The organism is Amycolatopsis vancoresmycina (genome assembly GCF_000716785.1).
Lineage (GTDB): Bacteria > Actinomycetota > Actinomycetes > Mycobacteriales > Pseudonocardiaceae > Amycolatopsis > Amycolatopsis vancoresmycina.
In genome coordinates this window covers 114,810-169,311 of sequence record NZ_JNYY01000001.1, presented here as the reverse complement: position 1 = coordinate 169,311, position 54,502 = coordinate 114,810, and the positions used below count along the sequence as shown (strand labels likewise).

The 54,502-nt window shown below is 71.4% G+C and carries 63 protein-coding genes (2 of these 63 only partly in view); 15 read left to right on the top strand and 48 right to left on the bottom strand.

The genetic code is table 11. The features are described from left to right. The 4 genes from OO60_RS00750 to OO60_RS00735 all read right to left on the bottom strand — a co-directional run. A protein-coding gene (locus OO60_RS00750) for a hypothetical protein (protein WP_003055819.1) crosses the window boundary here: on the bottom strand, positions 1–248 show its 5' portion. Its footprint begins 28 nt before the window's first position; the window shows 248 of its 276 coding nt (coding positions 1–248); the start codon lies at positions 246–248; its stop codon lies off the left edge, out of view. An 83-nt stretch (positions 249–331) separates the two neighbouring features. Then, positions 332–709, bottom strand: a complete 378-nt coding sequence (locus OO60_RS00745) for a hypothetical protein (RefSeq protein WP_003055818.1) — start codon at positions 707–709, stop codon at positions 332–334. A gap of 133 nt (positions 710–842) precedes the next feature. Further along, positions 843–1,100 carry a hypothetical protein gene (locus OO60_RS00740; RefSeq protein WP_003055813.1) on the bottom strand — a complete coding sequence of 86 codons (258 nt, stop codon included), beginning with the start codon at positions 1,098–1,100 and terminating at the stop codon, positions 843–845. 23 nt (positions 1,101–1,123) lie between these two features. Continuing rightward, positions 1,124–1,453, bottom strand: coding sequence for a DUF6011 domain-containing protein (locus tag OO60_RS00735; protein ID WP_003055810.1), 330 nt, complete (start codon positions 1,451–1,453; stop codon positions 1,124–1,126). 100 nt (positions 1,454–1,553) lie between these two features. Between OO60_RS00735 and OO60_RS00730 the strand changes: the two genes are divergently transcribed. Next, positions 1,554–1,757, top strand: a complete 204-nt coding sequence (locus OO60_RS00730) for a hypothetical protein (RefSeq protein ID WP_003055809.1) — start codon at positions 1,554–1,556, stop codon at positions 1,755–1,757. 292 nt (positions 1,758–2,049) lie between these two features. Here the strand turns inward: OO60_RS00730 and OO60_RS00725 are convergent, their stop codons facing one another. The 18 genes from OO60_RS00725 to OO60_RS00655 form a co-directional block, all read right to left on the bottom strand. Beyond that, positions 2,050–3,255 carry a tyrosine-type recombinase/integrase gene (locus OO60_RS00725; RefSeq protein WP_003055807.1) on the bottom strand — a complete coding sequence of 402 codons (1,206 nt, stop codon included), beginning with the start codon at positions 3,253–3,255 and terminating at the stop codon, positions 2,050–2,052. Then, the gene (locus OO60_RS45680) at positions 3,255–3,431 is read right to left on the bottom strand and encodes a helix-turn-helix transcriptional regulator (protein WP_081655686.1); all 177 of its coding nucleotides are present in this window, start codon (positions 3,429–3,431) and stop codon (positions 3,255–3,257) included. The genes OO60_RS00725 and OO60_RS45680 overlap by 1 nt, the downstream gene beginning before the upstream one ends. Next, the gene (locus OO60_RS00720) at positions 3,424–4,773 is read right to left on the bottom strand and encodes a replication initiator (protein ID WP_003055804.1); all 1,350 of its coding nucleotides are present in this window, start codon (positions 4,771–4,773) and stop codon (positions 3,424–3,426) included. Before OO60_RS00720 ends, OO60_RS45680 begins: the two co-directional genes overlap by 8 nt. A 99-nt stretch (positions 4,774–4,872) precedes the next feature. Further along, positions 4,873–5,547, bottom strand: coding sequence for a DUF2637 domain-containing protein (locus OO60_RS00715; RefSeq protein WP_051767609.1), 675 nt, complete (start codon positions 5,545–5,547; stop codon positions 4,873–4,875). Between the two features lie 18 nt (positions 5,548–5,565). Beyond that, the gene (locus OO60_RS00710; RefSeq protein WP_003055800.1) at positions 5,566–5,787 is read right to left on the bottom strand and encodes a hypothetical protein; all 222 of its coding nucleotides are present in this window, start codon (positions 5,785–5,787) and stop codon (positions 5,566–5,568) included. Then, positions 5,784–6,209 carry a hypothetical protein gene (locus OO60_RS00705; RefSeq protein WP_003055795.1) on the bottom strand — a complete coding sequence of 142 codons (426 nt, stop codon included), beginning with the start codon at positions 6,207–6,209 and terminating at the stop codon, positions 5,784–5,786. The genes OO60_RS00710 and OO60_RS00705 overlap by 4 nt, the downstream gene beginning before the upstream one ends. Continuing rightward, positions 6,206–6,427 (bottom strand): hypothetical protein, encoded by a 222-nt coding sequence (locus OO60_RS00700; RefSeq protein WP_003055793.1) that lies wholly within the window; start codon positions 6,425–6,427, stop codon positions 6,206–6,208. Before OO60_RS00700 ends, OO60_RS00705 begins: the two co-directional genes overlap by 4 nt. 16 nt (positions 6,428–6,443) lie before the next feature. Then, positions 6,444–6,665, bottom strand: coding sequence for a hypothetical protein (locus tag OO60_RS00695; RefSeq protein WP_003055790.1), 222 nt, complete (start codon positions 6,663–6,665; stop codon positions 6,444–6,446). A 2-nt stretch (positions 6,666–6,667) separates the two neighbouring features. Further along, positions 6,668–7,024 (bottom strand): hypothetical protein, encoded by a 357-nt coding sequence (locus OO60_RS00690; protein WP_003055787.1) that lies wholly within the window; start codon positions 7,022–7,024, stop codon positions 6,668–6,670. Then, on the bottom strand, positions 7,021–7,374 hold the full coding sequence (locus OO60_RS00685) for a hypothetical protein (protein WP_003055783.1): 354 nt from the start codon (positions 7,372–7,374) through the stop codon (positions 7,021–7,023). Before OO60_RS00685 ends, OO60_RS00690 begins: the two co-directional genes overlap by 4 nt. Before the next feature lie 2 nt (positions 7,375–7,376). Beyond that, positions 7,377–7,730 (bottom strand): hypothetical protein, encoded by a 354-nt coding sequence (locus OO60_RS00680; protein WP_003055780.1) that lies wholly within the window; start codon positions 7,728–7,730, stop codon positions 7,377–7,379. Then, positions 7,730–9,058 carry an FtsK/SpoIIIE domain-containing protein gene (locus OO60_RS00675; RefSeq protein WP_003055777.1) on the bottom strand — a complete coding sequence of 443 codons (1,329 nt, stop codon included), beginning with the start codon at positions 9,056–9,058 and terminating at the stop codon, positions 7,730–7,732. Before OO60_RS00675 ends, OO60_RS00680 begins: the two co-directional genes overlap by 1 nt. Positions 9,059–9,195: 137 nt before the next feature. Beyond that, complete coding sequence (locus tag OO60_RS00670; RefSeq protein WP_003055774.1) at positions 9,196–9,378, bottom strand: hypothetical protein; 183 nt, start codon at positions 9,376–9,378, stop codon at positions 9,196–9,198. A 2-nt stretch (positions 9,379–9,380) separates the two neighbouring features. Continuing rightward, complete coding sequence (locus tag OO60_RS00665) at positions 9,381–9,644, bottom strand: hypothetical protein (protein WP_003055770.1); 264 nt, start codon at positions 9,642–9,644, stop codon at positions 9,381–9,383. A 1-nt stretch (position 9,645) separates the two neighbouring features. Further along, complete coding sequence (locus OO60_RS46255) at positions 9,646–9,798, bottom strand: hypothetical protein (RefSeq protein ID WP_156081288.1); 153 nt, start codon at positions 9,796–9,798, stop codon at positions 9,646–9,648. A gap of 26 nt (positions 9,799–9,824) precedes the next feature. Further along, on the bottom strand, positions 9,825–9,992 hold the full coding sequence (locus OO60_RS46250; protein WP_155848801.1) for a hypothetical protein: 168 nt from the start codon (positions 9,990–9,992) through the stop codon (positions 9,825–9,827). Position 9,993: 1 nt separating this feature from the next. Further along, a complete protein-coding gene (locus OO60_RS00660; RefSeq protein WP_155848800.1) occupies positions 9,994–10,146 on the bottom strand; it encodes a hypothetical protein in 153 nt (50 codons plus the stop codon). A gap of 560 nt (positions 10,147–10,706) precedes the next feature. Next, positions 10,707–11,084, bottom strand: a complete 378-nt coding sequence (locus OO60_RS00655) for a hypothetical protein (RefSeq protein ID WP_003055767.1) — start codon at positions 11,082–11,084, stop codon at positions 10,707–10,709. 203 nt (positions 11,085–11,287) lie between these two features. Between OO60_RS00655 and OO60_RS00650 the strand changes: the two genes are divergently transcribed. Continuing rightward, complete coding sequence (locus OO60_RS00650) at positions 11,288–11,602, top strand: putative quinol monooxygenase (protein WP_003055765.1); 315 nt, start codon at positions 11,288–11,290, stop codon at positions 11,600–11,602. Further along, entirely contained in the window at positions 11,595–12,797 is a 1,203-nt protein-coding gene (locus OO60_RS45675; RefSeq protein ID WP_081655685.1) for a helix-turn-helix domain-containing protein, read from the top strand. Before OO60_RS00650 ends, OO60_RS45675 begins: the two co-directional genes overlap by 8 nt. 410 nt (positions 12,798–13,207) lie before the next feature. Here OO60_RS45675 and OO60_RS46245 read toward each other — a convergent pair whose 3' ends face one another. The 6 genes from OO60_RS46245 to OO60_RS00625 form a co-directional block, all read right to left on the bottom strand. Continuing rightward, positions 13,208–14,197, bottom strand: coding sequence for a hypothetical protein (locus OO60_RS46245; RefSeq protein ID WP_155848799.1), 990 nt, complete (start codon positions 14,195–14,197; stop codon positions 13,208–13,210). An 83-nt stretch (positions 14,198–14,280) separates the two neighbouring features. After that, positions 14,281–14,487: a hypothetical protein gene (locus OO60_RS00640; protein ID WP_155848798.1), complete on the bottom strand. Its 207-nt coding sequence runs from the start codon at positions 14,485–14,487 to the stop codon at positions 14,281–14,283. A 541-nt stretch (positions 14,488–15,028) separates the two neighbouring features. Then, positions 15,029–15,220, bottom strand: a complete 192-nt coding sequence (locus tag OO60_RS48130) for a tyrosine-type recombinase/integrase (protein WP_420835526.1) — start codon at positions 15,218–15,220, stop codon at positions 15,029–15,031. Beyond that, the gene (locus tag OO60_RS48375) at positions 15,130–15,636 is read right to left on the bottom strand and encodes a tyrosine-type recombinase/integrase (RefSeq protein ID WP_420835525.1); all 507 of its coding nucleotides are present in this window, start codon (positions 15,634–15,636) and stop codon (positions 15,130–15,132) included. The genes OO60_RS48130 and OO60_RS48375 overlap by 91 nt, the downstream gene beginning before the upstream one ends. A 472-nt stretch (positions 15,637–16,108) precedes the next feature. Then, positions 16,109–16,951 (bottom strand): hypothetical protein, encoded by an 843-nt coding sequence (locus tag OO60_RS46240; RefSeq protein WP_155848797.1) that lies wholly within the window; start codon positions 16,949–16,951, stop codon positions 16,109–16,111. Between the two features lie 341 nt (positions 16,952–17,292). Further along, positions 17,293–18,936 carry a hypothetical protein gene (locus OO60_RS00625; protein WP_003055750.1) on the bottom strand — a complete coding sequence of 548 codons (1,644 nt, stop codon included), beginning with the start codon at positions 18,934–18,936 and terminating at the stop codon, positions 17,293–17,295. Between the two features lie 158 nt (positions 18,937–19,094). On the opposite strand from OO60_RS00625, the gene OO60_RS00620 reads away from it, so the two are divergent. After that, entirely contained in the window at positions 19,095–20,081 is a 987-nt protein-coding gene (locus tag OO60_RS00620) for a helix-turn-helix domain-containing protein (RefSeq protein ID WP_003055748.1), read from the top strand. Here the strand turns inward: OO60_RS00620 and OO60_RS00615 are convergent. The 6 genes from OO60_RS00615 to OO60_RS00590 form a co-directional block, all read right to left on the bottom strand. Beyond that, complete coding sequence (locus OO60_RS00615) at positions 20,071–23,973, bottom strand: S8 family peptidase (protein WP_081911097.1); 3,903 nt, start codon at positions 23,971–23,973, stop codon at positions 20,071–20,073. The genes OO60_RS00620 and OO60_RS00615 overlap by 11 nt on opposite strands. 725 nt (positions 23,974–24,698) lie before the next feature. Beyond that, on the bottom strand, positions 24,699–25,316 hold the full coding sequence (locus OO60_RS00610; protein ID WP_033260599.1) for a lamin tail domain-containing protein: 618 nt from the start codon (positions 25,314–25,316) through the stop codon (positions 24,699–24,701). Positions 25,317–25,416: 100 nt separating this feature from the next. Then, a complete protein-coding gene (locus OO60_RS00605) occupies positions 25,417–25,692 on the bottom strand; it encodes a helix-turn-helix domain-containing protein (protein ID WP_033260598.1) in 276 nt (91 codons plus the stop codon). A 65-nt stretch (positions 25,693–25,757) separates the two neighbouring features. Beyond that, positions 25,758–26,258 carry a lamin tail domain-containing protein gene (locus tag OO60_RS00600; protein ID WP_033260597.1) on the bottom strand — a complete coding sequence of 167 codons (501 nt, stop codon included), beginning with the start codon at positions 26,256–26,258 and terminating at the stop codon, positions 25,758–25,760. 60 nt (positions 26,259–26,318) lie between these two features. After that, entirely contained in the window at positions 26,319–27,032 is a 714-nt protein-coding gene (locus OO60_RS00595; RefSeq protein ID WP_081911095.1) for a response regulator transcription factor, read from the bottom strand. A gap of 170 nt (positions 27,033–27,202) precedes the next feature. Beyond that, positions 27,203–27,742 carry a DUF4142 domain-containing protein gene (locus tag OO60_RS00590; protein WP_051767608.1) on the bottom strand — a complete coding sequence of 180 codons (540 nt, stop codon included), beginning with the start codon at positions 27,740–27,742 and terminating at the stop codon, positions 27,203–27,205. A gap of 314 nt (positions 27,743–28,056) precedes the next feature. Between OO60_RS00590 and OO60_RS00585 the strand changes: the two genes are divergently transcribed. Together OO60_RS00585 and OO60_RS00580 are read left to right on the top strand one after the other, a co-directional pair. Next, positions 28,057–28,476 carry a nuclear transport factor 2 family protein gene (locus tag OO60_RS00585; RefSeq protein WP_004562689.1) on the top strand — a complete coding sequence of 140 codons (420 nt, stop codon included), beginning with the start codon at positions 28,057–28,059 and terminating at the stop codon, positions 28,474–28,476. Then, on the top strand, positions 28,473–29,102 hold the full coding sequence (locus tag OO60_RS00580) for a ScbR family autoregulator-binding transcription factor (RefSeq protein WP_004562690.1): 630 nt from the start codon (positions 28,473–28,475) through the stop codon (positions 29,100–29,102). Before OO60_RS00585 ends, OO60_RS00580 begins: the two co-directional genes overlap by 4 nt. A gap of 288 nt (positions 29,103–29,390) precedes the next feature. Here OO60_RS00580 and OO60_RS00575 read toward each other — a convergent pair whose 3' ends face one another. Both OO60_RS00575 and OO60_RS00570 read right to left on the bottom strand, forming a co-directional pair. Further along, on the bottom strand, positions 29,391–30,443 hold the full coding sequence (locus tag OO60_RS00575; RefSeq protein WP_081656112.1) for an alpha/beta hydrolase: 1,053 nt from the start codon (positions 30,441–30,443) through the stop codon (positions 29,391–29,393). A 221-nt stretch (positions 30,444–30,664) separates the two neighbouring features. Then, a complete protein-coding gene (locus OO60_RS00570; RefSeq protein ID WP_051767607.1) occupies positions 30,665–32,290 on the bottom strand; it encodes an AMP-binding protein in 1,626 nt (541 codons plus the stop codon). Positions 32,291–32,422: 132 nt separating this feature from the next. Between OO60_RS00570 and OO60_RS00565 the strand changes: the two genes are divergently transcribed. From OO60_RS00565 to OO60_RS00525, 8 genes are all read left to right on the top strand, one after another. Continuing rightward, positions 32,423–33,271, top strand: a complete 849-nt coding sequence (locus OO60_RS00565; protein WP_004562694.1) for a helix-turn-helix transcriptional regulator — start codon at positions 32,423–32,425, stop codon at positions 33,269–33,271. Positions 33,272–33,400: 129 nt separating this feature from the next. Next, positions 33,401–33,973 carry a TetR/AcrR family transcriptional regulator gene (locus OO60_RS00560; protein ID WP_004562695.1) on the top strand — a complete coding sequence of 191 codons (573 nt, stop codon included), beginning with the start codon at positions 33,401–33,403 and terminating at the stop codon, positions 33,971–33,973. Positions 33,974–34,113: 140 nt separating this feature from the next. Continuing rightward, entirely contained in the window at positions 34,114–35,970 is a 1,857-nt protein-coding gene (locus OO60_RS00555) for a CocE/NonD family hydrolase (protein ID WP_081911089.1), read from the top strand. 26 nt (positions 35,971–35,996) lie between these two features. Further along, positions 35,997–37,541: an ABC transporter substrate-binding protein gene (locus tag OO60_RS44875; protein ID WP_004561605.1), complete on the top strand. Its 1,545-nt coding sequence runs from the start codon at positions 35,997–35,999 to the stop codon at positions 37,539–37,541. Continuing rightward, positions 37,538–38,890: a GH1 family beta-glucosidase gene (locus tag OO60_RS00540; protein ID WP_004561603.1), complete on the top strand. Its 1,353-nt coding sequence runs from the start codon at positions 37,538–37,540 to the stop codon at positions 38,888–38,890. The genes OO60_RS44875 and OO60_RS00540 overlap by 4 nt, the downstream gene beginning before the upstream one ends. After that, on the top strand, positions 38,878–39,819 hold the full coding sequence (locus tag OO60_RS00535) for an ABC transporter permease (RefSeq protein ID WP_004561601.1): 942 nt from the start codon (positions 38,878–38,880) through the stop codon (positions 39,817–39,819). Before OO60_RS00540 ends, OO60_RS00535 begins: the two co-directional genes overlap by 13 nt. After that, on the top strand, positions 39,816–41,732 hold the full coding sequence (locus OO60_RS00530) for a dipeptide/oligopeptide/nickel ABC transporter permease/ATP-binding protein (RefSeq protein WP_209441365.1): 1,917 nt from the start codon (positions 39,816–39,818) through the stop codon (positions 41,730–41,732). Before OO60_RS00535 ends, OO60_RS00530 begins: the two co-directional genes overlap by 4 nt. Beyond that, positions 41,719–42,432 carry an ABC transporter ATP-binding protein gene (locus tag OO60_RS00525; RefSeq protein ID WP_004558984.1) on the top strand — a complete coding sequence of 238 codons (714 nt, stop codon included), beginning with the start codon at positions 41,719–41,721 and terminating at the stop codon, positions 42,430–42,432. Before OO60_RS00530 ends, OO60_RS00525 begins: the two co-directional genes overlap by 14 nt. An 11-nt stretch (positions 42,433–42,443) precedes the next feature. On the opposite strand, the gene OO60_RS00520 is transcribed toward OO60_RS00525, so the two are convergent. The 9 genes from OO60_RS00520 to OO60_RS44870 form a co-directional block, all read right to left on the bottom strand. Next, positions 42,444–43,754, bottom strand: a complete 1,311-nt coding sequence (locus tag OO60_RS00520; protein WP_051767605.1) for a glycosyltransferase — start codon at positions 43,752–43,754, stop codon at positions 42,444–42,446. Positions 43,755–43,764: 10 nt separating this feature from the next. After that, positions 43,765–44,961 (bottom strand): phthiocerol/phthiodiolone dimycocerosyl transferase family protein, encoded by a 1,197-nt coding sequence (locus OO60_RS00515; RefSeq protein WP_004560713.1) that lies wholly within the window; start codon positions 44,959–44,961, stop codon positions 43,765–43,767. Continuing rightward, on the bottom strand, positions 44,952–46,937 hold the full coding sequence (locus tag OO60_RS00510; RefSeq protein WP_033260594.1) for a CocE/NonD family hydrolase: 1,986 nt from the start codon (positions 46,935–46,937) through the stop codon (positions 44,952–44,954). Before OO60_RS00510 ends, OO60_RS00515 begins: the two co-directional genes overlap by 10 nt. Next, the gene (locus tag OO60_RS00505) at positions 46,934–47,944 is read right to left on the bottom strand and encodes a 3-oxoacyl-ACP synthase III family protein (RefSeq protein ID WP_003100449.1); all 1,011 of its coding nucleotides are present in this window, start codon (positions 47,942–47,944) and stop codon (positions 46,934–46,936) included. The genes OO60_RS00510 and OO60_RS00505 overlap by 4 nt, the downstream gene beginning before the upstream one ends. 10 nt (positions 47,945–47,954) lie before the next feature. Further along, positions 47,955–48,173 (bottom strand): DUF5988 family protein, encoded by a 219-nt coding sequence (locus OO60_RS46235; protein ID WP_276204609.1) that lies wholly within the window; start codon positions 48,171–48,173, stop codon positions 47,955–47,957. An 18-nt stretch (positions 48,174–48,191) separates the two neighbouring features. Further along, entirely contained in the window at positions 48,192–48,971 is a 780-nt protein-coding gene (locus OO60_RS00500; RefSeq protein WP_033260593.1) for an ABC transporter permease, read from the bottom strand. Continuing rightward, complete coding sequence (locus OO60_RS00495; RefSeq protein ID WP_033260592.1) at positions 48,968–49,933, bottom strand: daunorubicin resistance protein DrrA family ABC transporter ATP-binding protein; 966 nt, start codon at positions 49,931–49,933, stop codon at positions 48,968–48,970. The genes OO60_RS00500 and OO60_RS00495 overlap by 4 nt, the downstream gene beginning before the upstream one ends. A 273-nt stretch (positions 49,934–50,206) precedes the next feature. Then, a complete protein-coding gene (locus OO60_RS00490; RefSeq protein ID WP_162186940.1) occupies positions 50,207–51,124 on the bottom strand; it encodes an AraC family transcriptional regulator in 918 nt (305 codons plus the stop codon). 258 nt (positions 51,125–51,382) lie between these two features. Beyond that, entirely contained in the window at positions 51,383–52,018 is a 636-nt protein-coding gene (locus tag OO60_RS44870) for a response regulator transcription factor (protein WP_156081286.1), read from the bottom strand. Positions 52,019–52,327: 309 nt separating this feature from the next. Here OO60_RS44870 and OO60_RS00480 point away from each other — a divergent pair, with 309 nt between their 5' ends. Beyond that, positions 52,328–53,131 carry an SAM-dependent methyltransferase gene (locus OO60_RS00480; RefSeq protein ID WP_003105191.1) on the top strand — a complete coding sequence of 268 codons (804 nt, stop codon included), beginning with the start codon at positions 52,328–52,330 and terminating at the stop codon, positions 53,129–53,131. Here OO60_RS00480 and OO60_RS00475 read toward each other — a convergent pair. The 3 genes in view from OO60_RS00475 to OO60_RS00465 are tightly spaced (at most 56 nt apart) and all read right to left on the bottom strand, a layout consistent with a single transcriptional unit that may run on beyond the window. Next, positions 53,128–53,475 (bottom strand): ClpX C4-type zinc finger protein, encoded by a 348-nt coding sequence (locus OO60_RS00475; protein ID WP_081655972.1) that lies wholly within the window; start codon positions 53,473–53,475, stop codon positions 53,128–53,130. The genes OO60_RS00480 and OO60_RS00475 overlap by 4 nt on opposite strands. Before the next feature lie 26 nt (positions 53,476–53,501). After that, complete coding sequence (locus tag OO60_RS00470) at positions 53,502–53,888, bottom strand: hypothetical protein (protein WP_003105185.1); 387 nt, start codon at positions 53,886–53,888, stop codon at positions 53,502–53,504. A gap of 56 nt (positions 53,889–53,944) precedes the next feature. Beyond that, positions 53,945–54,502: the 3' end of a GDSL-type esterase/lipase family protein gene (locus OO60_RS00465; RefSeq protein WP_033260590.1), read on the bottom strand. Its footprint extends 684 nt past the window's final position; 558 of the gene's 1,242 nt are visible here — the last part of the coding sequence; the start codon falls outside the window, past its right edge; it ends in the stop codon at positions 53,945–53,947.

Sequence of the window (54,502 nt, the reverse complement as noted above, 5' to 3'; positions counted from 1 at the left end):
ACCAGCCCGCCGACCAAGCCGACCACGCTGAACGCGAGGAGTCCGAAGCTCCAGGTCTGGCGGGTGGACTGGGCGTCTGGGCAGGCGAGGGAGATCGGGTGGGCGTTGAACGCGGTCCCGCAGTTCACCTCGAGGCCTTGGCCGGCGTCGAACGTGATCTTGACCGGCACGACGAGCAGGAGCAGGAGCGCGACCAGACCGAGGAGCGCGGACGCGGCGACGACCACAAGGCGGGCGAGACGGTTCATGTCCCCCGGGTCGTCCCGATCATCACGCGCGTTACAGGCCAGGCGGCCGGGCAGTGGTTGCGGCACCACCCGGCCGGCCAGGGTCACTGGTCCCACAGCCGCCGCTCGATCTCGCGCAGCAGCTCGTCGTCGCCGGGCTGAGGGGCGTAGAGGTGCAAGTGCTTCTCGATCAGGTCGATGGCGCAGGGCTTGGCAGCCTGCTCGGGGAGCTCCAGCTTCAGCTCCTCGAAGGTCGCGTAGAGGGCTTCCTCGAACTCGTCGCCGTTGCTGACCAGGGACAGGCCGCGCAGCTGGAACTCCAGCGCGACGACCGTCGCGCGGGCGACGAGCCGGTCGAGCAGGCTCGCAGTGGTCGTGCGGGGCGCCGGCTTGGCCTCGGCCAGGTCGGTCAGCTCGCGGCTGATCAGCTCGTCGTCGGCCAGCTGCGCGACGAACGCGTCGACGTCGATAGGCTCGGTCATGGGTCGGACCTCGATTCCGATCAAGGCCCTCGGCTGGTGTTCGCAGCACCGGTCGAGGGCCGCCTTGCGTTGGTACGTGCTCCCCGCTCGGTCATGAGCCGTCGGCGCCTGCGCGCTGCGGGGGGCGGACGAATTAGGCGACGATGAACTCGAAGCCAGCGAACTCGTCGCCGTCGAGCTGGAAGCGGCGGGGCTGGAGCGGCCTGTAGGCGGCCCAGAGGTCCCACAGCGACTGCTCGGCCGTGGCCACCGTCTCGGCGCGCGTCATCCCGGCGTAGACGGTGGTATCGGTCGCCAGGTCGAACTCAGCCATGTCGATCAGGCGGTGAAGCTCCTGGGCGGTCTTCCCGGCGAGACGCTCGGCGGGGTACAGCTGGGCGGCGGTGGGCATCGGAGTTCCCTTCTGGTGGTGGTTCAGGCGGCGGCGAGCAGCTGCGCGGCCGCGACGTGGTAGCACTTCCTGCCGTTCTCCGCGGCCTTGCAGGTGCAGGACGCAGTGGTGGCGTTGACCTCGTAGCGGCGGATCCCGTTCGACGCGACGACCTCGAAGGTGTGGCGCGACGTGCGGGCGACGCCGCCGTCTTCGAGGAGCTGGGTGACCTTCTCGACCTGGGCGGCCGAGTAGTTCGCCAGCACCAGGCGGGCGGCCTCTTCGCGGGCGCAGTGGCGTCCGTAGCCGCGGGCGATCGACTCGGCCGAGCGGAGAACTCGCTTGCAGCGCTTGCACTTCGCGGTGGTGGCCATCGGTCGCTCCCTTGGTTTTCGGATATACGAAAACTAGCAGAGCTCCGATCAAGATCACAACAGTTTTCGTGCATCCGAAAACTACGGTAAGGTCTCGGCCATGACGGAGACCGAGAAGCGAAGGCCCGGCAGGCCGGCCACGGGCGAGACCACCCGGCACAGCGTGAAGATGCCCGACAACCGATGGGACGCCCTCGGCGAGAAGGCCGGCGAGGCCGGATCCGACCGGTCCAAGGTGCTCAACGAGCTCGCGGCCTGGTACGTGCGCGAGCCGGAGGCAAAGCTGCCGAAGCGTCCGGAGTGACGGAGGCGCTCACGTCTCACGAACGTCTCACGGAACTCAACGGACCAGCTGGAAGCCAAGGCCCTGACCTGGGCGTACGATCGGAACGCGACTGACTGATTGGAACCTATGGACCCCCCGGACGGTTTCCCCTCCTCTGGGGGTCAAGGGGTCGCAGGTTCAAATCCTGTCAGCCCGACGGACAAGCCACGTCTACGCAGGTAGACGTGGCTTTCGTCGTATCCGGGGATGCTTCGGACGCCAAGAACCCCGGGGCATGCCACATACGTGTCACACAACCCGGGGTTCCGGATCAGGCGGCCATCCCTGCCAGCGCGGCGGTTCGCCGGGCGTCGAGCACGTCGGCCACCTCATCGAGGCGGTCCGGGAACAGGTGCCCGTAGATGTTGAGCGTCATCGCGGCGTCGGAGTGCCCAAGCATCTGCTGAATGACCTTCACGTCGGCGCCGGCCGCGATCGCGAGGGACGCGGCGGTGTGCCGCAGCTTGTGCGGCGTCAGCCCGGCGACGTCGAGCCCGGCCGCCTGCACCGCCGGGTTGAACTCACGCGTCCGCCAGTTGTGCGAGCGCAGCGAGCCACCTCGCGCAGTAGTGAAGACGAGCGCGTCGTCCGGCCGGCCACCGATCACCCGGCGCAGCTCCGATACCAGTGACGCCGGGATGGAGACCGTCCGCCGCTTGCCGTTCTTCGGCAGTCCCTCGTGCTGCACTCCCCCGACCTCGAAGAACGTCGACACCACGCGGATACGCCGCTTCGCGAGGTCGACCCGTCCCACGCGCAGCGCGGCGGCCTCTCCCCACCGGAGACCGGTGTACGCGAGGAGAAGGATCAGGGCCTTGTTCGCCTCAGCCGAAGCCGTCGGCCGGTCGTACTTGGTCCTCAGCCTCCCGGACGCCTCTGCCAGCATTTCGACCTGCTCGTACGTCAGGTACACATGCTCGGCCTCCGGCCGGATCGGCAGGGTCACCCCGCGAGCCGGGTTGTTCGAGATCCGCGTCGGGACGCACCACTCCAGGACCATCGCGAGCACCCGGTAGGCGTGGCGAGCCTGGGACGGCCCCAGTCCGCTACCTCCGTCACCCTTCGACCGGAGCAGCTCGGCCACCCAGAGCGCGATGTCCTCGCGTCCGACGGCGGTCAACGGCAAGTCGCCCCACCTCACCAGCACGTGGTTGTCGAGCAAGCCACGGTACTTCCACCACGTCGACTTCTTGAGGTCGTGCCGTGTGGTGAGCCACTTCTCCGCCATCTCTCCCACCGTCACCTTGGCGTGGTCAGGGTCGATGTAGGTGCCGGCCGCCAGCGATGCCGTCAGCTCGGCTTGGCGTTCCTCCGCTTTGGCCTTGTTCGGCGCGACCTCCGAGCGCAGCTTCCCGGCGCGGTCGTAGTAGCGGACGAGCCACCGCGCAGGCGGAGTGCGCCCCTTTGCTTTGGCCGCTTTGACCGAGTCGGCAAACCCCTTGGTCTTGCTGCGGTCATACACCCACACGCGCGCCATCAGCAGGCCGCCTGTCCGTCGATCCAGGTGTCGACGTCGGACGGTCGATAGCGGACGTACTTGCCGACGCGGAACCCGGCGGGGCCTTTGCCGGTCTTGCGCCACTGGTACAGCGTGTTCACGGGGACTTGGAGGTAGGCGGACAGGTCTTCGATGCTGAGTAGACGGTCATTCATGGCGGTTTTCCCTGCTGTATTTGTGTTTGCGGTCGTCTCGGATGCGTTCGGCGATGCCGGCGGCGAGTTCGCGTTCGGCGTCGTCGCGGTATCCGGCGCCGTCGAAGCGCCAGTTGTTGACCACGGCGATGGAGTCGACCTGTTCGGTGAGCCCGAGGCGTTCGAGCGTTTCGGCCAGGCGGAAGGCCCGGCGGTCGCCGCGGATGGCCTTGAACGTGGTCGAGTAAGCGAGGGATTTGGTGAGGAAGTGGCCGCGGAAGGCGAGCATGTGCGCCCACCGGCGCAGCTTCAGGTCCTCATAGGCCGGTAGCTCCCCGAGGTCCCAGGCGGTTTGGATGATCCGCCGGTGGTGCTCGGTGACCTTCAGGTGATCGATGTCCAGTTGGGACCGGATGGGCCGGTCGGCGGCTTCGCTCTTGCCGGTGCCTTTGGTGGCGTACTTGGCGATGTAGGCCGCGAGCCGGGCTTCGGAGATCTGGCCGTTCTCGTCTTCCAGCTCAGCCGATCCGGCGGGTTCGATCCGGCGGACGTCGACCTGCGTGCCCCATGTCAGCGGGAGCTCGGTGCCGTCCGGGTAGCAGGTGCGGACGAGGACGGCCCCAGCAGCGGCGTAGACGGCGTCTTCGAGCAAGCCGGGATGCGCCCACCGGGGAGCCGGTGACGTGGCGCCGTCCGGGCCGTCAAGCCGCACCACGGCGTGGAAGTGCACGAGGCCGCGCCGCTGGTATTCGGCGACCTTGCCGTAGGAGAGGCGGGCTTGTTCGGTGAACTCGCGGGCCTTGAGCCCGGCCCGTTTGGCGATCTCCCGGCGCAGCCGCATCGTGAACCGCTGCCACAGCACACCGGCGTGCGCCTGCCAGAGCACCGACCCGGTGTAGTCATACGTCGTGGGGTCGAGCGGGCCACCGAGGCGGGTGTCGTCGTCGTGGTGGTACTCCCCGCACCCGCACGGCCGGCGCTTCCCGGTCTTCGTGAGGTGGGCGGTGTGGACCGGGCCGAACGAGGGGGCGGTGAGGGTAACGAACGCGCGCGGCCGGTCGGTGACCGAGGCGGGGATGCCTTTGTGGCCGCCGGTGAGGCCGGCGCGGATGAGGTGGAAGGCGTCGGCGGCGTAGCGGTCGGAGCAGGCCGGGCAGACCGCGGAGCGGCGGTTGCCGCAGGGGGCGAAGATGTCGCCGCCGTGGTGGTGCAGCACGCGGCCGGTGGTGTCGTCCTGAAGCTGGTGGGCGCCGGAGAGACGGATGGGGCGGGCGCAGCCGTTGACGGCGCGGACCTTGATGCGCCAGTCCTGGTAGTCGAGGGCCTGGACGCGAGCGGTGAGGCGGTCGTCCAACGTCAGCATGTCGGAGCCTTTCGGTCGGGCGGGCAGGAAGAACGGCGCGGGAGCCAGGCCGGAGAGTGGCCGGGCTCCCGCGCCGCGGCGGGACGTGCGTCGGCGAGGTCAGGTGGTGGTGAGCTCGTGGAGGATCTGCGCGGCCATCGGTTCGGGGACGCGGACGACGCGGCGGATCTCCTCGATCGTCAGCTCCCGGCCTTCGTTGCGCGCGGTTTCGGCGGCGGTGTGGATTCGACTGGTCAGCTCCGCGGGGAGCTTGAGCCGGGGCCGGGCTGCAGCGACCACCCCGGCCGGTTCCGGATGGGGCGTGGTGTCGGTGCGAGAGGCGGCCGCGGTAACCGGCTCCGACTCCGACTCAGATCCCGGTTCTGAGGTTGCGGGAGCCGGAGCGCGGCGCATGAGCAGCTTCACGACGACCAGGAACCCCAGGGCCGGCATCGCGGCCACGAGCCACCCGGCCGGGGTGGGTTCGGCGAGCGCGACCTGAGCAGCCATCTGCACCCCGAACCCGGCCACCAGCACCGCCACCGGAAAGGTGAGCTTGCGGGGTCCTCCGGCGCGGTGGTCGCGTTGGATCTCGAACCCGGCCACGATCACGATGCCCTCGATCACGACCGCGTCGGCCCAGGCGATCCAGCCCAGCTGTCCGTGGTGGACGGCCCAGTCGTGGGTGTGGGTGAACCCGGCCGCCGCGCCGATCGTGCCGAGAACCACGGCGACCAGGACCCGGATGGTGTCCACCAGCCGACGAGTCCGATTAGTACTGTCTGTAGTGGACATGTGAGCCTCCTTGCAGGGCTAGGGTTCGGGGAACATCGCACCGTCGAGGGCGAGCCCCGCCAGGCGCCGGAACTCGGCTGACTCCTCTTCGTGGATGCTGGCGATTTCGTCGGCCAGTTCCGAAAGGCGCAGGAAAGTCGCGTGTCCGCGATCGTCGGCGTCCTGGCCCGTGCGGCAGACGTCGAAGAATTCCGCCTGGAGCCGCTGAAGCTTGCGCATGTTCGCGTCCGTGTCGTTCACGAGGTGCCTCCAAACGGCGTAAGGTTGGACCAGTGTTGGAGCTTGTCCCGTCCGCGGTGGGTCAGGCGCAGCGGGAGGACGGGTTTGCGGACGACACCGTGTAGGCACGAGATCGTCTCTCGGGCCGGGCTGCGTTCGACGTAGCCGACGGACATCAGGTGCACGACGATGTCTTCTTCGCCGGCGAACCGGCAGTGCCCGTCCGGGTCGATGACCATGACGCGGTCGGTGTCGTCCAGGAGCCCGAATTTGCCGTCCCGGACGTCGGCGAGCACGTCTTTGGCCACCAGCGGGTTGCTCGGCGACCCGGTGGTCTTGCGCCGTCCGCGGGCGGGTGGACAGACCCGGCCGGCCACCGGTGCCGGGGCCGGGGTGGGGGTGCCGAACAGGCCGAGCTGTCTGGGATCGGTGCGGCGGGTCATCGGATGCGCTCCCGTCCGATGTCGCCGAACTCGCGGTGACGGAACTCGCCGACCGCCAGCACCATCCCGAGCCCGACGCAGCCGATCACCGCGGCCACGATCCAGAACAGCACCGACCAGCCCTGAGCGAGGTAGATCAGCCAGAGTACGAGGCCGGCCGGGACGCCGTACTTGATGTAGAGCCAGGCCCGCCACATGAAGAATCCGAGACGCCACATGGCGCATCTCCTTTGATTACGCGCCTACACGGCGCACCTTGTCGAGTACTTCCTGGATCAGCCCGAAGGCGTCGAGTGCTGCGCCGTACTCCGGGTCGTCGACCGGTCCGACATCGTCGACTCGCCCGAGGCGATGTTCGACGTCCACTCGGACCCAGTCGCACCAACCGGCTGCCTCCGACAGCGCGCGTCCCAAGTGAGACACCACGCGTGCATGCGAGTTCTCCCGGTGGCTCATGGTCATTCCTCACCGGAAGGCCGGTGGTGGGGGCAGAAGACGAGCTGTTCACTGGTGCAGTGCCAGCCGGGTTCGCTGCGCAGGTAGTCCCGCAGCTCCTCCCACGAGCGGTACAGGCCCGGCGGTGGCAGATCCGGCGTGGTGCCGCAGAAGACGCAGTGCGCGGACCACAGGAGATCGACCCGGACGATGTCCGCGTCGGCGTGGCGGTTGCGGGCCAGCCAGGCGCGGGCGGCGTCTTCGGTCGGGTAGACAGCTTCGATGTAGTCGATGACGGTGCCGATCAGGTTCTCGCTGTAGGAGACGACGAACCAGGCCGGGCCGGGCCGGGTCAGCGGGTAGGCGACGGTGGTGGTCATTCCGTCGCCCCCGCCGGCCGGTGGTGCGGGCAGAACACCAGCTGCTCACTAGTGCTGCGCCAGCCGGGTTCCTGCGCGAGGTACTGCACCAGCTCGGCCCAGTCGACGAACCGCATACGCTCGTGGTCGGGATATTCGCCGCACACCACGCAGCGGGCGTAGTAGGCCACGCCGTACTCGGTGATGAACACCACGTCCCCGGCTCCCCGCAGCACGCTCGCCCAGGTTTCGGCGTCCTCGCGGGAGGAGTAGACCCGGGCACTGAGCCGCTGCAGGCGACCGCGGGCGGTCAGCTTTTCCACGACGAAGTGCGGGGCGTGCACCACCGCGGGGTAGTTGACCTGGCTCATGGTCAGTCCTCACTGTCGGGTCGGTGCTGGGGACAGAAGACGAGCTGTTCGGTGGTGCAGCTCCACCCCGGTGACGCCGCGACCACCAGCACGAGCACCAGCCAGTCAGCGAAGATCCATTCACCCGACTCCACGAAGTCGCCGCACACCCCGCAGCGGGCGTAGTAGGCGACGTCGTAAGTGACGATGCGAGCGCCGAAATCCCCGGGCAGCGGCAGGTATTCCACCGCGCGCTGCGCATCAGCGAGGGAGCGGTAAAGCCGTTGATTGGTCTGCTCCGGCCAGCCCCGTCGGTCCCTGATGAGCACTTCATAGTGCGGGGCGTGCACGACGGCCGGGTAGTTCGTCGTAATCATCACGCCACCACCGACAGCCCAGCGGTCGGCCGGTTGGAGCGGATGAACGCGATCAGTTCGTCGATCTCGCGGTCATCGACGTAGGCGGCGCGGACGCGCTGCGGGACCCGAGTGCGCTGCCGGATCACGTAGCCGATGCCCGCGGTGTCCGGGACGTTCGGGATCTCATCGGCCAGCGCGCCGCGCAGCCGGGCGCCTTCCCCGAGGACCATGTCCACGTGCGACTGTGCGGTGACGCGCAGGCACACCCGGGTCGGGAACAGGTCCCGGACCGGGACGACATCCTTGCTGGGTTCCTGCACCAGCGCGGTCATGAAATGTCCGGTCGCGCGGCCCTGGGAACCGACGATGGCCAGCAGTTTGCGCAGGGTGCGGGCGATCGCGCCGTCGCCGTAGGCCAGCAGCGCGCCGATCTCGTCGATGATCAGCAGGTTCAGCGGCGTCTCGGCCGACACCTCGATCTTGCGGCGGCCGGTGCGAGCGAAGTGCTGCTGCACCTCACGCAGATCGGCGACGTACTCCGCCACCAGGTCCGCGCACGCTTCCTCGGTGTCGCCGTAGCGGTAGGCCACATCGGCGTCGCCGAACTTGCGGAACTCGAGTTGCTTCGGGTCGCACACCCACAGCCGGACCAGCCCGTCCCGGATCAGCGGCGCCAGGCCGCGCAGCTCCGACAGGACGACCGAGTTCTTGCCTGCGCCGGTCGCGCCGGCCACGAGCAGGTGATCGCGGATCCGCAGCCGCCAGTCCGTGCCGTACTCGGTGTCGCCGACGTAGATGTCATCCAGGTCGACCGCGTCCGGCTCCGCCGGCATCTCCGGGGCCGGGATGGTCTCGGTGAACGGCTCCGAGCGTTCGATGATCAGCGCGACGTAGCCGGGCTTCGGGTGCTCGAACGCGATCCGCTGCACCCTCAGCGTGTCGGCGAGCCGGTCCAGGTTGTCCTCGATCGAGCGGCGTCCCTGCCCACGTGCCAGGGCGAGGGTGACGACGTCGACGGACGGGGAGTAGGACCGCAGCCGGGTGATCCGCGGGAACAGGTCCTCGCCGGTCTTGCGGTCGGTGACGTACATGTCGCACGCCCGCAGCGCCCGGGTGAACCGCGGCCCCAGATACACCGACCAGCGGCGCCGCCAGGCCCGCAGCCGCGGAGCGGCGTAGTGGTCGAAGGTGTCCGGGTGCGCCCGGTACCAGCACGTCAACGCGCCGACCGTGCCGCCGGCGAGCCCGCCCGTGGCGCTCCAGCCCAGCTCCAGCCCGGACCCCAGCACGGCGGCCGGGCCGACGGTGGCGCCGGGGTGGCGCAGCAACCACTTCAGGGCCTTCACTTCAGTCCCGACCGTGCGGGACGACTTGGGGGTATTCATCGTGTGGTGGTCCTCTCGAACAGCACACGACCGGCCCCGCGTCCCGTGGTGGGAGGTGGGGCCGGTCGCGTGCGAAACGGATCATGTGCGGTTGTCGGTCAGGGCTTGATGGCCGCGCGGGCGTCGGTCAGCTCGGTGGTGAGCGTGCCCATCGCACGGGCCATCCGGTCGTGCGCGGCCTTGAACCCGTTCTTGTGCAGCGGCATCCCGCGCATCGAGTCCTTCAGCTGCCTCAGGGCGCTTCCGAGATCCTCGACGACTCGGTCGACCTGGTGTGCCATGGTCAGAACCTCCAGTCCCGCGAGACCAGCTCGGCCTCGTGCTTCTTGCCCAGCTGACGCAGCCGGTCGAGTTCGTCGAACGCCTTGGTCCGCAGCGCCTTCAGTTCATCCTGAGTGGCGATGGTCCACGAACCGGCCATCGCGTCCTCGTCGTAGCAGTCGATCAGCTTGTCGACCTCGACCAGGACTTCGGCGACCAGGTCCAGGTTGTTCACGAACGTGGCGTAACGCTCCTGCGCCCGCCGATTCAGTGCCGCGATCTGCATATCAGCTCCACCGTCCCCGGTTGTGCTCCAGCTGCCACGCCAGGTTGGACAGCTCACCCACCATCCCGGCGACCCAGCGGCCGGCCTGCCGCTTCGCCTCCGCCGGGGCGTCGGTGCCCTGGAACTTCTCGAATGCGGCGGTGGCCGCGTCCATAATGGCCTGAATCTCCTGCATACCGCTTACCCTTCGCGTGTCATGGCGACCAGCTCAGCCGCCGAAGTGAGGTCTGCTGCCAGGAATCGCACCGCGTTCCCGACAGCCACCTTGATGTCCCGATCCGGACCGGTGGCCACAAACGCGCGGTACGCCTTGTTCGCCGCCTCGATGATCGCCAGGATTTCCGACATCTCAGCTTCCCTTCCGGATCACGTGCTGCGCGTGCTTCAAGCCCTCGCAGAACCCCGCCTGCCACCCCAGGTCCTCCGTCTGCTCCGCCAGCGCAGCGGCCCGTTCCCGCTCCAGCCGGGCCGCCAACATCCGGATGACCACACCGACCTGCACCGGGCGGCTCACCGGCCGGCCCGCCACGCCAGCGCCAGCCCCGAGACCAACGCGAGAATCCCGAACACCGGGACCGCCCAGATCAGCAGCGCCACCAGTACCGCCCAGAACACGTACGTCAACACTGTTCCTCCTCACTCGTTCCACTGGCACCCGCACACCAGGCACGTAGCGACTCGTGCCGGCGAGAGCCAGTAATTCGCCGAACAGACATGCTTGGTCTCAGGAACCCCGCTTCGGACCGTGCGGGTCATACGACGACAACCCACCCCGAATCGCTTTCATCCCACCCATTCGCCTCTCCTCTCCACTCGCAAACTCCGTGGTAGAACCCCAAGACCCCCGGACGCGTGACCGGCCGGGAATCAAGGCGCGCCGCCACAAACAGCGCGGTTTCAGGCATGGATCGGCCCACTCTGTATTTGTCAATCAGCAAAAGTGCCCTTGCCCGACTCGAAACGGGCGGCCAACCTATTTGGGAAGGGCTCCAGGGTGGTGATGACGCGACGGCCGGGGAGGTTGCCGCGCGAACCGGTCACCCACCGGTCATGAAGCCGGCATCAGGCGGCGCGCTGCGCAGCACCCGACCCGGCGGGCTTCAGCCCCAACGCCTTGAACCACAGACCCGAGCCGGTGATCCGGCCGTCCTCGCCCGTCGTCTGCCACGTGTTCAACACCGGGTCGATCAACTCCACATAGGTCCCCTCGTCGAACCCCTCCCCCGGGTCCGCCGCGAGTGTCACCTTGATCTCCTCGCCCTTCCCCGGCCGGCGCCCCTCCACCTGACGCGGCTTCGCGAACAGCATCACTACGAACGCCGGGCGGCCCTCGCGGTCGGTCGCCGGGAGCAGCTCCCCCTTCACCTCGCGCATCTTCATAGTCGGAGCCTCGGTGACCATGAACCGATAACCCGAGCTGATGAACGGGATGTCCTGCATGTCGCCTCCTCGTTGACGCAGACCCTGAGCGGTCCGACACCAATGACGATAACTGGTACTTAAGTACGTGTCTAGTACTTTTCTATTAGTTACTGGAGAGTAGTTGGTGCGCAGGGTCCTGACCTGCGCAAACTAGCCGTACCCTGCTGGTACATATGTACGGGCGACGTACTATGGTGTGGAGACCACGACGAAGGAGATCGATGTACGCACTTGTAGTCCGGTTCGACCTGCAGGACGAGACGCGCGCCGCGGCGTTCGACGAGTTGGTAGAGGAGACCGGTCGCGGTATCGCCAGCCACGAGCCCGGAACTCTCGTCTACGCAACCCACCACGTCGAAGGCGCCCCACTCGCCCGCGTCTTCTACGAGCTGTACCGGGACCGCGAAGCCTTCGAAGAACATGAGCGCCAGCCGCACACGCGGCGGTTTCTCGCCGAACGTGACCGATACGTCAAGTCGACACGGGTCGAGTTCGTCACCCCGGCAACGGCGAAAGGGCTGCCCGCCGATGGCTGACGCAGACGCGGAACTCGGCCGGAAGATCGCGTTCCATCGGAGTCGCCGGGGGTTGTCGCAGCGTGAACTTGCGCCACTGATCAGCAGATCGGAGGCGTGGCTTTCACAGGTCGAACGCGGAGTCCGGCCGGCGAAGAGCTTGGACGTCCTGGAACGTATCGCGGCCGTGCTGGAAGTGCCCCTCGCCGAACTGGCGCCAAGCGCGCCCACGGCGGCTGCACAGGTCCGACCGGCGCACGCAACCCCACTGCGCCTGCTGCTGAGCGCGAACTTCGCTCTTCGCGCCGTGCTCGGACGCCCACCCGAGCCGGACCTGGAAGCACTCCGCGCCGACGCAGACCGTGTCTGGGACCTCGCGCACGAGTCGCGCTACGAAGAGCTGGTAGAGCTCCTGGAAACACTCCTTCCTCGCCTCGAAGCCGCTGCTGGCGGTAACGAATCGCCCGAGGTTTTTGCTCTGCTTGCCCGCAGCTACCACGCATGCGCCGCTGCGCTCGCGAAGCTCCAGCAGTTCGACGCAGCTTGGGTTGCTGCCGACCGTGCGATTTCTGACGCAGGGCGCACAGGTGACCCCTTGCTGATGGCAGAAGGTGCCTTCAGGCTGACCCTCGTATTCCAGGGCGCACAGCAACTCGATCAGGCGGAACATACTGCCACGACAGCTAGTGTCGCCCTAGAAGGGTTGGTAGAGCAGGGTCTCCCGGAAGCGCTTAGCGTCTATGGTGCGCTCACTTTGCAGCTAGCTGTGGTTGCGGCACGGACTGAGCGAGCGGAAGAGGCTTGGCGAAAGCTTGACCGCGCCCGCGAAATCGCTACCCAGCTCAGCGAAGATCGCAACGACTACCACACCGAGTTCGGGCCAACCAACGTCGCTCTCCATGAGGTTGCGGTGGCCGTCGACCTTGGAGACGCCGGCGAGGCGATCCGACGTGCTGCCACAATCGACGCTTCCGCGTTGTCCGCCGAACGACGTGGACGTCTGCTGATTGACGTAGCGCGTGCCTGGACTCAACGACGCAATGTGGAGCGCGCCTTGGCGTTTCTTGAAGATGCCGAGATGGTCGCACCCGAACAGGTCTACAACCACCGGTTCGTCCACACGATGGTTCGCGACCTTGCCCGGATGAACCGCAACATCCCGCCCGCGCTTGCCGAGTTCGCGCTTCGTGCTGGCGTGGCAATCGGCGACGAGTGACGTTGCTCCAGCCGCCTGGACAGGATGTGTTCAGAGTTTCTTTTCTTGTTCAAGGCGGCCCCTCCGGGGCCGCGCCGCTATCGGCCGGCACGCGCGGGGCCCGCCTCCGGCACCCACGCGACCGGCCGGCGGCTGCACCGAAGGCCGCAGCTCAAGAAGAAGAGAATGTCCTCGCCGGACGGGCAGGTCATCGAGATGGCCAAGACGTGCGCGGCGGTTGCGTCCGTGTGCGGCCAAACGGCATCTCGACGACCTCCCAGAGGGCTATCACGCCGCGTCAAGGGGGCAGTCGAGCGGGTCAGCGGCAGTTGGGCAGAAGGTGCCCCCTTGACACAGCGTGATCGGGCTGCGCCAGGTCGTCGAGATGCCGAGAGGCCGCTCACTTGAAGTAGTCACCAAGACAGATGCTCCTACTTTTTTACCGCAGAGCCGACGATTCCGAGCAAGGAACCCGGGTTTTCGATAATCGTCTGCTCCCTATCAGTACTCATATAACCTGTATCACCTGGCGTGAATATTGAGCGAACCAGTTCAGCCACAACAATGTTGCGTGCCTCATCCGTAGTTACGCCGGCGACATACTTTGCCGCAGTCTCAAGAGCATTGTAACGCGTCTGATTCATGATCTGAAGATGCTTATTAATGCGATAGTTCTTTGTACAAAAAGCGACTGCCGCCGTCAGCACCAAGAGAACTAGCACCCTGCCAAGCGCCTCCCGAATCAGCACAGGAAGCCAGTTACTTGTTGAGACATCAGGAGGATTCAGATAGAAGACCACGACAAGCAGTGCAACAAGTATCAAACCGAGCGAGGCGGCAGCCGCCAAGTAGCGCTTAGCGGCCGTTTTGTGCTCATTTGTCGCCTTTTTGTAGTATCCCGATATTTCCTCGGAAGCCTTCGCGACCGCCCCCGAGCGCAACTCGGCAACCAGCGACTCCGCGTCTTTCAGTGCCTTGTCCGCAGCCGCAGTAGTCTGTCTCGCATCAAGAATACGCCCTGCTAAGTCCTCCTGAAGTGCGACGACTTGAGCACGCCTGGTCTCCAGCTCCGAGAAATCCGGTCGTATGTACGGACGGAAATTCTCGGCAACCAAATCTGACAGCTGCTTCATTGTTTCTAGAATGCTTTGACGTTCACCCTGCGGATTATTCATACCCATAGGCTTGAACTCAATTATACGATTTATGCCATTCTGAATCTGATTAACGGCTTGATCTACATTATTTATCCGAATATCCGGAATTCGGAAATCGCCCTGATTTTCAAATAATTGAAGATCGGCCCTTATGCTCTTAAGGTAAGGGATAACCTCAGCAAAGCCCAGCTCGATATCCTCACGGCGGAGAGTTTCAAGAATATCGTCAGATAACCCAAACAGAATTTTGTCGTAACGCCCCATCTACGCCTTCCAAGACAATCTATCCGTGCCACAAAGCTCGAACGGGGCGTCGACAGTTCATCGACGCCCCGTCAGAGTGGCTACTAGCCGTTCTTGTGCTTAGTCTTGTCGACCTCGACGTAGCCCTGCCCCGGCTTGGAAGTCGGCGGCATCGGCTTACCCTTCACCGCCGTGACTTCCGTCTTGCTGCCCGGCACCTTGTACTGGCCAGACGAAGGCGCCGGCGTACCCGGCGGGATGACCTTACGGCCCATCTTGATCACCGTGTTTCTTCCTGCGACGTCGAACACCAAGGCGACCCCTGGCCTTGATGCCAGCAGTCGCCGCCTTGTACGGTCGCAGAGCATGCCCAATGCACTGGACCCCGGCCGAGGCGTTGACCCCGGTCGGGGTCTTTCCTGTCGCTGGAGGCGAGTGTAACCGACAACACCGACAACTCCCGCGCGCGCCACTACATGTTGTGCCTCGACGGCACCGCCGCCGCCATAAGTGGTTGTGTCCTGGCTCACAGTAGCCGAGGCGACCTCCCGCCTGAGGCACCGCAAGCCGCAGCCGCATGTCACATGCGTGCCACACTGCACCACCGAGTGATGACCAACGAGGACCAACTACGACCGCCCTCAGGCCAGGTCAGCGGCCATTTCGATCTCCGATGCCGCCGTCCAGCTCTAGCCGGATTAGAGCAAGGGGTCGCAGGTTCAAATCCTGTCAGCCCGACGGACAAGCCACGTTTACGCAGGTGGACGTGGCTTTTTTCATTTCCGACGTAGCTCCGGACGCGACTCAGCCCCGGGGCGGCCCGCATTCTGCCCACATGCCCGGGGCTGATCATCACGCCGCCATGCCCACCAGTGCCTGAGTGCGCTGGGCGTCGAGCACGTCCGCGACCTCGTCGAGGCGATCCGGGAACAGGTGCCCGTACACGTTCAGGGTCATGGCCGCGTCGGCGTGCCCGAGCATCTGCTGAACGACCTTGACGTCCGCGCCGGCCGCGATGGCGAGCGAGGCCGCCGTGTGGCGCAGCTTGTGCGGAGTGAGCCCCGCCACCCTGAGATCGGCCGCCTTGAACTTCCGGACGCGCCAGTTGTTCGCCCGCAGCGACTGGCCCGTCCCGTGGTGAACACCAGCTCGTCAGACTGCCGGCCGGTCACCAGGGGGCGCAGCACCGGCACCAGTGAGGCCGGGAACGAGACCGTCCTCTTCTTGCCCGTCTTGGGCAACCCCTCGTGCTGCACTCCCCCGACCTCGAAGAACGTCACAGCGACGCGGATGCGCCTCTTGACGAGATCCACGCGCCCGACACGGAGCGAGGCAACCTCACCCCACCGAAGGCCCGTGTCCGCCAGCAGCAGGATCAACGCCCGGTTGATCTCGGCACCGGCCGTTGGACGGTCGTACTTCGTCCGGAGACCCGCAGCGACGTCGGCCAGCGTCTCCACCTGTTCGTACGTCAGGTACACGTGCTCGGCCTCAGGACGCACCGGGAGTTTGACCCCGCGCGCCGGGTTGGCCGGGATGCGACGCGGCACGCAGCAGTCAAGGCGGCCCCTCCGGGGCCGCGCCGCTATCGGCCGGCACGCGCGGGGCCCGCCTCAGGCACCCACGCGACCGGCCGGCGGCTGTACCGGGGCCACAGCCCAAGAAGAAAGAATGTCCTCGCCGGACGGGCAGGTCTCCGAAATGGCCGACGCGGCGCATCGGTCGCGTGCGTGAGCGGCCTGTCGCCATCTCGTCGACCTCCCGGAGGGCTATCACACCGCGTCAAGGGGGCGGCTCTCAGCGACACGCTCAGCCAGCCGGGAGGTGCCCCCTTGACGCGGCGCGATCGGGCGTTGCCAGGTCGACGAGATGGCGAAGAGGCCACCCACTTGTAGGCAGTACAGCCAACACCAAGAAAGCGCCAAGATTCATTCATTTGCTCGGACGCTCAGTGCCATTTTCGCGCCCTGCGGGCAGTTGGGGCACGACACTCGACGACTCGATATTGATTTGCTCAATATCACGTTGAATTTGGATTACGACCGACGTGGATTTGGGAGCATCGTCCCCCTGCGTTATCTGCAGGCTGTTCGCCCCCAGATTGACAGCCAGATCAAGTGCAACAATTAGTCCAATGAAATTTTTGGCAATCATACTTTTCGCCAGAGCCGCGACCCGCGCCTGCTTGTTCTTGACTCCACCCACGAGAAGGTCATGAGCGGCAGACAGGTCGGCGACACCGAACTGGTTCCTAGCCTCCAGGACTCTTCGAATCTCTCTGAGGCGCAGCAGGATCCACTCGCGAGCTTCACCCTTGAGGTCATCAACGCGCTCAACCTCGTCAATCAGGTCGAGCACCTTTTCAAGCAGCGAATCCCGTTCCGATTCACTGAGTTCACCCTCGGATTTTTTGCGATGCAGAATGGCCGAGCAAAGCTTTAGTGAATGCTCTCCCGATTGCGGCTCCAAGGGCACCAGAAACTCTGACATCTGGACGACGAGACAACGACCAAAATTACCCGTCATTGTCTCCACTTGCGAGAAATACTCCAGGTAGAACTCATATTCATCCGGCTCAACCTCCTGCATCTGAGTGCGGACGTCGGCCACCATCTTGGAAAAGTTCGCCACGGAACGGAAAAAATCCGACCCTAAGTGGTCTACGTGAAAAATCTCTGCCCACTGCTGGGAGGCACTGGCATCCTGCTTCTTCCCCCTCGCCTGTTCAACGAGAGCTAACAGCCGTCCAGCCGGGTTATCCAGGTAACGAGTCATGCCCACACTCTATGTGACGCACCACACAGGACTCGCAGGTGACGCCAGGAAGCTGACACCGATCAGCACGGCGAAGCAACCCACATTCTGCCCACATGGCACCGGCGAACGATGATGAACGACGATGATCAAGAACCTGGATCCCTGCACAACGACCTGGACCTGACAACCCGCCCAGGTCCCGCGACCCCCGAGTAAGTGCGAGGGGTCGCAGGTTCAAATCCTGTCAGCCCGACGGACAAGCCACGTTTACGCAGGTAGACGTGGCTTTCGTCGTATTCGGGGTCCGCTCGGACGCCGAGACATGGGCGTTCAGCCCCGCAGCCGTCCCTTGTGTGGACTCAGCCACCTCGGCTCGCCCGGCTCAGCTTGTCAGCTATGTCCAGTGACTCGGAAGCGCTCGGATCGACCGCGCGCAGCAGGTTGGCCCCCAGCCAGGTCAGCGCGAACGTGACGAGCGAGCCGATCAGCGCATCGGGCAGCCTGAGCGGGGACAGCACCAGCGCGGCCACCGCCGCGAGTGGCAGCACCGCGACCACCGTCTGCCTGAAGAGGGCCAGGAAGCGACGGCGACGACGGCGTGGCAGGACCGCGATCTCGGTGCGTTCGAACCGGTCCCACTCGCGGCCCACCGCCGCGTCCAAAGCCCGCACCAGCTGAGGCAGCAAAACATCCGCCGTCCTGTTGCCGCGCAACAGGATCTGTCGCTGCCACAACGTCATCGTCGCGGCCATTCCCCGGCTCTGCTGGCGCACGTACTCGTTGGTCTCCTCGTTGTACACCCGGAACCGCGGTGCGAAGTAGCGGTCGAACAGCCTGATGAGCGCGTCCTGGCGGTCGGCCAGGCGGCGCTCCTGCTCCCGGTCGATCGGGCCCGGACGGCCGCGCGCCGCGAGCGTTCGCCTCACCCAGCGCTTGCCCGTTCGCTCGTCCGCCCGCTCCGGGGCGATCAGCGTCCACCAGGCGGGGTCGCCGAACTCCAGGTCGAGGATCTGGAACGCCAGGCTCCGCACGACGTGGACCTCCGGGTCCTTGGCCACGCCGATGCGTCCGGTGAAGGCGTTCACCGCGAAGAAGACCAGGTTCATCGCCACCACGGCCAGAATGCCGCTGCCGGAAGCCAGTACCGCGCCGCGCACCGCGCAAACCGCCCACTGCGGGCTGCGCGGCACCAGTGTGATGGGCACCAGCAACGCGGTCACGATCAGCAGCAACGACCCGTAGAAGCCGAGGATGTTGGCCGGGTCGACGACCCGGAGGACACCGAATATCACCACCGCGCCGATCGCGCTGGTCGAGGCCAGGGAAAGCAGTCCGGCGAACAGCACGTCCGACCCCGCGTAGCCGGGCCCGATGAGCAGCTCCGCGGTCAGGAACGGCGCGAACGGGAACAGCGGCACGAAGAACGAAAAGGCTCGTAGCCGGCCGGCCGCCGCTGACTTCGTGTCCCCGTCCGAGCCGAACAGCCAAGCGGCCGCGTACCAGCTGATCCCGAGCGCCAGCGGCCGCACCACGCCCACCTCCCGCGGGCCGCCCTCGAACACGCCGACGACCACCGCTGCGAACACGACAGCCAGCACGAACGCGGTGACCTGGGCCCACAGCGCGCTGAAGCTCATGATCGGCACCAGCACCAGCGCCGTCACCAGCCAGCAGCCGAGCACCAGCGCGATCGCCAGGCCCAGCCGGACCATCGAAGCGTTCGCCAGCTCCCCCACCACGACCACCGGGGTCATATAGAACGTCAGGAGCAGGATGGTGACCATCGACGCGCCGGTCAGCTCGTCGATGACCTTGACCCGTGGCCCGATGTGGACCCAGCTGAACATGTCCCGCTGGAACTCCTGGTGGTAGCGCCCCCGCACGCGCGCGAGGTGCTTGCTCGCGAACAGGGCACCGTGCAGGGCGATCCGGCCGTCGCGCAGCTCCGCGCGGTAGATCGCGACGAGCCATGGCACACACGGGAAGTACAACCTGGCGAACACGGGCCTCCCTCCCTGCACAGCTGCGCCCAAGGGGAGTCGCACGAGCGCGCCGAAACGTTAAATGCCCGACGGCCTCCTCCGAGTACCTTCCGTACCTCTCGCCGCCCCCTGGTCAGCGCTAACGTCGGCCGCGCACCCCGAACAGCCGCGGGAGGGTCATGCTCGACATCATCGGTCTGCGTGAAGCCGACCTCGAGGTCTACCAAGCCTTTGCCGGCTCCGGCGCCATGACTCTCGCGCAGCTTCGGGACGCCACCTCGCTCACCGGCGAGCAGCTCCGGCCCGTGCTCCGGGTCCTCACCCGCAAAGGCCTGCTCGCCCGGCTTCCCGGCACCCCCAGGACCTACGCCCCCGTGCGGCCCGAAATCGCCATCGGGGCCATGCTCAGCCGGAAAGACCAGGAGCTCGCCGCCGCGCGGGTTGTCGCCGAACGGCTCGAAGAGCAGTTCCGGGACACCTCGGCCCGGCAGGCGGTCGACCTCATCGAGGTCGTGCACGGGACCGATCGGATCGCCGAACGGGCCGATCGGCTGCTGCGGCAGGCGCGGCAGGAAGTCACCTTCGTCGACAAGCCCCCCTACGCCCAGCCGCCCACCGTTCTCCACCCCGCCGAACGGGCGTTGCTCGAACAGGGGGTGCGGTTCCGCGGTGTCTACGACCGGAGTGCGCTCGAACTGCACGATCTGCCCACCGATCTCGAGGCCGGGCTCGTGCTCGGCGAGGAAGCGCGGGTCGTGCCGGAAGCTCCGCTGAAGATGATCCTCGTCGACCGGGAGGTCGGGCTGATCCCGCTGCGGTCCGACCTCCCCGAAATCCGCACCGCGCTCGTCATCCGGCGCTGTGCCCTGCTCGACGCCCTCAGCGCCCTGTTCGCCCTCCTCTGGCGCGAAGGACTGCCGCTGCGGCTGCCGGCGACCGAGCAGCCGGGCGTCCTCTCCGTCGACGACGCCCGGCTGCTCGCGCTGCTCACCACCGGCCTGCCCGACCGGAGCATCGCCAAGCAGCTCGGGATGAGCTACCGGACCTACCAGCGCCGGCTGCAGCACCTGATGACCCAGCTCGGCGCCGGCACCCGGTTCCAGGCCGGGCTGCAAGCCGCCACGCGGGGGTGGGTCGCCCTGCCGCGGCCGGACGTCAGCGACTGATCCCGTACGCCCGCTGCACCGTCTGCGCGACCGTGTTCCCCGATCCGTCGCGGGCTTCCGTGCGCAGCCACACGAACTCCCCCGACGGCTGGTTCACCGTCACCGTCCACACGGCATCGCCGTGCGGGCGGGCCACCGCCGGCGTCCACGTGCGGCCTTCGTCCACAGAGGACGAAACCCGCAGCTGCGTCACCGGGCCGCCGCCGCGAGCGCCGGAATGGGCTGCCGCCGCGATGTCGAAGGTGAACGCCGCGGGCGCCCGGCCGGCCGGGTCCAGCGGCAACCGGTAGTCCAGCTGGATCAGCGGCTGGAACGCACACGCCGCCCCCGAGGGGTAGCACGTGTACCCGGCCGGCGGTGCGACCGCGGCCCGCTCCGAAGTGAACGTCCACGAGGTGTCCGTCCGCGGCGCGAACCCGAACAGGGGGCCGCTCGGCGTCCCGACCTGGGACTGGGCCGGCATCACGTCGGTGACGTCCAGCCGGTAGGCCGCCCGCTCGGGGGCGAGCCGGAACACCGGGAACAGCGCGAGCGGATCGTTCGCGTTGGCCCTCGGGAGTTCGCGGCCGTCCCGGAACAGGCGTGCCGTCGTGCCCGTGAAGTAGCGGGCGTTTTCGTACGGGCTCGTGTAGTGCGCGCCGTCGGTCCACTGCAGCGCCGGGACGAACAGGTCCGGGTCCTGGCCGCCGCGGCACAGCGAGCACAGCACCGTCCAGCCGCTCGCCGTCGCCGGGTAGCGGGCCGGGTGGTCGGGCGGTAGCTCCACCGCCGTGCTGTGCAGCGGCGCGCGGAACCAGTGCTCGTCCGGCCGCGACCGTTCGCCGGGGCGGTAGGCGCCCTGGACGTTCATCGACAGCGACGCGCGACGGCCCGCGTCGTCGTTGCCGGACAACGTCACCACGCGCTTCCAGACGAGCCGGTCGTCGCCCGGCCCGGTGTACTCCGTCCACGCCCCCGGCACCGGGATCTTCGTCCCCTGCACCAGTTGGGTCTTCCACGAGCCGGTCGGGAACGCGTACCAGTTCTTCTGGCCGCTCAGGCCGGGCCGGTCGGCGTGGTAGGTCGTCTTCGTCGCGACCAGCGACGCCCGGTCGACCCGCCGCACGAGGTCCTTCGGCACGCCGTTGCGCTCGAAGTAGCTGAGGTTGTACATCGCCTCCGGCGCCGCGCGCACCACCAGGTGCACCGATGGCGCCGCGCGCAGCGCCTCACCCTGCTCGGACCCGACGGAGAGCGTGGGCACCACCGCGCTGGTCAGCCCGGGAATCGGCGCCGCCCCCGCGTAGGGGATCATGACGGTGCCACCGCCCGCGCTCACCTGCCGGGCCGCGTCCGACGCGGCGGCGGAAACGTCGTCGGGCGAACCGGCCGGAATCCGGACGAGGACGGCCTTTCCGCGGACGTCCGCCGCGGGCAGACCGGCCGCTTCGGCGAACACGAGCGGCAGCGTCCGTTCGCCCGGGAGTTTCGCCGTCAGCGTCGGGACGTCGTAGGCGGGGTTCAGCACCGTCGCGTCAGCCCGCAGGTCGACGGCCGCCGAGGACAGGACCGCGCTGTCCTGCAAGGAAATCGTGCCCGTCGCCGTGGGCGCCGCCGGGGCGACGCGCACCTCCCACCCGGAACCGCCGGTCGACAACCCGGCTTCGCCGATGTAGCCGTTCGTGCTCCCGGCCGGGGGAATCACCCGCCGCAGCATCACGGTGCGGTCGCGCGGATCGACCGCTTCCGGCGCAGTGAAGCCGGCCGGGACGGCGGTCGCGGCGTTCAGCGTGATCTCCGCGGGCGCCGAAACCGCCACCTCGGACGCGCTGACCGCCGACCAGCGGCGCGTCACCGAGCCGCGTTCCACGACCCAGCCGAGCGCCGAGTACCGGCCGGCGGGGACCGCGACCCTGCCCACCCCGCCGACCAGGTCGACCTGCTGGCTGACCTGGTCGAGGAAGGGATCGTTGCGGTTCGCGCGGCCGGCGCTGTCGTCGATCAGCTGCGCCGAAGCCAGCTCCGCGGGAGCGCCCGCCGAGTCCAGCACCCGCACCGTGACCGGCGCCAGCGCCGCCGCGTTGTACGCGCTCACGGCGGTGCGCACCGCGCCCGCGCCGTCCGCGGTCGTGGCCAGCACCGAGCCGCCGTAGACGCCGGCGGTGCCCTCGTCCGGGTCTTCGCTGAGCTCGACGGACTTCGCGGACTTCGGGGGGATGGACAGGCTCGTGCCCGACAGCCGCATCCCGGTCAGCGGCGTGGTGGCGTCGTCCCACGGGCGCACCTGGAGTTTCAGGGTGAGGTCGAGGGGCCGATCGCCGGTGTTGGCGTAGGTCAGCGTCCGCACGACCCGCGCCGCGGCCGTGCGGTCGGTGCGGCCGAAGCTCGCCACGGCCGTGCCGCTGGCCTGCTGCGAAACCGCGCGGGCGACGTCGAGCAGCCCGGCGCCCTGCTCGTACCAGCGCAGGCCGACGTCCTTGGCCGTGCTGACCAGCGTGTTCTTCAGCGCTTCCCCGGACAGGTCCGGGTGCTGCTGGAGCAGGATCGCGGCGGCGCCCGCGACGTGCGGGGTGGCCATCGACGTGCCCGAAACGCGCGTGTAGAAGTCGTCGACCGGATCGCCCAGTGCGGTGCCGGACGCGCGGGCGGCGGCGATGCCGACCCCGGGCGCGGCGATTTCCGGCTTGACCGCGGCGTCCCGCAGGCGCGGGCCGCGGCTGCTGAACCAGGCCAGGGTGTTGTCGCGGTCAAGCGCACCCACGGTGAGGGCCGACGTCGCCGAGCCCGGCGTGGTGACCGTCCGGTCCCCCGGACCTTCGTTGCCCGCGGCCACCACGAACAGCGTCCCGGTCTTCGCCGACAGCGTGTCGAGCTGCTCGCTCAGCGGGTCGTAGCCGTCGCTGACCCCGGCGCCCAGGCTCAGGTTGACGATCTTGGCGCCCTGGGCCACGGCCCAGTCGATGCCGGCCATCACCTGGGCGGTGTCGCCTTCGCCGGAGGCGTCGAAGACTTTGGCCACGATCAGTTTCGCGTCCGGCGCGACGCCCTTGTAGCGCCCGCCGGAGGCCGCGCCGGTGCCGCTGATGATCGAGGCGACGTGCGTGCCGTGGCCGTGGTGGTCGGCGACGTCGCCTTCCCCGCTGAAGTCGGCGGCGGCGACCGTCTTGCCGGCCAGGTCGGGGTGCCCGGCGTCGATCCCGGTGTCGACGACGGCGACCGTCGTCCCGGCTCCGGTCAGGCCACGCTGCCACGCGGCGGGCGCGCCGACCTGCGCGGTGCTCTTGTCCAGCGCCACCCGGACCTTGCGGTCGAGGTGGACGTCGGAGATGCCGCCGGCCAGCGCGGGTTTGCCGGCGGCGTCGCGGGTCACCAGTGCGTGCCAGAAGTCGGCCGCGCCGGCCTTTTCGACGCGCAGGCCGACGGCGTTGGCCGTGGTCAGCGGGATCGGCCGGCTGGTGCGGGGCAAGGATTTCGCCCGCGCGGCCGGCGCCGGGGCACCGGGCGCGGCCTTGCCGTAGCGGGTGATGACCGGGATCGTCGCGGACGCCGCGTCGTCCCGGCCGTCCGCGACGAGGGCGGTGACGTTGAACAGGGTGCGGTTCAGCGCGCCGCTGCTGATCAGCGGGAACGCGTCCGAGGGGTACACGAGCAGGCCCTCGGCGGTGGTCGTGAGGTGGAAGGCCGGCTGCGGCCGGTCCGGGCGGCGCGCCGGTTCGACCTGGGCGGTGCGGTGGCCCGCGCCGTCCTGTTCGTAGGTGACGACGTCGCCGGTGAGCAACGTGACCCGGTGGACGGCCGGCCGGGCGGCGGGCGGCGGTGCGGCCGGGACGGCGGCACCGGGCGCGGGCAGGAGGGACAGGACGATCGCGGCGACGACGGCCAGGGGGCGCCGGTGAGGGGGACGCGGGGACATCGGGACCTCACTCTCCTCGGATACCAGGCGGCGGCCGTGGGCCACGGCCGCCGCGAGGGGTTTTCCGAGGATGCGGGAGGTTTTGCCGGAAAGACACGGGTGGGGATGGCGGAGTGTCGCCGATGGCGACACTCCGCCACTCGGGCCGGCCGGGGCCGGGGTCTGGATGCCGGGTGGCCGGGCTAGCTGGGCGGTTTGGGGCCGGGAGGCCGGGGCTCGCCGGGCGGCTGGGGTTGGGAGGCCGGGGCTCGCCGGGCGGCTGGGGTTGGGAGGCCGGGACTCGCCGGGCGGCTGGGGTTGGGAGGCCGGGACTCGCCGGGCGGCTGGGGTTGGGAGGCCGGGGCTCGCCGGGTGGCCGCTGCCGAGTGGCCGGGGCCTGCCAGGCCGCCGCGGGCTGCCGGGTTGCCGGTTCCTACGACCGAGCCGCGGCCGGTGGTGTGGAGAGTGGGTGGTGCGGGTTGCAGCTCGGATCGGCCTCCACAACCCTCGACCGCGGTCAGACTTCACCGGGCGGCGTGGCCGAGAGCGCAAACCCCGTCCTCAATGGACGGTCCCCCCGGGGGTGGCCGGCCGTGGGCGCCTGCCCGCTCACGACCGGCCTGGCCGGGGCTGCGCCGGGGTTTCTCGACCCTCCTTTCCGGACGGGCGGCCGTGGCTCCGCGGCCGCCCGTCCGGCGGAGATCCCGGCCGCGAGGGCAGGCCCGGCCGGTTCGGGGTGAGCCTGCCTAGTTCTCCATGCCCGGGGTGCGCTGGTGCAGCGAGAAGTCCAGGCGGTTGTTGTCGGTGTCCGTGCTCAGGATGTCGCGGGCGCTCGCCGCCGCGAGCTGTTCCGTGGCCGCCGTCTCCGGGAGGGCCGCCTGGCCCTCGCGGGGGGTCGAGGCCGCCGCGTTGAACGCCACGCCGTCGACCTTGGTGCCCGTCTGGCTGAACACCGCCACGCCGCCGCTCGCCGGGATGCCCTCGGCGCCGGCCAGGAAGAACGGCACCACGTTGGTCTGGTCGGACACCGTGCCGGAGAAGTTCTGGCCGGTCAGCACGACGAACTGGCCCGGGTTGCCCTTCGGCTGCAGCACCATGCCCGCCGGCAGCGTGATCGTGTCCAGTACCGCGTTGCCCGGCCCGTACACGCGGATCGAGTAGCCGGTCAGGTCCTGCGCGCGGTTGGACACGTTGCGGATCTCGATGAACTCGTCGGTCGCGCCGTTCGGGCCGCGGGTCGAGACCTCGTTGATCACCACCGACGACGAGACGGCCGGCTGCTCTTCGGTCGCGGCGGCCACACCACCGGCGCACAGGCCCGCCACCGCGGTCAGAATGGCCGAACCAGCCAGGAGACGACGCATGACTGAATCCTTTCCGGAATGAGGAGATGATTACCACAGCGTTTTCCCGCCGTGGCCGTTCCAGTATCCAAGGGAATTCGATCCGGCCGGAAGGGGCCAGTTATCCGGTACTTTCCCGATCCGCCGACCGGCGCCGCCGCCTGGTCACCGCCGCGGCCAGCTCCAGCTCGGCGCACGGCGTGTCCAGCGCCCGGCTCAGCCAGCTCCGCCAATAGGGCCCCGGGATGCGTTTCCCCCGTTCCCACCGGGAAACCTCCTCCCGGGTGACGCTGTCGTTGCCGGACATCGCGTGCAGCATCGCGGCCAGGTCGTCCTGGGACCAGCCCTTCGCGGTCCGCTGTTCGGCCAGCAGCTCGCACATCGAACGGAACGACATTCTTTCCCCGCGCCTGATGCGTGCGGGCACCACGAACACCCCTTTTCTCCGGAATTTCGCCGAATTCAGGTCCGCGACCGCACGCAGCTGAAGTCGGCGCGGTTGTCGTCGGTGTCACGGCTCGCCGCGTCCCGCGATTCCGCGAGCCCCGGGCAGGCCACCGCCGCTTCGCGCTCTCGGCACGGTGAGGACGCCGTCCACGCGACCGCGTCGGCCCGCACCCGCCGGTGGTCCAGCAACATCTGGCCGTCGCCGGGCAGCTCCGGCACGACGAGTTGCGCCGCTTCGGTGCCGCCGAAACCCGCCGCGGCGATCAGGAAGGACCCGCCCGCCGGGATCTCCGCGCCCGCGGGCAGTTCGGCCAGCCCGACCGGCGCCGGGCCGCCCGTGCAGGACCGCACCGACCAGCCGCCGAGGTCCACCGCCGCGGTACCGGCGTTGCGCAGGACGAGGTACCCGGCCGGGCCGCCCAGCACCTCCTGGATCTTGACCGCCGGGGCCGCGGCGGCCGGCGCGGGCAACCCGCCGAGGGCGAGCGCCAGCACCAGCGCCGGAAGCACGGTCACGGGACCGGCCTCCCGGGGAGCGGCTTCAGCGCCGACGCCGATGTGGTCACCCCGGTCACCCTAGGAAGAAGATCTTCGGCTGACAGGATCCGGCCGGTACCGAACCTCACCCGGTCGTGGTACCTCCGGTACCGGCGTGGCACAGCGCAGCGGCCCCGCGCGGAACCCGAGGGCGCGCACCAGCTCCCGCCGGCTCGAGAACCCGAGCTTGTGCAGGATCCGGCTGGCGTAGTTCTTCACGGTCTGCCGGGCCAGGTGCAGTTCGCCGGCGATTTCGTCGTTCGACCACCGGCAGAGCATCAGCGCGAGGATGTCCTCCTCCCGCTGGGTCATCACGCTGGTGTACGGCACCGCGGCGCCGAGCGGTGGCTCGGTCTCCCCCGCCGGCACCCAGACCCGGTCGCCGGCGAGCGTGGACCGCACGGCGGCCACCAGCCGGGTCCCGCTCGCCGACTTGTGCACGAAGCTGTCGGCACCGGCGTTGAGGGCCGTGGCGACGGCTGCGGGCGAGGGGTCGCCGGCGAACACGAGGACGGCCGCGCGCCCGAGGTGTTCCTTGGCGTACTGGCAGATGGCCGCCCCGGCGGGCTCGCCGGCGACCGAGAGCTCGGTGATGACCATGCCGGGCCGGTGCGTTTCGCAGTGCCGCAACGCTTCCCGCTCGGTACCGGCTTCGGCCACCGCCCGCACGCCGGCGCAGTCCTGCAGCAGGCGCCGGATCGCGTACCGGAGCACGGGCTGGTCGTCCACCACGAGCGTCGTGACGCAGTGCATGGTTCCCCTTGGTCTGGTTGTCCGCTGCTCGGCCAGGTGCGATCTTCCCGCTTCCGCTGCCGGGTGCAGACCGTCATCCGGGTGATACGTCCTGTTCACCGCCCCGGGAAACGGGCACGCCGAAGGCCACCCCGGCGCGGTGCCGGGGTGGCGTCCGGGTCCGGGTCAGCTCAGCCCGGCGGGCACGTTTCCAGCGCTCCCACGGCCTCCTCCAGGTGGTGCCGCAGCACCGGTTCCGCCCGGACCGCCAGCGCCCGCACCTCCGCCGACCACCCGTAGCGCGTCTCCGCGTCGCCGACGGCGAGCACCCGGACGTGCGCGGCGATCTGGTCGCGCAGCCAGGCGCCGTCGAAGTCGGCGCCCGAGCGGGCCGCCAGGTCGGCGATCTGCCCGAGCTGCTCGGGCTCGGGCACCGAGTACAGCGGGACGGCGGCGCGGGCGGCGACGCCGATCAGGTCGGCGTCCAGCGCCGTGTGGTGCTCGGCGAACTCCTGGCCCAGCTCCCGCACGCGGGCGCAGGCGCCCCGATCGGCCAGCCGGCCGGCGACGATTTCGAACAGGTCGGCCTGGTGGACGCGGTTGAGGTATTCGCGGTCCTGCGGCGAAACGTCGGCCCGGATCGGGGCCGCCGGTGCGGCGGCCACGGCCGGCGCGCCCGGCAGCAGCACGCCGAGCACCGCGGCGGCGACGACTGCGGACCGTGCTCTCATGGGATTCTCCTCGGGGCCGGGTGCGGATCGATCACGGCCGATCGTCGGGGACCCGTTGCGGCACGGGCAATCCGCACGGCGAACCGCACGGTCCCGTGGCCGCATCCGGCCGGTCGGCCGGTCCGGATCGGCGAATCGGTCCGGCGCACCGCAAATGGCGGAAAGATCGCATGCGAACGGCTTCGTTCTTGATGGTGAATCGGCGCCGGATGCGCGGCGGGGACCGGGTTTTCCGGTAGGGTCCCTCCCGGCCGGACCGCCCGTGCGATCCGGCCGCCCGTGCCCGTCCGGCCGCGAAATCCCCGGGAGACCGCGTGAACTCCGTTGCGCAGAGCCGTTGCCGCCACCCGGATCCGGCCGCCGTCGTCCTCGCGCAGCAGGCACTGCTGCGGTTCGGCGCCGGCGACTTCGCCGGGGTCGCGCAACTGCTCGCCCCGCGCGTCGAATGGCACGGCCCGACTCCGGCGCAGCCCGGCGGAACCACGCAAACCTGCACCCGGCGGCAGGTGGAATCGTTCCTGTCCGCGTTCGATTCCGCGATGACCGTCGCCGGGCTCAGCGTCGGCCGCTGGCTCACCGAGGAGGACACGGTCGTGGTGCTGGGCCGCCTCCGCTGCCAGGCCAGGACCGACGGCAGCGAGTCGTCGTACGAGTTCGCCGTTTCGCTCACGGCCGGCGCCGACCTCGTCGACTCGTGCTGGCTGCTCACGCACCCGGTCGGTCCGGCCGCGTGACCGGCACCGCCCGCGGCCGCCGCACGCGCGAGGAGCTCGTCGACGCCGCCGCCGCGATCTTCGACCGGGTCGGGTTCGCCGGCACCACGCTGGACACCGTATGCGCGGAAGCCGAGGTGACGAAGGGGGCGCTGTACTGCCACTTCCCGTCCAAGGCGGCACTGGCGGCGGCCGTGGTCGAACGGTACTGCCCGCTGTGGTGGGAGCTGGCGGCCCGGCTGTCCGCGCGGCACCCCAGCCCGGTCCAGGTGCTGATCGGGCTGACGTTCGAGGTCGCCCGGCGCCACCAGCACGACCCGGCCTACCGGGCGAGCGTGCAGCTCCCCCTGCACGCGGAGCTGGCGGACGTCCTGGCGCCGGCGCACTTCCTCGGCTGGCTGGCAGTCGTGCGCGAGCTGCTGCACCGCGCCCGCCGCGCGGGCGAGCTCCGCGCCGGCGTGGACGTCCGGGCGGCGGCGGAGAGCACGATCGCGGAGTTCGCGGGAACCCCGCTGCTCGCCCGCGCGACGACCGGCGAGCACGACCTGGTCGGCCGGGTCCGCGCGATGTGGCGGCAGCGCCTGCCGGGCCTGGTCGAGCCGGGCACGTCGGCGCGGTTGTCCCTGGAGCCCCCGGAGCCGGCCTGACCGCCGCCCGTGGCCGGTCGTGAGTGGTAAGGAGGGTTCTAACCCTCCTTACCACTCACGACAACCCGGGCACCTCGCGAGCCGGGCCCCGGAGCTCGTGCGGCCACGCCGGAGCCGGAGCCGGGGTGACCGCCGAGGGGCGCCGGTCACCCCGGTTCGTTCGGGAGCCGTCCCCGCGTGCTCGCTCCCGCCGGCGGCGTCGCCCACTCGCCGCCCGGTGCGAAACTACGGGTGCCGGGGGCCCGGGCCCACCACCCCGCGGGTGATACCCCGGGAATCCCCCGGGCGTCAGCCCAGGCGCAGCGGCTGCGTCAGCATCGGGAACGACTCGTGCAGCGACCGCTGCCACCAGGGCCAGTTGTGCGTGCCCGGGCCGTAGAAGTCCGTCGTGACCGTGGCGCCCACCTCACGGAGACGCCCGGCGAGGGCGGTGTTCATCTCGGCGCACAGCGGCTCGATGAACAGGTCGGGCGGGGTGCCCGGCGGGTCGAGCACGCCCGGGGTGCCGTTGCCGCACGCCAGGAACAGCGGGATGCCGGCCAGGGTGCGGGCCAGGGCGTACGGGTTGTGCGCCGCCCAGACGTCCGCGTTCAGGTTCGGGTCGCCCCACAGGGCCGTGGGGTCGTAGCCGTCCTTCACGAGGACGCCCTGGATCAGGCTCGACCCGCGGGCGGCCTCGTACGTCGTGTGCACCACGCCGCTGTAGGACGCTGCCGCGGCGAACATCCCAGGGTGGCGGCCCGCGTACGCCAGCGCGCCGAGGCCGCCCATCGACAGGCCCGCGATCGACCGGACGGTGCCCGCGCCGTAGCCCCGCTCGAGGAGCTGGCGCAGTTCGGTCAGGTGGAACGTCTCCCAGCGCGGCGCGCCGCCCGCGCCCCGGTTGTACCAGTCCGAGTAGAACCCGTCCCGGCCGCCCGAGGGCATCACCACCAGCATCTCCGCGCCGCGGGTGAAGGCGGCGACGTCGGTCGAGCGCGTCCACGACGTGTAGTCGTCGCCCGCGCCGTGGAGCAGGTACAGCACGGGCCAGGTGCGCGTGGCGCCGGGCGTCCAGGCCGGCGGGTGCAGCAGCCGCACCATCGCCGTGGCCGCCAGCGCCGGGGAGTCGACGGTCAGGTCGAGCATGGTGGGACTCAGCCGCTGCTCGGCGATCACCCGCGCCCCGCTGTCGGCCACCGCCCGCGGCGCCGTGGTGGCGCCCGCGAGCGCGGGCCGGGCGACGGCGAGCGCGGACAACCCCGCCGCCGCCCCGAGGACGAACTTCCGCCGGGACACCCGCGCGGGCACGGGTTCGTCCACACGGGACTGGATCTGCCGGTCTTGGACGGGCCTGGGCATCGTTGCCTCCAGGGTGCGGGGATGCGGTGCCCGGCGTCCCCGGGCATGCTCGGGCGCGCCGGTGCGACCGGCCCGGGGACGCCAGGCGTTGGCAGGAGAGCGGCCGGCTCTCCTCGCCCGCGCCGGGCCGGCGCGGGAGACGGGATCCCGGGGCCTGGCGGGCAGCCGGGAACACCCCGGCGCGCGGAAATCGCGCGCGGGTGGGGAAAACCGGGGAAAAACTACTGGGAGTGGCGCTCGGCGTAGCGCAGCGCCGAGCGCTGCAGCTTGCCGCTGGGCGTCTTCGGCAGGGCCGGGACGAAGTGGACGGCCCGCGGGTAGGCGTGCGCGGCGAACCGGGTCTTCACCAGTGCCTGCAGCTCGGCCGCCAGTGCCGGGCCCGCGTCGTGCCCGTGACGCACGACGACGTGGGCCGTGACCACCTCGCCCCGCAGCTCGTCCGGGGCGCCGACGACGGCGGCCTCCGCGACGGCCGGGTGGCCCAGCAGCACGGATTCCACTTCGGACGGTCCGATCCGGTAGCCCGCCATCAGGATGACGTCGTCGTCGCGGGCGGTGAAGCGGAAGGTCCCGTCGGCGTCCCGCGCGGCGGTGTCGCCGGTGAGGTACCAGCGCCGGTCCGCGGTGAACCGCTCGGCCGTGCGCCCGGGCGCACCCCGGTACCCGGTGAACCACATTAACGGGCTGGCGGCCAGGTCGACCGCCAGCCGCCCGCGTTCGCCGTCGGCCGCGGGCTCGGCCGTCTCCGGCCGCAGCACGTCCAGCCGCCAGCCCGGCAGGGCCCGGCCCATCGAGCCGGGCCGCCGCTCGCCGAGCAGGGCGGGGTGCCAGGCGTTGGCCACGGCCATGCCCAGTTCCGTCTGCCCGTAGTGGTCCAGCACCGGCACGCCGAGGACGCGCTCGGCCCAGTCGCTCACCTCGGGCGGCAGCGGCTCCCCCGCCGACGAACAGTGCCGCAGCGCCAGATCCGCCGGAGCGAGCCCTTCGGCCGTGCGCAGCGCGCGGTACACCGTCGGCCCGGCGGTGAAGTTGGTGACCCGGAAGGCCGCCAGCACCTGCCAGGTCAGCCGCGCGGAGAATCCACTGTGGAGCAACAGGGCGCGCCGGCCGAGGCCGAGCGGGCCGAGGATCGCGTGGTAGAGGCCGTAGGCCCAGCCCGGGTCGGCGGCGTTCCAGAACACGTCCGATTCCTCGTGGTCGAGCCCGAACTCCTGGTAGGCCAGCATGGACGCGACCGCCCACAGCGGCACGGGCACGCCCTTGGGAGTCCCGGTGGTGCCGGACGTGTACAGCTCGACCAGCGTCGCGTCCCCGCTCGTCGTGACCGGGACCGGCTGCGGCGGCGCCGCCAGCAGCCGCTCGAAGCTGTGGTCGCCGGGGTGGTCCACGGCGCCGGTGGTGATCACGGTCAGCCGCCACGCCGCCGGGATGTCTTCGCTGGGCCCGAGTTTCGCCCGCTGCCCGGGTTCGGTGACCACGATCCGCGCGCCGCTGCCGGCGATCCGCCCGGCGATCGACGGCGGGGCGAGCGCGGTGAACAGGGGCACGTGGACCGCGCCGATCCGCCAGATCGCGAGCAGCGTGACGACCAGGTCCGCCGACTTGCCGAGCAGGGTGGCGACGCGGTCGCCGGGACCGGCGCCGAGCTCGGCCAGCGCCGTGGCCAGCCGGGCGGAGGAGTCCTGCAGGGCAGCGAAAGTCCAGTCGCGCGAGGACAGATCCGGCTCCACGACGGTGAACGCGACGGCGTCCCCGGGGTGCCGGTCGCACAGCAGCTCCGCGGCGCGGACCCGGGGCCGGTCGAACCGTGAGCGGAGGTCCTCGACCCGGCGCTGGATGCTCGTCATCAGGACCTCCTGGACCTACGCGATACCGCCGCAGTGCCGTACCGTGGCAAAAATGTCTCATCGCGGCGAAAGCCCGGCTACCCCCGCCTGAGGGGAGCGAATCCCGCACGCGACGTCTTCGAGGAGGCAGGCGTGAACCCGAACGCCACGGCCGACGACCGCCCGGAGATCCATCGCGCGCTGGCCCGGATGCGCGACGCGACCGGCCTGCCGCTGACCTTCGGCGGCGAAGTCGGCGCCGGGCGGCAGGTGCAGCTGAGCCAGATCACCGGCCCGCACACCGGCGCGCTGCGCGGCGTCAGCCTGGAGTACGGGCGCGGGCTCGGCGGGAAGGCGGTGGCGCAGCGGCGGCCGGTCGTCGTCGACGACTACGTGCGCTCCCCCGGCATCAGCCACCACTACGACCACATCATCGTGGCCGAAGGGCTGCGCGCGGTGGTCGCCGTGCCGGTGGTGGTGAGGCGGAACGTCCGCGGCGTGCTCTACGGCGCGCTGCGCAGCTCGCTGCCGCTGGGCGATCGGGTCGTCCACGCCGTCGTGGAGTCGGCGCGCGAGCTCGAGCAGACCCTGGCGGTGCGCGACGAGGTGACGCGGCGGCTCGCCTGGCTCGACCGCTACGACGCCACCGACTGCCACCGGCCGCACTGGGAGCTGGTCCGGGAGGCCTACGCCGAGCTGAGGACCCTCAGCCAGAGCGTCGAGGACCCGGTGCTGCGCGCCCGCGTCCGCGCGATCTGCGAGACGCTGTCCGCCGTCTCCGGCCGCCCGGCGCGGGCCGGGAACCTCCCCAGACTGGCGGCGCGGGAGCTCGACGTGCTCGCCTGCGTGGCCCTCGGCTGGACCAACCAGCAGATCGCCGAGGACCTCGGGATCTCCACGGAGACGGTGAAGAGCTACCTGCGCAGCGCCTCGCGCAAGCTCGTGGCGCGCAGCCGGATGGAGGCCGTGGTCACCGCCCGGCGGTTCGGTCTTCTCCCGTGAGGGTACGCGATGGGGTACGGTAGTACCGCGCGCCGCCTCACACCCGGGCGTGTGCGAGGCTACGGAACCATGACCGCGAAGCCACCTTGGATGACGCCACCGGGAGCGCGCACGGCACGAAGCCGACGTATGTCCGACGCCAAGCGCGAGGAGCTGATCCTGCGCCTGGAACGGCTTTTCCTCGACGAGGGTTTCGCCCGGCTGACCGTGGACGACCTGGCCAGCAGGCTGCAGTGCTCGAAGTCGACGCTGTACGCGGTGGCCGGCAGCAAGGAGCAGCTGGTCGTGGTGGCCGTCCGCCACTTCTTCCAGGAGGCGGCCGCCCGGGTCGAGGAGAAGGCCGGGCCGATCACCGACCCCTCGCAGCGCATCGCCGAGTACCTCGCCGGCCTGGGTTCTGAGCTGCGGCGGATGTCGCCGGAGTGCTACGCGGACCTGCTCAGCTTCGAAGCCACCGCCGAGCTGTACGCGCGGCATTCGCTCGCCGCCGCCCACCACGTCCGGGAGTCCATTCAGGACGGCGTGGCCTCGGGCGCGTTCCGCGCGGTGAACGCGGACTTCGTCGGCGCCGCGGTCAGCCTCCTCATCGACGGCATCCAGCACGGGGAACTGCTCGACCGCTCGGGGCTGTCCATGGCCGACGCCTACACCGAACTCGGCGGGCTCGTCCTCGCCGCGCTGACCAACCAAGCCGCGAAGTAGCTTTTCGCCTCGCTCAGCCGAGCGACAACTCGTCCGCCGCGGGTCTTGCGCCGCCCCCGCCCGTGTGTTTACCGTACGGAATCCGGTACTGAAGTATTCGATCTCGTACCCACTCGATTCCGGCGACAGCGGAGGCGGCGATGCCTGCACGCACGGACACTGACCGGCGCCACGGAGTCGTGCTCCGGCGCGACGTCCGGATTCCCACCCTCGAACCGGGAATCACCCTTTCGGCCAACCTGTTCCTGCCCGACGGGCCGGGACCGTTCCCGCTGCTGGTCACCGTCCTGCCCTACCGCCGGGACGTCTCGGCGCTGACCGGGTCGCCCACCGAACGCTGGTTCGCCGAGCGCGGCTACGCGTCCCTGCTCGTGGACATGCTCGGCACCGGCTCGTCGGACGGGGTCCCGCGGCCGCCGTTCGACGCCGGGGAAGCCGACGACGCGCTCGACGCCATCCGCTGGGGCGCCCGGCAGGCGTGGTGCAGCGGCGCGGTCGGCATGTGGGGCGGGTCCTACGGGGCCATCACGACCCTGCGCGCCGCCGCCCGGCGGCCGGACGCGCTGCGCGCCATCATCGCCCTCGAAGGCCCGCTCGACCCCGGCCGCGAATTCGTGCACCCCGGCGGGACGCGCGGGGCGTTCTCGCCACTGGCGTCGTGGGCGATGAGCACGCTGTTCAACCAGGTGCTCCCGCCGGTGGACGACTTCGCCGACCCGGACGAGCAGGCGCGCTGGCACCGGCGGCTGACGTTCGCGCCCTACGTGCTCGACCTCTTCCGCAACGGCCCCGGCTCCCCGGTGTGGGCCCGGCGCCGGATCGACGTCTCCGCCGTCGAGGTCCCCGCGCTCTGCGTCGCAGGCTGGCGCGACCTGTTCGTGGACGGCGCGGTCCGGGCGTACGAAAGCCTGCGCGGCCCCAAGGCCCTGATCGCCGGGCCGTGGATGCACGTGATGCCGCAGGAGTGCCCGGTCACGCCGATCGACTTCCTGGCGATCGCCAAGTCCTGGTGGGACCGCTGGCTGCTCGGCGAGGACACCGGTACCGACGCCCCCGGAGTCCGCCTGTACGTCCAGGGCGGCCGGCCGCGCTGGCTCGGGTTCGGTTCCTGGTCGCCGGACGGCGGTGTCCGGACCGAGGACCTCGCGAGCTGGCAGCGATCGGCACCGTCCACTCCGGACCCCGCCACCGGCCTGCAGTCCGGGCTCTGGGCCACCCCCGCCGGGCAGTTCGGCCTGCCGCTGGACCAGCACGGCGACGACAGCCGCAGTCTCAGCTACACCTCTCCCCCGCTGCCCGGGCCGCGGCTGATCAGCGGACGGCCGTCGGTGACGCTCACCGGGCCGTGGCCCCGGGTGTCGGTCAAGCTCACCGACGTCGACCCCGCCGGCCGGTCCGTGCTGATCTGCGCGGGCATCGCGTGCGACGGCGAAGGCGAGTTCATCGTGCCGCTGACCCCGACCACGTACGAAGTCGCGGCGGGACACCGGCTGCGCGTCGTCGTCGCCCCCGGCGACTTCCCCCGGGTCTGGCCGCAGGAGCCGCCCGCGGGCTGGCCGGTGGCGCGGGAGCTGACCCTGCCGGTCGCCGACCCCGCGCGCGGGGTCGCGTGCCCGATGCCGGAACCGCCCGAACCCGCACCCGCCGGCCTCGACGAGGCGCCGGGCGCCGACCAGGCGGCCTCCTGGGAGGTCGTCGAAGACCTCCTGCACGACACGGTTTCCCTGCGCCTGGCCGGCGGCAACCGGATCCGGCCGGACACCGTCCCCGGCGGGCGGCACACGCTGGAGGTCGAGCAGGAGCTCGTCGCCACCGCGCACCGGCTCGACCCGGGTGCCTCGACCACCACCGGCAGGCTCACCGGCACCGTGGACACCGCGACCGGCGCCCACCTCACCGTCGAAGTCACGGTGACCGCGACCGCAACCACCCTCGACGCCCACGCGAAAGTCGTCCAGGACGGCGCTTCCCTGCTCGATCGGCACTGGCGCGGCTGACCGCCGGCCCCAGCGAAAGGTGTTCCATGTCTGCCCCTGCCGTCCTCTCCCGTCGCGAGTTCACCGTCGGCGGCCTGCTGCTCGCCGCCGGTCTCGCGGCCGGGTGCGGCGGGCCGTCCGGCTCCCCCGCCGCGGACCGCACGCTGCGCATCGGCCAGTACTGGCCCCCGACCAGCCTCGACCCGGCGAAGGCGGGCGGCGAGTCCCAGTTCTTCCTGCAGCCCGCCTACGACCCGCTGATCGTCCGCGCCGCCGACGGCAGCTACCAGCCCGGCCTCGCGACGGCGTGGCGCTACCTGGGCACCGGCAACACCGCCTTCGAGATCACCCTGCGGGACGGGGTGACCTTCAGCGACGGCAGTCCCCTGACCGCGGCGGGCCTGAAAGCCAGCATCGAGCACTTCCGCAAGTCGGCGGGCCAGGCGGCGGCGTTCCTCGCCCCGATCGCCACGATGACGGCGACGCAGCCGCTGGTGCTGCGGCTGACTCTGAACCAGCCCCACCCGCTGCTGCCGGCGCTGTTCACCCAGGACTACCTGGCCGGCGACGTGATCAGCCCGGCCGGGACCGGCGCCCCCGCGGACCTCGCCACCCGCACGTCCGGCGCCGGGCCGTACGTCCTGCTGCCCGCGGAAACCGTCGCCGACGACCACTACACCTACGGCCCGAACCCGAAGTACTGGAACGCGGCGGGCCGGTTCTACGACAAGATCACCGTCAAGGTGCTGCCGAACGAGAACACCGCCCTCGCCGCGCTGAAGACCGGCCAGGTCGACGTCGTCGCCGGCAGCTACGCCATCGCCGGCGGCGCCAAGGCCGCCGGCTTCGCGATCGCCTCGAGCCCGGCCATCGTGATGGGCCTGCAGCTCAACGACCGGGCCGGCACGCTCTGCCCGCCGCTGGCCGACGTCCGGGTGCGGCAGGCGCTCAACTACGCGGTCGACCGCGCCAAGATCACCGCGGCCCTGCTCGGCGAATACGGCGTCCCGGTCGACCAGCCCTCGGCGCCCGGGCAGGACGGCTTCAGCGAACAACCCTTCTACACCCACGATCCCGGCCGGGCCCGGCGGCTGCTGGCCGACGCCGGCCACGCCGGCGGGTTCGCGCTGCCGGTCGTGATCCCGTCGGCCCCGGGGTTCCCCGGCGACCTGGCCCAGGCCATCGCGTCGGACCTGCAGCAGGTCGGCGTCACGCTGCGGATCACGGCGAAGGAACCCGCGGCCGCCAGCACCGCGCTCACTGAGTTCCCGGCCTCCACCATGGGCTGGGGCGTGCTGCCCGCCTACTTCATGGGCCGCGGCCTGTGGCTGAAGGACGCCATCGGGATGAACCCGTTCCACAGCAGCGATCCCGAGCTGGAGAGCCTCGACCGGCAGGCCGCGGCCGCCGACGGCGCCACCCGGCCCGGCCTCGACCGGCAGATCGTCCGGCGGGTGGTCGAGCTGGGCTGGTTCCTGCCGGTCTGCCTGAGCCCGGGGCTGCTGTTCTACCGCGACACCGTCGGCGTGGACCCGGTGCCCGGCAAGCCGTTCCCCAGCGTCGCCGCCTGGCACCCGGCCGGCCGCGCATGACCGACGCGGATCCGCGGTTCCCGCCGGGGTTCCGGTGGGGCGTCGCCACGGCCGCCTTCCAGATCGAGGGCGCGTGGAACACCGACGGCAAGGGACCGTCCACCTGGGACACCCGGGCACACCGCCCCGGCGGGCTCGCCGGTGGCGCCACCGGCGACGTCGCCTGCGACCACTACCACCGGCTGGCCGAGGACCTCGACCTGATGGCCGGGCTCGGGATCGGCAGCTACCGGTTCTCCGTGTCGTGGCCCCGCGTGCAGCCCCTCGGCCGCGGCCGCTGGAACGGCGGCGGGCTGGCCTTCTACGACCGGCTGCTCGACGGCCTGCTGGCGCGGGCGATCGAGCCGGTGCTCACGGTCTACCACTGGGACCACCCGCAGCCGATCGAGGACGCCGGCGGCTGGGCCTGCCGCGACACCGCGGCCCGGTTCGCCGACTACGCCGAAGGACTCGCCGTCCGGTTCGGCGACCGCGTCCGGCACTGGCTCACCCTCAACGAGCCGCTGTCGGTGATGCACGCGGAGATGTCCGGTGCCCGGCCGGAACCCGCGCGCCACCACGGGCTGCGGGTGGCCCACCACCTGATGCTCGGGCACGGGCTGGCCGTTCCGCGCCTGCGGGCCCACGTGCCCGGCGCCGAGATCGGGATCAGCCTCAACCTGGCCGGGACGACCCCCGCCAGTGGGCGTATGGCGGACGTCGCCGCGGCCGCCCGGGCCGAGGCGTACGAGGACCGCCTGTTCCTCGATCCCCTGCTGCGCGGGGACTACCCGCACCTCGACGGCCGCCCGGTGATCGAGGCGACGGCGGCCGACCGCGCGCTGATCGCGGCGCCGCTCGACTTCGTCGGGGTCAACTGGTACGCCCCGGCCCGGGTCGCCGCGTCGGACGCCGGGGTGTTCGGCTACACCCGGGTGCCGGTCCCCGGCGCGGGCACGAACCTGCTCGGCTGGCCGGTGGCACCGGCCGAGCTCGGCGCGCTGCTGGCGTGGCTGCGCACGCACTACCCGGACCTGCCGCCCATTCTGATCACCGAAAACGGCTTCCCCGACACCGACGAACCGGACGGCACCGGCGCGGTGCCGGACCCGCGGCGCATCGCCTACCTGCGGGCCTGCCTGGAGCAGGTCCGCGCCGCGCTCGACGCGGGCTCGGACATCCGCGGCTACCACGTCTGGTCGCTGCTGGACAACCTCGAATGGGAGCACGGCTACCGGCCGCGCTTCGGGCTGGTGCACGTCGACTTCACGACGCTCGCCCGCACCCCCAAGGCGTCCTACCGGTGGTACCGGGAGCTCATCGCGGCCCAGCCGCTCGACGGGAAGGACGGCGGGCCGTGCTCCGGTTGATCGCGCACCGGCTGGTGGTGTCGGTGGCACTCGTCTTCGTCGTATCGCTGCTGGCTTTCCTGCTGCAGTCGGCCGCGCCCGGCGACCTCGCCCGGGCCGTCCTCGGCCAGAACTTCAGCGTCGCGGCCCACGAGCAGCTGCGCCACCAGCTCGGCCTCGACCAGCCCGTGCTGACGCAGTACGGGCACTGGCTGCGGGACGCGCTGCACGGCGACCTCGGCACGTCGCCGGTCAGCGGGCTTTCCGTGGCGGGCGAAATCGCCGGGCGGCTGCCGGTCACGCTCTCGCTCATCGGCTGCGCGACGGTGGTCACCGCGTTCGCCGGCGTCGCGCTCGGCGTCGTCAGCGCCGTCCACGGCGGCCGGATCGGCCGGGTCGTCGACGTGCTCTCGCTGATCGGCTACGCGCTGCCCAGCTTCTGGTTCGCGCTCACCATGGTGACGCTCTTCGCGGTCACCGTCCGGCTGCTGCCGGCCACCGGGTACGTCGCGCTCGGCGCGTCACCCGCGGGGTGGGCGCGCAGCCTGGTGCTGCCGGTCGCGACGCTGGCGCTGCCCGGGATCGCCGTGTTCGCCAAGCAGACCCGCGACGCGATGCTGGACGCGCTGTCCCGGGACTACGTGACGGCGCTGCGGGCCCACGGCGTCCCGGAATCGTCGGTGGTGCTGCGCCACGCGCTGCGCAACGCGGCGATCCCGGTGGTCACCCTGGTGGGGCTGACGTTCATCGGGCTGCTCAGCGGCACCGTGTTCGTGGAGTCCGTCTTCGCCATGCCGGGCCTGGGCGGCCTCGCCGTCCAGGCCACGTCCCTGCACGACATCCGGATGATCCAGGGCGTCGTGGTGGTCTTCACGGTGATCGTCGTCGCGGTCAACCTGCTGGTGGACCTGGCTTACGGCTGGTTGAACCCGAAGGCCGGGCTCCGGTGACCGCGGGCATCGAGGAGTTCGTCGCCCGGGGCGCCCGGCCCGGACGGCGGTGGCTCGCCGCGTTCCGCCGCCCGCTCGCGTGGCTGCCGCTGGGGTACCTCGCGCTGCTGGTCGCCGGTTCGGTGCTGGCGCCCGTGCTCGCGCCCGCCGGCCCGGTCGCGACCGATCTGGACCACGTGCTCGCCGGCCCGGGGCCCGCGCACCCGCTCGGCACCGACACCCTCGGCCGGGACGTGCTCGCGCGGCTGCTGTACGGCGGGCAGGTCAGCCTGCTGCACGCCGCGATCGTCGTCGCCACGGTGGTCGGGGTGGGGGTCAGCGGCGGCGTCGTGGCCGGGTACCTCGGCGGCTGGTTCGACCGGGCGTTCACCTGGGTCGTCGACGTGCTGCTCGCGATCCCGGTCCTGATGACGCTGCTGGTGGTGCTGGCCGTCGTGGGCGAGCACCAGACCGTCGTGATGGTCGCGCTCGGCGTGCTCGTTTCGCCCGGGCTCGCGCGGGTGGTCCGCGGGGCCACGCTGGCCGTGCGCAAGGAGCTGTACGTCGCCGCCGCGCGGGTGTCCGGGCTGCCGCACCGCCGGATCGTGGCGGCGCACGTGCTGCCGCGGATCGCCGGCCCGGTCATCGTCCAGGTGTCGCTGCTGGCCGGGGGTGCGCTGCTGATCGACGCCGGGCTCAGCTACCTGGGGTTCGGCGCGCAGCCGCCGGATCCGACCTGGGGCGACATGATCGCGCAGGCGGCCTCGGTGATCGACCGGCAACCGTGGCTGCTGGTGCCCCCGGGGATCGTGCTGGGCCTGGCGATCCTGGCCTTCGGGCTGCTCGGTGACGTCGTCCGCGACGCGACCGCCGACCACGCCGGGCCCCTGCGCGACCGCCTGCACCGCGCGCACCGGGCGGCCGCACCGGCGCTGACGCCGCGGAACGAGCCGACCACGGCCCTGCTTTCCCTGCGGGGCGCCGAAGTCACGCTGGCCGGCGGCCGGGTCGTCGTGACGGACCTCGACCTCGACGTCGGGCCCGGCGAAACCGTCGCGCTGGTCGGCGAATCCGGCTGCGGCAAGTCGATCACCGGGCGGGCGATCCTCGACCTGCTCCCGGCGGGCGGCGCGATCACCGCCGGGAGCCTCCGGTTCGCCGGCGCCGACCTGGCACTGGCCGGGCCGCGGGCGGTGCGCCGGCTGCGCGGCTCGCGGATCGCGCTGATCTCGCAGGACCCGGTGGCGGCCCTCGACCCGGTGTTCACGGTGGCGCACCAGCTGGGCGAGCTGGTCCGGCTGCGGCACGGCGGATCGCGAGCCTCGGTGCGCGAGCGCGCCCTCGCCCTGCTGCGGGACGTCAACCTGCCGGAAGCGGTCGCCCGCCGTTACCCGCACGAGCTGTCCGGCGGCATGGCCCAGCGCGTCGCGATCGCGATGGCACTGGCCGGGGAACCGAACCTGCTCATCGCCGACGAGCCGACGACCGCCCTCGACGCCGCTGTGCAGGCGGAGGTGCTGGACCTGCTCGGGCGGCTGCGGGCCGAACGCGGGATGGCGATCCTGCTCATCACCCACGACTGGGCGGTGGTGTCCGCGTTCTGCCGGCGCGCGTACGTGATGTACGCCGGGCAGATCGTCGAGTCGGGCCTGGTGGGCGACCTGCTCGCGCAGCCTCGCCACCCGTACACCGAGGGCCTGCTCGGCGCGCTGCCGGGCCGGGCCCGGCCCGGCGCGCGGCTGGCCGCCATCCCCGGGTCGGTGCCGGACCCCGCGCACTGGCCGCGGGGCTGCCACTTCGCCCCGCGGTGCCCGCTGGCGACGCCCGAGTGCAGCGCGGCGCCGGTCCCGGTGGCCGAACCCGCCGCCGGGCACCGCACCCGCTGCCGTCACCACGCCAAGCTCGTCCCGGGAGGGGAACGTGCCTCTGCTTGAACTGCACGACCTGGCCGCCGGCTACCGGCCGCACCACCCGGTGGTGGCCGGGGTGGACCTCACCGTCCGGGCGGGGGAAACGCTCGGGCTGCTGGGCGCGTCGGGGTCGGGGAAGTCGACGATCGGGCACGCGGTCGTCGGCCTGGTCCGGCCCGCCGGCGGGCGGATCCTGTTCCGCGGCGAGGACATCACGCACGCGGGCGCCCGGCGGCGGCGGGCGCTGAGCCGGCACCTGCAGATCGTCTTCCAGGACCCGCACGGCTCCCTCAACCCGTCCCGCACGATCGGCAGCACGCTCGCCGAGCCCCTGCGGGTGGTCCACCGCCTGCCGCGCCGGGCGGCCGGGGAGCGGGTCGCCGACGTCCTGACGCGGGTCGGGCTGTCCCCCGCGGCGGCCGCCCGCTACCCCGGCTCGTTCTCCGGCGGCCAGCTGCAGCGCATCGCCATCGCCCGGGCGCTGGTCCCGGAGCCGGACCTGGTGGTCTGCGACGAGCCGACCAGCGCGCTCGACCTGTCGGTGCAGGCGCAGATCCTCAACCTGCTGCTGGACCTGCAGCAGCAGCTCGGCCTGAGCTACCTGTTCATCTCCCACGACACGGACGTGGTCCGCTTCTTCTGCCACCGCACGGTTTTCCTGCGGGACGGCCGCCTCACCGAGCCGGCCGCGACGTCGGACCTCGTGAGTGGTAAGGAGGGTTAGAACCCGCTTTTTCACTCACGACGGCCGCGGCAGACCGGCTGGCCCGGCGCCGAATCCAGCGCCTCCAGCACCTTGACCGCGTGCCCGACCCCGTCCTCCGCCCGGATCAACTCCGCCAGCTCCCCCGCCCGGGCCGGGACACTCCCGGAGACCGCCGCCCCGATCGCCCGGGCCAGACCGTCCGCGGTCAGCTCGCGCAACGGCTGCGGCCGCGGGGCCACGCCGAGCGCGAAGAGCCGCCTGCCGAAAAACGGCTGGTCGAACATGAACGGGCAGACCACCTGCGGCCGTCCGGCCGCCAGCGCCGCGCCCGTCGTGCCGGCGCCGCCGTGGTGGACCACCGCCGCCATGCGGGGGAACAGCCAGTCGTGCGGGGCCTGCGTCAGGCAGAACGCGTTCTCGCCGAGGCCGTCCGGGCGCAGGCCGCCGCGGCCGAGCGCCACGAGCGCGCGCAGCCCGGTCGCGCGCAGGGCGGCCGCCACGATTTCGCCGGTGCGGGCCGGGTCGCTGCCGACCATGCTGCCGAAGCCCAGGTAGACCGGCGGGTCGCCGGCCGCGAGGAAGGCGGCCAGGTCCGGCGGCGGTGTCCACGGGGCCGGCGGCAGGAAGAAGAACCCGGGCGTGTGCACCGGTTCCGCGTACCACGCCCGCGGCGGCAGCAGGTGCCTGCTGAACGCCTGCAGCACCGGGGCCGGGGTGCCGCCGGGCCGCCGGAGCGGGTCGTGGGCGAAGCGGCGGCGGGGCAGGCCCAGCCCCTCCCGGCGGAACCGCGCGGGACTCCCGGTCAGCGCCCGCACGAACGTCCTGGTCGTCGCGTAGGACGCCCGGTTCAGCGTCGCGGGCAGCGGGAACGGGAACAGCGGGTCGGCGAACGACGGCGTCGGGACCCAGAACGGCTGCAGGCACACCGGGACGGCCGGGACGCCCAGCAGTTCGGCGATCGCGTGCCCCGGCACGTTGACCTGGTGCACGACGAGGTCGAGGCCGTCCACCACGGCCGGGGTCCCGGCGAGCGCGGCGAGGTCGCCGAACACCCCGGCCATCGCGGCCCGGTTGCGGCGCAGCAGCCGCAGGAACAGCCGTTTCCCGCGCAGGCCGCGGAAGTTGCGCTCGACGGCCTCCCACGCCGCCCGGTCGCCGATCAGCTTGTTCGTCCCGTCGTCGAGCGGGATCACCTGCGCGCAGAACGGTTCGCCCACCGCGGCCGACGACGCCGGCGCGGCCAGCACCACCTCGTGCCCGGCCCCGGTCAGCGCCGCACCGAGCGCGGCGAACGGCTGGACGTCGCCGCGGCTGCCGTGGGTCAGCAACAGCACCTTCACGAAACCCTCCCTAGGCCGACGCGCCGACGATCAGCAGCTGCTCGTGCAGTTCCCGGACGAGCCGGTCGACGTCGCCGCGGGTGAAGAACCGCTCGGTGAAGATGTGCAGCACGGTCAGCCGGTCCCGGTAGGTCGAGACGTAGTAGCCGGGGAAGAACGTGTCGCCGACGGTGTCGAGGATGTGCAGCTCGGTGAACGCCAGCCCGGGCGGCGCCGGGAACTCCGGCACCACCCCGAGGTTGCTGATCAGCGCGTAGGACAGGTTGCGCCCGAGCGCGTCCGCCATCGGCGCCGCCTCCCGGACGCCCTCCGGGCCGGCGAGGACCTCGTCCATCCGCGCCTTGACCTCCCGGCCGGCGAGGACCGGGCTCAGCCGCGGCGAAACGGCCGTTTCGGCCACGTAGGACATCATGAAGTTGGTCGTCTCGAGCTCGCCCACCGGCGGGTCGACGCGGCGCCGGAAGTCCACCGGCGACACGCAGTACATCGGCACGCTCTCCCGGCCGCCGGCCAGCACGCGCTGGGCGACCAGGATCGCGCCGGCGACCAGGCCGTGCACCGTGGTCTCGTACCGCCGCGCCGCCCGTTTGAGCCACTGCGTCTCCTCGGCGCTCAGCCGCAGGTACCCGCTGAACAGGCCCGCGGTGGCGGCCGCCGGCTCGGGCGGGGTCGCGGAGTGGAACAGCCGCCGGTCGTACGGGATCAGGCCGAGCCGCTCGTGGAAGAGCGCGGCGGGCGGCGCGGGCAGGGCCGTGCCCGGCTCGCTCACCGGTTCCTCCCCCGCCGCGAGCGCCGCGAACACCCGCAGCAGCTCGCGGAAGGTGCCGAGCCAGGCGTTGGCGTCGGTGATCGAGTGGTCCGTGCGCAGGGCGACGTACCCGTGCGCGTCCCCCTGGACGAGCACGAGGTCGGCGACCCCGGCGGTGGCGTCCCACGGCAGCGCGGTGATCCGCGCCAGCGCGTCCGGCCCGTCCGCGAGGACGATCAGCTGCGGTTCGCGGTCGGGATCGACCGCGAGCACGGCTTCCGGCGAGCTCCCGCGGACCCGGGCCCGCAGCACGGGGTGCACCGCGCACAGCTGCCGGAACGCGCGGGCGAGCACGTCGGCGTCGAGGTCGCCGCCGTACTCCGCGGCCATGATCACCACCCGGTCGAGGTGGGCCAGTTCCAGGTAGTTCAGCGGACGTTCGAGCCCGGTCAGGTCCATTTCCACTCCCGCGTGAAGAACTGCGTGCCGTTGACGAGCACTTCGGCCGTGACGGCGGCGTCCGCGGCGCCCATGTCGATGCCGGCCCGGACGACGACCCGGCCGCCGTCGGGGGTCTCGGCGGTCTTCTCCCCCGTCGCCGTCATGCGCGCCCCCGCCGGGTCGTGCTCCGGCACGCCGAGGTCGACCTGGGTGGTCATCGCGAGGGAGTCCCGGCCGGCTCCGGGGAGCCGGATGCGGTCCCGCTTCTCCACGGTCAGCCGGACCGACGAGCGGAGGTGGTCGCGGGCGATCTCCCACCGGTCGCGGCCGGTTCCGGCCGGGCCGCGCCGGGCGGCCGGCGGGAGGGACACCTCGGTGAGCGCGCCGGGATCGGCGGCGGGCAGGCTCAGGGTGGTGGCCTGGTGGCCCTCGTACTCCTCGGCGGCCAGGCCGACGTAGTCACCGGGCCCGCGGATCACGCGGACGCCGAGCAGCCCCGGCTCCGCGGCCGGCCACAGCCGCGGGATGTCCGCCTCGGCCAGCACCAGCCGCACGCGGTGACCCGCGGCGACCTGGTAGCACGTCGGGTCCAGCTGCACCTGGACGACGTCCTCGTGCCGGGTCAGGCGCACCGTGCCCGACGAGACCAGCAGCGACCGGTCCTGCTCGTCGACGTCGGTCACCTTGAGCACGCACCGGGTCGCGGTCGTGCCGGGGCCCAGCAGCAGCCGCACCGAGGGACGGCCGGCGATCAGCAGCGGCTCCGGCAGCGGCGCGCTGGTGAACGCGAGGGTGCGGGCGTCGTCGTCGTGCTGGTCCAGCGGGTAGCCGAACCGGTCGGTGGGGTGCTTCGTGAGGCCGCTCAGCGCGCCCACGGTCGGGTCGCCGCGGCCGGTGACCGTGGCGGCCGCCGACGGACGGCCGCCCGGCGCGGACCGGTACAGGTGCCCGGAGCGGGACGCGACGAAGACGTGGTCGGCCTGCTTCTCCGGCGGCCACTGCGCGGCCCGCACCCAGCGGGCGCCCGCGCCCTGCACGAAGAACGTCGCGGTCCGCTCACGCGTGCCCGCGCGCGGCGCCTGGCCGTGCAGCCACCGGTCCCACCACTCGCAGGCGAGCACGGCCGACGGGAACGGCGCCACCGGCGCGACGTCCGGGAAGGTGTGCAGCCACGGCCCGGCGATCAGCTGCTTCGGGCCGCGGATCTGCTGGTAGGCGGCGATCATCCCGTCGCAGAACAGATCGCGCCAGCCGGCGACGCACAGGGACGGCACGGTGATCCGCCGCGCGTCGATCCGGCGCTCGGTCCACACCGCGTGGCCCGGCGGGTGCGCCCAGGCGTCGGCGAACCAGGGTTCGAACTTCTCCAGCCGTTCCTTCCAGAGGCTTTCGTAGTTCTCCCGGTCTTCGGCGCGCAGCGGCGGCAGCAGCGCGCAGAAGATGTTGTACAGGCTCAGGTGCCCGAACATCCCGATCCCGCCGCGCTGGCCCGCCGGGTGCACCAGGTCGCGTTCGACGTCGGTCCAGCCCATCACCGGGAAGATCGCCTTCAGCGCGGGCGGCCGCTGCGCGGCGACGGCCAGCGTCGTCAGGCCGCCGTGGGACAGGCCCCACATGCCGACCCGGCCGGTGCACCACGGCTGCGCGGCGGCCCACTCCACCACGGAGACGCCGTCGGCGACCTCGCCCGGGCTGAGCAACGGCCGCGGCGTCCCTTCGGAGGTCCCGATGCCGAAGCAGTCCACGTACAGCACGGCGTAGCCGCGTTCGGCGAAGTACCGCAGGTACCGGCTCGCCGCGACACCGCCGAGGCCGTCCTTCCGTCCGGTGTGGAGGGTCACCAGGGCCGGCACGCGGTAGCCGGTCTTCGGCAGGTAGAGGTCGGCGCCGAGGGTGAGGCCCGGCTCGCTCGACGGGATGCGGACGTCGCCGCGGAACTCGACGGGGTGGCGGGGCGGCCGGGACCGCGGAACCCGCGCCGGGGGCCGGGTCACCGGAGCTCCGCCGGCTTGCGCGGCCGGCTCCAGCGCAGCGTGGCCCCGCCCCAGCTCATGCCGCCGCCGAACGCGACGAGCAGGACCACGTCGTCGTCGAACAGCCGCCCGGAGCGCGCGGCGTCGTCGAGGGTGATGGGGACCGAAGCGGCGCCGGTGTTGCCGTAGCGCTCGACGGTCAGGTGCATCTGGTCCGGCCGCAGGTCGAGGGTTCTGGCCAGGTCCTGCAGCATCCGGCCGTTCGCCTGGTGGGGCACGATCAGGTCGACCTCGGCCACCTCGAGCTCCGCCGATTTGGCGACGTCGACGACGAGCTCGGGCAGCACCCGGGCGGCGAGTTCCCGGACCTGCCGCCCGCGCATGGCGAAGAAGTGCTCGCCCGCGGCGAGGGTCGCCGCGCTCGCCGGCCGCCTGCTCCCGCCGCCGGGCACGGTGACGAAGTCCGCCGTCCGCCCGTCGGAGCCCAGCGCGCTCGACAGCAGCCCGCGGCCGCCGCCGCGCTTGCCGAGCACGACCGCGCCGGCTCCGTCGCCGAAGAGCACGCACGTCCGGCGGTCTTCGTAGTTCAGGATGCGCGAGTAGGTGTCCGCGCCGATGACCAGTGCGTTGCGGGGCAGGGGATCCGCGTCGAGCAGCGCGTGCGCGGTGACCAGCGCGTAGACGAACCCGCTGCACACGGAGTCGACGTCGAAGGCCGCCGCGCGCATCGCCCCCAGGTTGGCCTGGACGGCGCAGGCGGTGGCCGGGATCGGCTGGTCGGGGGTCGACGTGGCGACGATCAGCAGGTCGATGTCGGTGGCGGCGAGGTCCGCAGCCCGCAACGCGTGCTCGGCGGCCCGGGTGGCCAGGTCGGACGTCGCCTCCTCCGGCGCCGCGACCCGGCGCTCGGTGATGCCGGTCTTGTCGAAGATCCACTGGCCGCCGAGGCCGAGGCGGGTGCCGAGCTCGGCACTGGTGAGCACGGTTTCCGGCAGGTACGAGCCGGTTCCGAGAATGGCGGTGTTCATGGGCGCCTTCCTATTCCGCGAATTTCGTCCGGTCGCACCAGACGAAGACGGCGCCGTCTTCCGGTACTCCGCGGGGGTTTTCCTGGGGGACGAAGTGCTCGTAACCGGTCCGGAACGGGATCTTCAGCCGCTCTCCGCGGAGATCGCCGCGGCGGACCAGCACGGTCACGGGCATTCCGTCGGGTGCTCCTTCCAAGGTCACTTCCACGGTCGGCTCGGCAGAGCCCATGGCCGTTTCACCTCTCCGTCATCCGACGCGCCGGTGGTAGGCGCGGATCGCCAAGGGGAAGAACACGAGCAGCACACCCGCCGACCAGGCCAGCGCCCCGCCGAGCGGCCCGGCGACCGGCCCGCCGCCCAGCAGGCCGCGCACGGCGTCGGCGAGCAGGCTGACCGGGTTGACGCCCGACCAGGCGCGCAGCCAGCCGGGCATGGTCGCGGCCGGGACGAAGACGCTGCTCGCGAACACCATCGGCAGGAACAGCGCGACGGCGGTGCCCTGCACCGCGTCGCGGTCGCGCAGCACCATGCCGAGGAACACGGTGATCCAGCAGAAGCACAGGCCGGCGGTGACCAGCAGCGCCGTCGCGGCCAGCACCTCCGGTACCCCGGTCCGGATCCGGTAGCCGAGGGCGGTCCCCGCCGCCAGCAGCACCGCGACGGCGACCGGGTACCGGACCGCGCCGGCCAGCACCGCCCCGGTCAGCGGGGCCGACCGGGCGATCGGCATGCTCCGGAAGCGGTCGAACACGCCGCTGCCGGCGTCGGCGTTCAGCCCCACCCCGGCCGACATGGTGGCCATCAGCACGGTCGGCACCATCAGCCCGGGGACGAAGTCGCGGAGGTACGCGCCGGCGCTGCCGGCGATGGCGCCGCCGAACAGGAACCCGAACATGACCAGGAACAGCAGCGGCTGCACGGTCACGTCGACCAGGTGCTCCGGGTTGCGGCGGATCCGGCGCACCCCGCGCCCGGCCAGGATCAGCCCGTGCCGCACGGCTTCCGCGGGTGTCACCCGGCCGCTCACCCGGCGCTCCCCTCGCGGGCCGCGGGCACTGCGGCACCCGCGGGTTTCCCGGTCAGGGCCAGGAAGACCTCGTCGAGGCTCGGCCGCCGCAGGCCCAGCTCCGTCACCGCCAGCCCGGCCCGGTCGAGCTCGCGGACCAGGGTGGACAGCACCATCGGGTCGGCCGCCGGTGCGGTGAGCAGGCCGGTGCCGGCGTCCCGGGCGGGCGTGGTGCCGGTCAGCCCGCCGAGCACGCGGGCGGTGGCGTCCACGTCACGGGCCAGTGCCGGCCGCACCTGCACGGTGCAGCCGCCGACCCGGCGCTTGAGCTCCTCGGGGGTGCCGTCGGCGACCACGCGGCCGGCGTCGAACACCGTGACGCGGTCGGCGAGCCGGTCGGCCTCCTCCAGGTACTGCGTGGTGAGCAGCACGGTGACCCCGTCGGCCACCAGCTCCCGCACCACCTGCCACAGCTCCCGCCGGACGTGCGGGTCGAGCCCGGTGGTCGGCTCGTCGAGGCAGAGCACCCGCGGCCGGCCGATCAGGCTGGCCGCGAGGTCGAGCCGGCGGCACAGGCCGCCGGAGTAGGCCGACGCGGGCCGGGCGGCCACCGCACCGAGCTCGAAGCGCTCGAGCAGCTCCGCCGCCCGGTCCCGCGCCGCGGGGCGGGGCAGGCCCAGCAGGCGGCCGAACAGCACCAGGTTTTCCGCGCCCGTCAGGTCCCCGTCGACGGCGGCGTACTGGCCGGTGAGCCCCAGCAGCGCGCGAACCCGCGCCGGTTCGCGCGTCACGTCGAGGCCCCCGACCCGGACCAGGCCGCGGTCCGGCCGCAGGAGCGTGGCCAGGATCCGCACCACGGTCGTCTTCCCGGCGCCGTTCGGCCCGAGCACGCCGACCACCGTGCCGGCTTCGGCGGCGAACCCGGCCCCGTCGAGCGCCGTGGTCCGCCCGAACCGTTTGACCAGGTTCTCCACCCGGATCATCGGCGGCACATTCCCTCCTTCACGCGTACTCTTTTTCCGGCTGGGTAAGGAATCCCTGCATTTCCCGCCCGATGTCCATGATCCGCCGGGGCGGCCCAGCGGCGAAATCCGAAAAGCGAACGATTCTTCCCGGAATACCGCAGGGATCCGGCAGAGTCACTTCTCCCGAGGCGAGCCGACCTGGCCCGGCTGGTGTCGCGAATGACTCATTCGGGACCTCGGAGGTCTCGAATGAGTCATTCGCGACGTTCCGACGCGGCTACCGCGGCGAATTCACCGCCGGAGCGTCTGCGACGGGGGTTCCCCGAATCGCTGCCGGTACCGGGCGGCGAAGTGGCCGGCGTGCAGGAAACCCCATTCCGCGGCCACCGCGGTCACCGTGACGGCGTCGGACTGCGCGGCCCGCAGCTGGTCACGCACGCCGCGGAGGCGGATTTCGCGCAGGTACTCCATCGGCCCCATCTTGAGGTGCTTGCGGAACCCCAGCTGCAGCGACCGCTCGGTGACGTCGGCCTCGCGCGCCAGGCTCGCCGTCGTGTGCTGCCACTTCGGGTGGTTGTCGATCCACTCCAGCGCGATGCTGACCGCGCGGGTCGGCGCGGCCGGGACCTCGCCGTCGAGCATCCTCGTGTAGTTGCCGGGCTGGCCCAATAGCAGCGCGGTGGCCAGCGTGCGCTCGAACATCTCCGCGACCGCCCGCCGCTCGATCAGCGACCCCGGCCGCTCGAGCTCGGTCACCAGCATCCGCAGGCCGCGCAGCCAGCTCCGGCCGTTGCCCGCGGCGACGGGCATCGCGGAGGCGAACCGCAGCGGCTTGCGCAGCGGTGCGCCGAGCAGGTCGGACAGCCGCGCCTCCAGCGCGGTCCGCTCCAGCCGGACGACCAGCTGCGCGCAGTCGCCCGGCCACTGCAGGGCCACCGGGTCCGCCGGGGAAAGCACCGCGGCGGTCGCGGCGGACAGCCGCACCCGCTCGCTCCCGCAGCGCGCCTCGGCTTCGCCGGCCAGCGGGATCAGCACGGTGAAGAACGATTCCGCGGGCCGGGACCCGAGCGACACGGTTCCGCCGTAGCGCAGCGCGCTGACCGACAAATCCCCTAATCGCGCGTAGTGCATTCGCGCGTCGAGCCGCGGATCGGCACCGAGCACCCGCAGGGTGTGCGGTGTCCAGACGCGGCTCACTTCGTCGCGCACGCGATTCGGGTCACGAGAACGGAAGAGCTCGTAACGCGCAAGCGGCAATTCCCACGCGGAGCCGTCTTCCCTGGACAACACCGACCTCCGTCCACTATTCGGCGAATTCGTCCGGACCGGTGGCCGCGCCGTCGCGCCTTCCCCGGGCATCCGGGCACCAGCGGCCGGGGCCGCGAATGCGGGACCGCGCCGGCCGGCTGTCATCGTATGGGCGCCGCCGCGGCGGCCGCATCGGTCGAAAGAACGAATTCGACGATTTCACACGACGCCGAGGTCGCGGGCGAAGGCGGCCAGCTGGGTGCGGCTGCGCAGGTCCAGCCGGGCCAGCATCCGGGAGACGTGCGTCTTGATGGTCGACTGGCTCAGCCCCAGCTCCGCCGCCACCTCCCGGTTCGAACAGCCCTGCGCGACGAGCCGGAGCACGCTCAGTTCCCGGTCGGTCAGCGGGATCCGCGGGGCGTCCGGCGGCCGGTGCGGTGCCCGGTCCCGGAACTGCTCGAGCAGTTCCCCGGCCGCGGCGGGAGTCAGCCAGCCGCCGCCCGCGGCGACCGCGCGCACCACGGCCGGCCACGGGTATCCGCCGCCGCCGTCGACGACGTAGCCGCGCACGCCGGCTTTCGCGGCCGCCACGACGTCCTCCGGGTGGTACACGTCGGCCCGCAGGACGACGGCGGGCGGGCGGCCGCCGCGGGCGATGTCGCCGGCGATGGTGACGCCCTCCGCGCCGAGCACGGCCCGGTCGAGCACGACCACCGACGGCGCGAATTCCTCGAGTGCGGTGACGATGTCGCTCCAGGTCGCCGGCGACCGGTGCCGCACCTCGACGTCCGCCGCCCCGGCGAGCTGCCACCCGATGCGGCGGGACTGTTCCGGGCAGGTCAGGATCAGCAGCACGCGGATCACGGTCGCGGCGACCCGCTTCCGCCGTCACCGGGACGGCACCGCTTCGAGCAGTGGTTCGGACCTGTGGTCCCGATCAACCGCGTTCACCTCCGGGTCGTTCGGCCGATGCCCGGCGGAAAGTAGCGCAGCCGCAACGAAGCGCACCAGCAACGCACCGTGGATCTTCGTCCCGTTGGCGCACATCACCGGTTCGCCGCAGCGCCCGTGGGCCGTCCGGTGCACCCGTCTCGGCCGGAAGGCCCCGCGGATCCCCGCCCCGCTAAGGTGGTTTCCGGCCCGGCGACCGAGGAGGGGGCGAGCGTGACCGACGAGGAAGACGCCGACTGGATCCCGGCCGGGGCCGATCTGTCCCGGCCCAGCGCCGCGCGCATCTACGACTACCTGCTGGGCGGAGCCCACAACCTCGAGCCCGATCGCGAGGTCGCCCGGCGGCTCCAGGCCATCCAGCCGCGCGTGGCCGGCGTGGCCCGGCGGAACCGGGCCTTCCTCCGGCGGGCCGTGCGGTACCTGCTCGGCCAGGGCGTCCGGCAGTTCCTCGACCTGGGTTCCGGCATCCCGACCGTCGGCAACGTGCACGAAGTGGCCCAGGAGGCCGCCCCGGAGGCCAGGGTCGTCTACGTCGACCACGAGCCGGTGGCCGTCGCCCACAGTGTGGCGCTGCTCAAGGACAACCCCCACGCCGAGGCCCTCGAAGCCGATGCCACCGACACCGAAGCCGTGCTGAAGTCCGAGCAGGTGCACCGGCTGCTCGATCTCGGCAGGCCGGTCGGGCTGCTCGCCATCACGCTGGGCCACTACCTGCCCGAGGTCCGCGGCGTGTTCGCCGCCTACCGGGACGCGCTCGCGCCCGGGAGCTACCTGGCGCTCACCCACCTCACGAACGACTTCGCCGTCCTGAACGACCCGCGGGTGGCCGAGACCATGCGCAGCACCCAGGACCACATCTACCCGCGTTCCCGGGACGAGGTGCTCGCGCTCTTCGACGGCTTCGAGCTCGTCGAGCCGGGGCTGACCACCTCGGCGAACTGGCGGCCCGACCGGCTCGCCGCCGTGGTCGACCCGGAGGAAGACGGCCTCTACGCCGGGATCGGTGTCAAGGTCTAGGCGAACCGCTCCCACGCCGACTGGCGGGTCATGCCCAGGGCCTCGCCGACCTGAGTCCACGTTGCGCCCAGCGCACGGGCCTTGCCCACCCAGGCCGCCAGGTTCTCCTGGACCTGCGTGCTCGCCGCCGACACCGGGCCCAGGTTGGACAGCACCTGCTCGAGCGGCAGGTCGTGCTCCCACGGCGCGATCATCGGCGCGTCCGCGGGCTTCCCCTCGATCGCCGACACGCACAGCTGGACGCAGCCGTCGCAGATGAACACGCCCGGGCCGCCGATCAGCGTCTCCACCTCCGTGTTCGGCTTGGCGCAGAACGAACACCGGGCGATCACCGCTGTACTCATACCTGACCTCCTTGTCAGGCGAGACCTTACAGCCGTAAGGGAGCGCCTGACAAGAGGAACGCCGCCGTCCAGTCCGCGAGCTCCGTCAAGCGGGTCGTCAGCTCCTCGATCTCGGCCCAGCGGCGGTGCTCGCGTTCCAGGTCCGGCACCAGGAAGTCCTCCACCAGCAACAGGAGCGTCGCGATCTCGTAAGCGACGTCGGCGAGCTGCAGGAACGGGCGGTACTCGATCTCGCTGCCCGTCCCGTGCCGCGCGGCCCAGTCGCGGGCGCCGTGGCCGGCCGCGCGGCAGACCGTCACCACCGTGCGGCGGAGGTCGGTGCGGCGGGAGGCCGGCTCGCCGTCCGCCAGCGGGGCGACGTTCCAGGCCACCGACAGCAGGCAGCACCCGGCGTCGTCCATCGACTCGTTCATCACCCGGCGTACTCTGCGGACCCGCGGGCACAGTTCCGCCGTTCCGACTCGCCCCATCACCCCATCGTGTGGAGAACCGGCCCGGATCGGGCGAGCATCGGGAGCGAGACGAAGTCCGCCAGGGCCTGCTGGCCGGCGGCGTTCGCGTGGATGCCGTCGCCGTTGTCGTACGCCGGGAGGATGCTGTTCGGCTTCAGCGGGTCCGCCAGCACCGTGTCGAAGTCCACCACGCCGGAACACGTGCCGCCGCAGGTGTTCCAGCGCCCGACGAACAACGCGATCTCGTGCCGGGCCAGGTTGGCCTGATCGGAGTAGCCGGGCCGAGGCGTGCTCGGCGTGACGTACACCGAGATCCCGGCCGCGCGCAGCCGGGCGAACACCGCCCGGTAGCTGTCGAGGATCGCCGCCGCGTCGCAGCCGTACGCCAGGTCGTTCGTGCCGTAGTAGTAGATGACCGCGGTGACGCCGTGCAGCGCCAGGACGTCCCGGTCCAGCCGGCTCGACGCGTCCAGGCCGGCGACCGACGGCGGCATCGCCGGGCACGACCGGGCGCTCGTCGTGCCCGAGACGCCGGCGTTGGCCACCGCGAGCGGGACGGCCGCGGCGACCATCCG

Coding starts and splice junctions, on each gene's coding strand:
- OO60_RS00745 (WP_003055818.1), bottom strand. CDS start 709: ATGACCGAGCCTATCGACGTCGACGCGTTCGTCGCGCAGCTGGCCGAC.
- OO60_RS00740 (WP_003055813.1), bottom strand. CDS start 1,100: ATGCCCACCGCCGCCCAGCTGTACCCCGCCGAGCGTCTCGCCGGGAAG.
- OO60_RS00735 (WP_003055810.1), bottom strand. CDS start 1,453: ATGGCCACCACCGCGAAGTGCAAGCGCTGCAAGCGAGTTCTCCGCTCG.
- OO60_RS00730 (WP_003055809.1), top strand. CDS start 1,554: ATGACGGAGACCGAGAAGCGAAGGCCCGGCAGGCCGGCCACGGGCGAG.
- OO60_RS00725 (WP_003055807.1), bottom strand. CDS start 3,255: ATGGCGCGCGTGTGGGTGTATGACCGCAGCAAGACCAAGGGGTTTGCC.
- OO60_RS45680 (WP_081655686.1), bottom strand. CDS start 3,431: ATGAATGACCGTCTACTCAGCATCGAAGACCTGTCCGCCTACCTCCAA.
- OO60_RS00720 (WP_003055804.1), bottom strand. CDS start 4,773: ATGCTGACGTTGGACGACCGCCTCACCGCTCGCGTCCAGGCCCTCGAC.
- OO60_RS00715 (WP_051767609.1), bottom strand. CDS start 5,547: ATGTCCACTACAGACAGTACTAATCGGACTCGTCGGCTGGTGGACACC.
- OO60_RS00705 (WP_003055795.1), bottom strand. CDS start 6,209: ATGACCCGCCGCACCGATCCCAGACAGCTCGGCCTGTTCGGCACCCCC.
- OO60_RS00700 (WP_003055793.1), bottom strand. CDS start 6,427: ATGTGGCGTCTCGGATTCTTCATGTGGCGGGCCTGGCTCTACATCAAG.
- OO60_RS00695 (WP_003055790.1), bottom strand. CDS start 6,665: ATGAGCCACCGGGAGAACTCGCATGCACGCGTGGTGTCTCACTTGGGA.
- OO60_RS00690 (WP_003055787.1), bottom strand. CDS start 7,024: ATGACCACCACCGTCGCCTACCCGCTGACCCGGCCCGGCCCGGCCTGG.
- OO60_RS00685 (WP_003055783.1), bottom strand. CDS start 7,374: ATGAGCCAGGTCAACTACCCCGCGGTGGTGCACGCCCCGCACTTCGTC.
- OO60_RS00680 (WP_003055780.1), bottom strand. CDS start 7,730: ATGATTACGACGAACTACCCGGCCGTCGTGCACGCCCCGCACTATGAA.
- OO60_RS00670 (WP_003055774.1), bottom strand. CDS start 9,378: ATGGCACACCAGGTCGACCGAGTCGTCGAGGATCTCGGAAGCGCCCTG.
- OO60_RS00665 (WP_003055770.1), bottom strand. CDS start 9,644: ATGCAGATCGCGGCACTGAATCGGCGGGCGCAGGAGCGTTACGCCACG.
- OO60_RS46255 (WP_156081288.1), bottom strand. CDS start 9,798: ATGGACGCGGCCACCGCCGCATTCGAGAAGTTCCAGGGCACCGACGCC.
- OO60_RS46250 (WP_155848801.1), bottom strand. CDS start 9,992: ATGTCGGAAATCCTGGCGATCATCGAGGCGGCGAACAAGGCGTACCGC.
- OO60_RS00655 (WP_003055767.1), bottom strand. CDS start 11,084: ATGCAGGACATCCCGTTCATCAGCTCGGGTTATCGGTTCATGGTCACC.
- OO60_RS00650 (WP_003055765.1), top strand. CDS start 11,288: ATGTACGCACTTGTAGTCCGGTTCGACCTGCAGGACGAGACGCGCGCC.
- OO60_RS45675 (WP_081655685.1), top strand. CDS start 11,595: ATGGCTGACGCAGACGCGGAACTCGGCCGGAAGATCGCGTTCCATCGG.
- OO60_RS46245 (WP_155848799.1), bottom strand. CDS start 14,197: ATGGGGCGTTACGACAAAATTCTGTTTGGGTTATCTGACGATATTCTT.
- OO60_RS46240 (WP_155848797.1), bottom strand. CDS start 16,951: ATGACTCGTTACCTGGATAACCCGGCTGGACGGCTGTTAGCTCTCGTT.
- OO60_RS00620 (WP_003055748.1), top strand. CDS start 19,095: ATGCTCGACATCATCGGTCTGCGTGAAGCCGACCTCGAGGTCTACCAA.
- OO60_RS00615 (WP_081911097.1), bottom strand. CDS start 23,973: ATGTCCCCGCGTCCCCCTCACCGGCGCCCCCTGGCCGTCGTCGCCGCG.
- OO60_RS00610 (WP_033260599.1), bottom strand. CDS start 25,316: ATGCGTCGTCTCCTGGCTGGTTCGGCCATTCTGACCGCGGTGGCGGGC.
- OO60_RS00605 (WP_033260598.1), bottom strand. CDS start 25,692: ATGTCGTTCCGTTCGATGTGCGAGCTGCTGGCCGAACAGCGGACCGCG.
- OO60_RS00595 (WP_081911095.1), bottom strand. CDS start 27,032: ATGCACTGCGTCACGACGCTCGTGGTGGACGACCAGCCCGTGCTCCGG.
- OO60_RS00590 (WP_051767608.1), bottom strand. CDS start 27,742: ATGAGAGCACGGTCCGCAGTCGTCGCCGCCGCGGTGCTCGGCGTGCTG.
- OO60_RS00575 (WP_081656112.1), bottom strand. CDS start 30,443: ATGCCCAGGCCCGTCCAAGACCGGCAGATCCAGTCCCGTGTGGACGAA.
- OO60_RS00570 (WP_051767607.1), bottom strand. CDS start 32,290: ATGACGAGCATCCAGCGCCGGGTCGAGGACCTCCGCTCACGGTTCGAC.
- OO60_RS00560 (WP_004562695.1), top strand. CDS start 33,401: ATGTCCGACGCCAAGCGCGAGGAGCTGATCCTGCGCCTGGAACGGCTT.
- OO60_RS00555 (WP_081911089.1), top strand. CDS start 34,114: ATGCCTGCACGCACGGACACTGACCGGCGCCACGGAGTCGTGCTCCGG.
- OO60_RS44875 (WP_004561605.1), top strand. CDS start 35,997: ATGTCTGCCCCTGCCGTCCTCTCCCGTCGCGAGTTCACCGTCGGCGGC.
- OO60_RS00540 (WP_004561603.1), top strand. CDS start 37,538: ATGACCGACGCGGATCCGCGGTTCCCGCCGGGGTTCCGGTGGGGCGTC.
- OO60_RS00515 (WP_004560713.1), bottom strand. CDS start 44,961: ATGGACCTGACCGGGCTCGAACGTCCGCTGAACTACCTGGAACTGGCC.
- OO60_RS00505 (WP_003100449.1), bottom strand. CDS start 47,944: ATGAACACCGCCATTCTCGGAACCGGCTCGTACCTGCCGGAAACCGTG.
- OO60_RS46235 (WP_276204609.1), bottom strand. CDS start 48,173: ATGGGCTCTGCCGAGCCGACCGTGGAAGTGACCTTGGAAGGAGCACCC.
- OO60_RS00495 (WP_033260592.1), bottom strand. CDS start 49,933: ATGATCCGGGTGGAGAACCTGGTCAAACGGTTCGGGCGGACCACGGCG.
- OO60_RS00475 (WP_081655972.1), bottom strand. CDS start 53,475: ATGAGTACAGCGGTGATCGCCCGGTGTTCGTTCTGCGCCAAGCCGAAC.
- OO60_RS00470 (WP_003105185.1), bottom strand. CDS start 53,888: ATGAACGAGTCGATGGACGACGCCGGGTGCTGCCTGCTGTCGGTGGCC.